Here is a 42861-nt window from a genome sequence, read left to right on the forward strand (position 1 = left end):
TGCGGGAGCAGCAGGAGGGTGTGGGCTCGTTCCAGGCGGGCGTCGATGGCCTCCCACCGCGCGACCGAGGTCGCCAGCGCGTCCGGGTCGGCGTGCAGTCTGCCGGCGGCGCGGGCGAGGCAGGCGGCGGCCCAGTGGTTCTCGCCGGCGGTCAGGCTCGCGGCCGCCAGCCGGGCCGGGGCGTCGGGGAGCCCGGCCACCACGGCCAGTTCGGCGCCCGCCGCCTGCGCGTACGCCTCGTAGCGTCCCATCGGGAACGTGCCGAACGCCCGCTCGACCAGCTCGGCGGCCTCGCTCAGGTCGCCGGAGTGCACGGCGGCCCTGGCGTCCACGAACGCGCCGAAGGAGGACAGCCGCGCGTGCCCGGCCCGCGCGTGGTCCACCACCACGCCGGCCCGGTGCCGCCAGAGCCGGAAGTGGGGCCGGTCGTCGAGCAGGCCGTAGGCGAGCGCGACGGCCGACACCGAAGGCAGCAGCCACCCCGCCGCGGGGCGGCCGGCCCGTTCCCAGCCCTCCCACATCCGTCCGCCGTAGCGCAGGGCCGCGCCGAGGTCGCCGGTGAGGACGAGGGCCGGGATCAGCCGGCTGGCGGAGATGTACGGATGGTCGCCGACCAGGTCGTCGTTCACCATGAGCCGCCCGGCGGCGAGCGCCGCGGGCAGGTCGCCGGCGACGATCGCGTCGGTGCAGGCCACGTGGAGGGTGTCGACGATCTCGATGGCCGAACGGGGGTCGTCGCGATCCATGCCGGCCAGCAGCGCCAGCCGTTCCGTGGTGTGGCGCTGCGCCTCCCCGTGTCGGCCGGCCCGTACGGCGACGGTCGTCACCGCGTCGAGGCCCGCGCTGATGAGCACGGCGTCGCCGGTCGCCCGCGCGGCGGCCAGCGCCGTGGCGGCCAGAGCGGGGTCCGGATCGAACGCGCCCGGCCGCTCGCTCCAGGCCGCCGCCGTGGCGAGGGCCGCCGCCACGACCGGGTCAGCGGGGTCGCCGGCCTCGGCGGCCTCTGCGAGATGCCGGCGGAGCCGCTCGGCGGGAATGCTCTCCGGGAACGAGGCCAGGAACCGGCCGGCCGTCTCCACCGCCCGAGCCAGGGCGACCGCGCGGGCGTTCTCGTCGCCCGCCTCATGGGACCGCGCTGCGGATGCGAGCAGCAGGTCGAACGCGTGCTGCCCCGAGATGGTGTCCAGAGAGCAGTCGGCCGCGCTGCGCAGGTCACTGGCCGCTTCGCCGGGATCGGGTGCCCGTTCGGCCGCCTGCCGGTAGTGCTCCTGCGCCTCGGCCAGAAACCGGCGGGCGAAGGTGAGATGGCCGAGAGAACGGGCCAGCCGGTGCGCGGCGCCGCCTGCCCCAGCCGCGCCGCCTGCCCCAGCCGTGGTGCCGGGCCCGGTCGTGTCGCCTGCTCCGGCCGTGCGGTCCGCTCCGGTCGTGCGGTCTGGACTGGGCGGGGCGGTGGCCAGTGCTGCGCGCAGGTCGTCGGCGACCGCGTCGAACTCCTGCCGCCAGCTCTCGGCCACCTCCCGTCGCCCGCCCTCGACCTGCGCCGCCGCCTCGGCCCGGCCGCGTCTGGCGGCGATCAGCCGGTCCTCCACGGCAGCCGCGGCGCCGGTGGCCCACAGCAGGTGGAGCTCCCGGACCGCGCCGTCCTCGCCGGCGGAGCGTAACAACTCGCCGGCGAAGGCCCTGACGGTCTGCAGGAGCTGCCACCGGCTCGCCGTCCCGCGGCCGCGGACGACGAGGCTCTTGTCGACGAGCCGCCCCAGCACGTCGGTGATCGCACCGGGCCCGCCGCCGGCACTGAGAGCCGTCGCCGCGGCCAGGTCGAAGCCACCGCGGAACATCGACAGCCGCCGGAACAGCGCCTGCTCCTCCTCGTCGAGCAGTTCGTAGCTCCATTGGAGTACCGCGCGCAGCGACCGGTGCCGCTGGTCGGAGCCCCGGCCCCCGGTGAGCACCCGCAGGCTGTCGTCGAGCGCCACCAGCAGCCCGCCCGCCCCCAGAGAGGCGCTGCGGGCCGCGGCGAGCTCGATGGCGAGAGGCATGCCGTCGAGCCGGGCGCAGATCTCCGTCAGCAGCGCCGGGTCGGCGCCGAAGCCGGGGTCGGCCGCGGTGGCGCGGTGGCGGAAGAGCGTCTCCGCGTCGGAGGACAGCGGCAGCGGGCCGATCGGCACCGTACGCTCTCCGGGCACGCTGAGCCGCTCGCGGCTCGTCACCAGGACCCGGGTGCCCGGGCAGGCGGCCAGCAACCGCTCTGCGAAACCGGCCGCCGCGTCCAGCACGTGCTCGCAGTTGTCGAGCACGAGCAGCGCCCGGCCGCGGCGCAGCCGCTCCACGACGACATCCTCCAGCGGCTGCCTGGCGCGCTCGCTGACCCCGAGCGCCCTGGCCACGGCCTGCGTGACGAACCCGTCCCGTGCCGGAACCAGATCCACGAACGCCCCGCCCGCCGGATGGGACGAGCAGATCTCCGCCGCAAGCCTGCTCTTACCGACGCCGCCCGGGCCCAGCAGGGTGACCAGGCGGGACGCCCCGAACGCCGTCAGGACCGCCGCGCGCTCCGGCTCGCGTCCGACGAACGAGGTCAACGCCACGGGAACCCCCGCCAGTGACGCGTCCGGGGGATCGCCGTCCGGGTCGTCCTGCGCCGGCTGCCCGGCCAGTGCGGCCAGCGCCTGCCGATCGGCCACGCCGTACTTACGCAGCAGCGAGGCGACGTGGCTCTCGACCGTGCGGACGGAGATGTGCAGCCGGTGCGCGATCTGCGCGTTCGACAGCCGCGCCGCCACCGCCGCCAGCACCTCGGCCTCGCGCTCGGACACTTTTACGATCACCCGGACATCATCACCTACGTGTCCGCGAGACGGATCTCTCAGTGGTGGATCAGTAGTGATCACCGATGCCCGGCCCCGCCGCCCGTAGCAAGCTGATCACATACCGGAAAGCACGGACACGAGGGGAACGACATGAACAAGGTCATCTCGCAGGACGGCACCGCGATCGCCTACGACCGGATCGGGCAGGGCCCGGCCGTGATCCTCATCGGCGCCGGTCCCAACGACCGGTCCGCGACCGCGCCCCTGGCCGAGCTGCTGGCCCAGGACCTGACGGTCTACAACTACGACCGGCGCGGTCGTGGCGACAGCGGTGACACCGCCCCCTACGCGGCGGACCGCGAGTTCGAGGACATCGAGGCGATCATCGCCGAGGCGGGCGGGTCGGCGCACCTGTACGGCACCTCCGGCGGCGGCGTGATCGCCCTGGAAGCCGCCGCCCGCGGGCTCGCCGTCGACCGGCTGGCGGTGTGGGAGGTGCCCTACATCCTGCCCGGCACCCGTACGCCGGTGCCGGCCGACTATCGCGAGCAGCTCGTGGCGCTGCTGGCCGAGGGCCGCCGGGGCGACATGTGCGAGCTGTTCCTGACCGCCGCGGTCGGAATGCCGGCCGAGTTCGTGGCCCCGATGCGGGACTTCCCCGGCTGGGCGGCGATGGAGGCCGTGGCCCACACGCTCGTCTACGACGCCACCATCACCGGTGACTTCTCCCTGCCCGCCGACCGGCTGGCCGGCGTCACGGTGCCCACTCTCGTCATCGACGGCGGGACGATCCCGTGGATCAGCAGCACGGCGCAGGCCGTGGCCGGGCTGCTGCCGGACGTCCGGCGGGCCAGTCTCACCGGCCAGCCCCACAACGTGGCCCCTGAGGCCATCGCCCCCGTGCTGGCCGAGTTCTTCACCTCGCCGGCCACGGCATGAGCACGACCGTCTAGCGAGTCGGCACCGCGGACGCGCGCCTGTTCAGGCGCGCGTCCGCTGTCGTGCCGGCGCGGTGTCCGGGACACCGCAGCGGCCGTGGGTGGCCTGTCCGGCGTGCAGCTGGTCATCTCCGACTGCCACGCCGGCCTGGTGGTTGCCCACCGGCAGGACACTTTTCAGTGGGCTGCCTCGTACTGCTCCACGACGGTGGCGGCGATGCGGCCACGCTCGCTCACCGGCAGGCCCTGGGCCTTGGCCCAGCGCCTGATCTCCGTGGACTTCTCACGGGTGACGGTCCGGGGCGTGGCGGCGCCTGCGCGGCGGCCGCGCAGGCTCCGGTCGGCGCGGACCGCGCGAGCCTTGGTGATGAAGGGCGCCAGAGCCTTCTCCAGCTGGTCCCTGTTCGTGCCCGACAGGTCGATCTCGTAGCTCGTGCCGTCGAGGGCGAACCTCGTGGTCCCCCCGGCTTCACTGCCGTCGATGTCATCGACAAAGGACTCAACAATACGCTTCGCCATAAGGGTGCTCCAATTAAACTACGGTTGCAGGTACTGTAGCCGCCTTCAGCAGATGCCGCACCTCTATCTCATGCCGCACCCACACAAAGGACTTCGCGGCGCAGCCCACGGCTGACCAGGCGCATCCTACCGCTACGGGCGTTAACCGCCATCTTGAATTCTCATTTAAATAGGCGGTACCGCATCAGGGTGCCGGTTCGATCGCCGGCCGACCTGACTCGCGCCGGGCCTCTTCAACAATGGTTTTCGCCCGGCCATGAGCTCACTTTGAGCTGGGAGCGGATGAGGAGGGAAGTGTGGCCGTCGGTGCAGGGGCGGGCCGCGGATGCCGGGCCTATGTTGCCGGGAAAGGACTCGTCGGCAAAGGAGTCGTACCGTGCGCATCACTGCGGCCCTGACCGAGACCCGAGGCGCGCCCTTCGTCCTGACCCCGCTCGAACTGGACGATCCCCGTCCGGGCGAGGTCCTCGTACGGATGGTGAGCTCCGGCGTCTGCCACACCGATCTGATCATTCGCGACCAGTGGTATCCGGTGCCGCTGCCCGCGGTGCTCGGCCACGAGGGGGCGGGGGTGGTGGAGGCCGTCGGCGACGGGGTCGGCTATGTGCGGCCCGGCGATCACGTCGTGCTGACGTGCGCAACGTCGTCAAGGTGGACGAGGACGCGCGCCTGGAGCTGCTCGGCCCGCTCGGCTGCGGCGTCCAGACCGGCGCGGGCGCGGTGCTGAACTCGCTCGACCCCCCGGCGGGCAGCAGCATCGCGATCTTCGGCACGGGCTCGGTCGGCATGAGCGCGGTGATGGCGGCCGTCATCGCGGGCTGCTCCACGATCGTCGCCATCGACCTGAACGCGCGGCGCCTGGAGCTGGCCAGGGAGCTGGGCGCCACCCACGTGATCGACGCCGCCGCGGACGACCCGCTGGAGCGGCTGGGCGACCTCACCGGCGGCCTCGGCCTCGGCTACACCATCGACACCACCGCGGTCCCCGGCGTGCTGCGGCAGGCCGTCGACGCGCTGGCCAACGGCGGCACCTGCGGCCTGGTCGGCGCCGCCGCCCTCGGCACCGAGGTCTCGCTCGACATGTCCTCGCTGCTGTTCGGCCGGAGCGTACGCGGGATCGTCGAGGGTGACAGCGTGCCGCGGCGCTTCATCCCCCTGCTGGTCGAGCTGCACCGGCGGGGCCGCTTCCCGTTCGACCGGCTGATCAGGACGTACGCGTTCGAGGACATCAACCAGGCGGTGGAGGACTCCGAGAAGGGCAACACGCTCAAGCCCGTGCTCACCTTCGGGTGAAGACGCGGCAGGGCGTCAGCCGAAGCCGTTGGGGCAGAGGAACGCCTTGATGCCGGCCGGCGCGCTCGCGAGCAGCGCCGGCCGCTCGTCCGCCGAGCAGAAGTTGCTGCCGATCTCGGCGGCGACGAACCGGGTCGCGTTCCGCTTCGCGATCAGGTCGATGCCGCCGACGCTCGGGGAGTCGAGCTCGGCCGCGACCCAGTTGCCGGCGCAGCGCTTGCGCGTTACCACGACGTCGTCCGGCAGGGAGCCGCCGTTCGACGCGGCGGCCTGATCGAGGATCGAGCGCTCGGAGGCGCAGGGCATGACGGTGGCCGCGCGCGTCTTGCGCGGCGTGGGCTTCGCAGTGCGCTTCTCAGCGGGTTTCTCGGTGGGCGTCTCCTCCGGGGTTTCCGTAGGGGTCTCCTCGGGAGTCCTTTCGGGGGTCTCCTCGTCCGACGTCTCCTCGGACGGTGTGTGGCTTTCCGAGTAGGTGGAGGAGGAGACGTCGTCCGGGCTCTCGATCGCCTCGGGCGTCCGGGCCGAGCTCAGCGCGAACACCACGCCGATGGTCGCGACCGTCGCCACGACGGCCGCCGCCGACCACAGCGGCAGCGCCAGGCGCCGGCCGTGCGGCGGTCGTGAAAGGGGCAGTGGCCCTGCGCCGTGCGGGGGGCGCGAAAGGGGCTCCGTGCCGTGCGGGGGGCGCGACAGGGGCAGCGTGCCGTGCGGCGGGTGCGTCAGGGGTAGCGTGCCGCCCGCGCGCAGCGCGGTGATCTGGGCGAGCAGCTGGTGTGCGGCCGGTCGGGCCGCTCGCTCCTTGGCGAGCGCGTCGCGTACGAGGTCGCGGATTCTTGACGGCACCCCGGACAGGTCGGGGTCGACGCTCATGACGCGGTAGGCGAGGACGTCGGGGGCCCCGATGCCGAACGGCGGGCGGCCCGTCGCGGCGTACGCCATCAGCGCGCCCCAGGCGAAGACGTCGGCGGCGGCGTCCGCCGGGTCGCCCCGGTACTGCTCGGGGCTGATCCAGCCGGGCGTCCCGATCAGCGCGCCGGTGCCCGTGAGGCCGCTCTCGTCGAGGGCCCTGGCGATGCCGAAGTCCAGGACCTTCGCCCCGGAGGCGGCGAGGATCACGTTCCCCGGCTTGAGGTCGCGGTGCACGATGCCGGCCCGGTGGATGTCGGTGAGCGCCTCGGCGATGTCCACGCCGAACGACAGCAGCTCGTCCGGCCGCAGCGGCCCGCGATCCCGCACGTGGTCGCTCAGCGTCGGCCCGGGGACGAACTCGGTGGCCAGCCAGGGCGGCACCGCGGTGGTGTCGGAGGCGAGCACGGAGACAGTGCACCGCCCCCGCACCCGCGACAGGAGATCGACCTCGCGGATGAAGCGGGCGAGGAACTGCGGGTCGGCGGCCAGCCCCGGATGGATGACCTTGACCGCGACCCGGGCGCCGTCGGCCGCGGTCCCCGCATAGACCACGCCCATGCCGCCGGCGCCCATCCGGCCCGTGATCTGGTACGGGCCGATGCGTCCACCCGGTTCCGGCGGGCCGAAGCCGCCGGGGTCACTCATCGGGCGCTCCGGGCCGCCGGATCACCGGCCCCGCCGCCGCGTGCCCGCCTCACCGCTGGGCGGGGAGGGCCTGACCGGGCTCCTGGCCGAAGGTGATCACGATGTACCGGCCGTTGGCGTAACTGACCACGGGCCGCCGGAGCTGCTCGCCCACCCGGCGGGCGACGGCCTGGAAGAGCTCCACCATCTCCGGCGTGTCAGCGCTCACCCTGAACCGCCCGCTGGTGGTGAGGTGCTCGGTCACGAGGGCGCTGAAGGCCACTTCGCTCCTGGCTCTCTCGTCCGAGGTGAGCGGAGTCCGCCGGGGCGCGGGCTGCGTGCCGAGAGGGTGGGCCATCGCTGATCTCCTCGTGATCGTGGGCTTCCCAGGATGCCATCCCGGCTGTCCCGCTATCGACCGGTTGGCGTACTCAGACGAGCGCGAGGTCCCTGGTGACCGGGGCGTCCCAGTCGATCAGGTAGCGCTGCTCGGGGCCGACCGTCTTCTCCGGGTTCATGATGGTCTTCAGCATGATCGGCATCATGATCGGCATCAGGACCCGGGCCACCGACCCCGGGGCCTTGGCGTGGTTGATCCGCGCGGCGCGGGCGGCGACCTTCTCCACGCGGCTGCGACGCAGGCGTTCGAAGGCGGCGTACGCCGACGGGATGTCCGGCAGGTCGCGCAGGCAGCGGGCCAGCTGCACCGCGCTCTCGACGGCCAGCGACGCGCCCTGGCCCGAGCTGTTGGACGGCGCGTGCGCGGAGTCGCCGACCAGCACCATGCGTCCCCGGTGCCAGTGCCTGACGGGCGGCATGATGTGCAGCGAACCCACCACCTGCAGCTCGTCGGCTTCGCTGGTCAGGATCAGCTCGCGGCCGGGATCGTCCTCGCCGTAGGCGGCGAGCAGCGTCCGCATCCAGTCGGACGAGGGCACCGCGCGGGCCTCCGTGAGGCTCATCGGGCGCTCCTGCGGCAGGTTGACGCCCCACCGGGTGCCGCCGCCCGGCTCCGGCCAGTAGAGGTAGTAGGCGCGCTTGCCGAAGGCGAACGTCATCGTGCCCGGCTCGTGGCCCACCTCGTGCCGCGCGACCGCCTCGAAGCCGAGCAGCCCCGTGTAGCGCGGGCCGGCGGCGTCCGGGTCGATGAGGCGGCGGACGGTCGAGTGGATGCCGTCGGCCCCGATGAGGACGTCGGCCGTGGCGGTGCTGCCGTCGGCGAAGGACGCGGTGACGCCCTTGCCGTCCTCCCGCACGCCGACCAGCCGCTTGCCGTACTCGATCGTGACGCCGCCAGCGACGGCCCGGTCGTGCAGGGCGCGGTTGAGGTCGTTGCGGTGCACCTGCTGCTGCGGGGGCAGGCCGGTCAGCCCCGGCAGGTCCAGGTGCTTGCGGCCGACGGTCATGGCCGTGCGCTTGACCGGTGTGGCGATGGCGGTCACGGCCTCGTCCGCGCCGATGGTGCGCAGGGCCGCGAGGCCGTTCGGGGCGAGCGCGAGCGTGCCGCCGACGCCGCTGGTGAGGCTCGGGTACGCCTCGTGGACGGTGGCCTCGATGCCCGCTTTGCGTAGTGCCAGTGCGGCCACGGGCCCGGCGATGCCGCCGCCGATGACGATCGCTGTCTTGACCTCGGTCATGGTCCTTCTCCCTGGGTGATCGGTTCGCGTGCAGCCGGAACCGCCCCGGGAGAGGAGCCAGGCTATCCTCGTGGTTGCCGCCTCGGGCCTGACGCCTTTCCCAGGTGTGGTTCGGGGAATGGGTCCCGGCGTGGTGTTGGCGCACCGCGCCGGGACCGTGGATCTACTCGTCGGTGCTGGTCTTGTCCGCGAGCTCCTGAAGCTCAGCCGGCAGCTCGCCGGTCTCGTGGAAGGTCCGCCAGACGTCCAGCCCCGGATACGCGCCGGAGTCGAGCTCGGCGAGCAGGGACCGGATCCAGGCGGCCTCCGCCTCCTGGACGGCCAGGTCATATTCCGCCTCGACCAGGAACAACCGCGGCACCTGCCGCAGATAGCCCTCCAGCGTGTCGCGGGCGGTCTCGATGGCCTCCTCCAGCGCGTGCAGCCGCTGCCGGAGGAGGCTCGTGGCCTCGTCCGGATGCAGGACGCTGAGCACCGACAGGCCGGCGCGGAACCGCGGCTGCTCCCTGACGGGGGTCGAGACCAGCTCGCGGGCCCAGTCGACCAGCTCCGCGCGGCCGTCGTCGGTGATGCGATAGACGGTCCGCTCGGGCCGGCGGCCTTCGCGGACGCTTTCCACGGCCGCGATCAGGCCGTGCTTGTCCATGTTGCGGACGACTGTGTAGAGGGACCCCCACTTGATGTCCATGTCCTGTTCCTTGCCCCAGCCCCGCAACGCCGTGGCGATCTCGTACGGGTGCATCGGCCGCTGGGCCAGGGCGGACAGGACGGCGAGTGCCAGCAGATTGCCGACCTTGCGGGCTTTCGGCATCGTCACTCACCTCAGGTATATTCGTCTACGGTTACTCGTAGACGAATATACGCTTGCGAGCGACGACCGGGCAAGGGTCAGAAATACTTGGACGTGAGGTCTGTCGTGGGCCAGGACGACACGGAGACCTTGTTCATGTCGTCGTCGATCGTGTCGTAGTCGAGCGACCCGGTCTCCTCCCGCCGGTTGAACGTCACCGCGTAGCTGAACCCGTTCTGCAGCCGCGCGAGATAGGTGAACGTGCCCGGCATCGAGCCGTTGTGCCAGGTGTTGACGTGGCCGGTGACCTGGCGCACCCACCAGCCGCCGCCGTACCAGGAGCCGTACTCGTTGACGCCGATCTCCGGCTTGGCGATCAGCTTGGCGATCGAGGCCGAGCTGAGCACGGTGCCCGGCTTGTCGAAGGCGAGCGTCCAGCGGACCAGGTCCACGGCGGAGGCCAGCCAGCCGCCGTTCGCGTCCTGGTTGGGCATGTTGAACCCGCCGTACGGATAGGGGACGACGGTGCCTGAGGTGTCCATGACCGTCTTGTTCGTGTACTGCGACTCGTAGGAGATCTCGCCGGTCACGGCCTCGCTCTTGAGGCTCTTGCCGATCCGCATCCGGGTGATGCCCAGCGGCGCGAGCAGCTTGGTCTTGACGTACGACTCGTATGACGTGCCGGAGACCCGCTCGATGATCCGGCCGAGCAGCAGGTAGCCGTAGTTGCTGTAGACCATCTTCGTGCCCGGGTCGAAGTCGAGCTTGCGGGCGGTCGCGTACTTGATGATGTCGGCGTGCCCGATCGGCAGCGGGATGCCGAGCGCGGCCGAGATGGTGTGGTCCAGCCAGAGCGGGTCCTTGGAGGCTGTCGAGTCCCAGCCGCCCAGGTGCTGCATCAGCCTGAGCACGGTGACCTGCTCCATGCGGGGGTCGGCCGGGGTGAGCCCGAGCAGCTGGGTGACCTTGGCCGACAGGCTCAGCTTGCCGTCCTGGACCAGGCGCATGATCGCGGCCGAGGTGATGTTCTTGCTCAGGCTGGCGATCCGGAACAGCGACGTCGGCGACACCGTCGGCAGCGCCCTGGAGTAGTCGTTGTAGCGGTAGGCGCGCGCCAGCACGATCTTGCCGCTCTTCATGATGGCGAGCTGCGCGGCGGTGATCTTGCGATCCTTCACGAAGGTCTTCACCACGTTGTCGAACCCGGCCAGCGTCGCGGGCGCCGTGCCCGCGGTCTGCACCACCGGCAACGGCGCGGCCGCGTGCGCCGGGCGGGTGGCCGGCAGGACTGCGGCGGGCACCGCGATCGCGCCGGCCCTGAGCAGGCTCCGGCGAGAGAGCATTGTCATGTTTCAGACCCCTAAGTCACATCCGTAGCAATGGCCACACATCTTACGGATGTCCGAAACTCGGGGTCAGCGAAGCCGGGGAACGGCATCGAGCAGGGCCCGCGTGTACGGGTCCCTGGGGTCGGTCAGCACGTCGTCCACCGGCCCGGACTCGACGATGCGGCCCCGGTTCATGACCGCCACGTGGTCGCTGACGTAGCGGACGACGGCCAGGTTGTGCGAGATGAACAGCATGGTCAGGCCCAGCTCGCGCTGCAGGTCGCGGATCAGGTTGAGGACCATGCCCTGCACGGACACGTCCAGGGACGAGGTGATCTCGTCCGCGATCATGACGGCGGGGCGGGCCGCCAGCGCCCGCGCGATGGCCACCCGCTGCCGCTGGCCGCCGGACAGGTGGCGCGGCAGGCGGGTGGCGTGCTCGGCCTCCAGGCCGACGAGGTCGAGCAGCCGCGCCACGTCACCGCCGCCGCGTCCGGGGACGGCCTCGGCGACGGCGGCGCCGACGGTCATCCGGGGGTCCAGCGACGAGTACGGGTCCTGGAAGACGAGCTGCACGCCGCTCGTGGGCGTGATCCGCCCGGCGGCCAGCGGTACCAGGCCCACCGCCGCCCTGGCCAGGGTCGACTTGCCGCATCCCGACTCGCCGACCAGGCCCACGGCCGTCCCCGCGGGCACCGTCAGGTCCACGCCGCCGACCGCGTCCACCGCCCGGCGTCCGCGGCCGAGCCGCACGCGTACGCCGTCGAACTCCAACGCCGTCACGGCGCCTCCTCCCGTACCGGATGCCAGCAGGCCACGCCCCCGTCGAGGGCGGGCATGGCGGTCAGGCAGCGTTCGCCGGCCCGCGGGCACCGTGGCGCGAACGGGCAGCCGGTGACCGGCTCGGCGGGCGACGGCATGCGGCCGGGGATCGTGGCCAGCGGCAGCGCCCGATCGGCCGACATGTCGGGCACCGAGGCCAGCAGTGCCCGCGTGTAGGGATGCGCGGGGCCCGCGACGAGCTGCTCGGCGGTCAGGTCCTCGACGATCACGCCGGCGTACATGACGAGGACCCGCGAGCAGAGCTGCGCGACCACCGCGAGGTCGTGCGAGATGAGCAGGATCGCCGCCCCGGTGGCGGTGCTGACCTCGCGCAGCAGGTCGAGGATCTGCTTCTGGACGGTGACGTCGAGCGCCGTGGTGGGCTCGTCGGCGATGATCAGCCGCGGGCTGCCCATCAGGCCCATGGCGATCATCGCGCGCTGCCGCATGCCGCCGGACAGCTCGTGCGGATACTGCCCGATCACCCTGGCCGCCGCCGCGATGTGCACGTCCGTGAGCCTGGCGACGGCCCGCTCCCTCGCGGCCCGGCGGGCCAGCCGCCCGTGTACGGTCGCCACCTCGGCGAGCTGGATCCCGACGCGCAGGGCCGGGTTCAGCGACGTCATCGGATCCTGGAAGACCATGGCCGTCTCACCCGCCCTGATGGAGCCCGTGACGACGCCGGGCGGCTCGACCAGCCCCGAGACCGCGAGCGCGGTCAGCGACTTGCCCGAGCCCGACTCGCCCACCAGGCCGACGCGCTCGCCGGGCCCGACCGTGAAGGACACGCCCTTGACCGGGACGGCGCCGGCGAAGGAGACGCGCAGGTCCGTCACCGTGAGGGCGTCCCCGGCCACCGGGCGGGCCGACCTGCCCGCCGCCCGCGCGGCCGGGGTCCGCCCGCCGAAGACCTGGGCCGCGTACTCGCCCAGCACGTTGAACGCGAGCCCGGCCAGCACCACCGCGATGCCGGGGGCGAGCGCGGCGGCCGGGTTCACGTAGACCCTGTTCAGCCCTTCGTTGAGCAGCAGCCCCCAGTCGTAGTCCGGCGCCTGCACGCCGAGCCCGAGGAAGGACAGCGCGGCGAAGGCCAGCAGCGCGCCGCCCGCGCCCAGCGTGGCCTGCACGATGAGCGGCTCGCCGATGTTGGGCAGGATGTGCCGGAACAGCATGCGCGCCCGCCCCACCCCGAGCACCCGCGCCGCGGCCACGAAGTCGCGCCCGGCGACCGAGGCGGCCAGCGTCTGGGTGAGCCGGGCGAACGCGGGCACCCCCGCCAGCCCGATCGCGACCGCCGCCGACCGGCCGCCGCTGCCCAGGACCACCGCCAGCACCAGCGCGATCAGCAGGCCGGGGAAGGCGACCACGAGCCCGATGAAGCCGGTCAGCAGGCGTCCCGCGCGGCGGCCGAGCACGGCGGGCAGGCCGCCGAGCAGGAGCCCGCCCGCCACGGTGATCGCGGTGGCCAGCAGCGCCAGCCCGATCGACGGCCGGGCCGCCACCATGACCCTGGCCAGCACGTCCCTGCCGAGCCCGTCGGTGCCCATGGGATGCGCGGCCGACGCGCCCTGCGCGAGCGCCATCGTGTCCGTCCTGACCGCGGCGTCGCCCCAGAGGAGCGCGCCGAGCCCGGCCGCGAACAGCAGGAACGCCAGCGACACCACGGACGCGACCCCCAGCGGGTTCCTCAGCCCCCGCATCAGTCCTCCTTGATCGTCGAACGCGGGTCGAGCCGGCCGAGCGCCACGTCGACGGCCAGGTTCACCAGCAGGACGGCGCCGCCGTAGACGAGCACGACCCCTTGGACCACCGGATAGTCCTTGGCCTTGATCGCCTCCACGAGCGCGCTGCCGAGCCCCGGCCAGACGAACACGTTCTCCACCAGCACGCTGCCCGCGACCAGGCCGGAGATCAGCAGGCCGCCGATGGTGAGCGCGCCGGTGAGCAGGTTCGGCAGGGCGTGGCGCAGGTAGAGCAGGCGGGCGGGCAGGCGCTTGGCGCGGGCCGTGCGGATGTAGTCCGACGACAGCACCGACAGGGCCTCGACGCGGACGATCCTGGCCAGCGCCGCCGCCGGGCCGACAGCCAGGGCCAGCGCGGGCAGCACGTAGTAGGACGGGGTCAGCGAGCCGGAGACGTTCGCGACCGGCAGCAGCTCCCAGGTCACCGCGAACACCACGATCATGGCCACGGCCAGCAGGAACTCCGGCACCACCGCCAGCAGCCCGCTGACGCCGGTGAACAGCAGCTCCGCTGCGCGCCTGCGCCCGCCGCGGGTCCACGCGGCCGCCGCCAGGCCCGCCGGGACGGCGATGAGCATCACGACCGTGAAGGCGACCAGGGCGAGCAGCGCGGTGTACGGGAGGCGGTCGGCGATCGTCCTGGACACCGGCAGCCCCGTGGCCATGGAGGCGCCGAGGTCCCCGCTGAACAGGCCGGTGGCGTACCGGGCGTACTGCTGCCAGATGGGCAGGTCGAGCCCGAGCTCGTGGGTCCGCGCGGCGACCAGCTCGGCGGAGGCCGTGATGCCCAGCGCGGCCCTGATCGGGTCGCCGGGGATGACGTGGATCATGCCGAACGTGGCGGTGATCAGCAGGAGCAGGGAGAGCAGAAAGCGCAGGAGGCGGCGCGCGAGGTAGGCGCCCCAGGGATGTCGCCGGCGCCGCGTCGCGGGGTGCCTGGGGTGGGTCAGGGGCACGGCCATGGCGGGAATCTTGTCATTTGCGAGCTGAGTCGGGAATCGTACGCATCGCCCAGTCTCACGGGGTGCTTCTGTCGGAACGGACAGGAAGTAGTCCGGATATACCGCTGGATTTGCGGTCTTCGTCGGATCCCACGATGACCAGGCCCGCACCTCGTACCACGCTGGCACTCATCGCAGCACCACTCATCGCAGCATGGAGGATGGGAGACGATATGCGCGCTCGCCTGCTCGGGGTGCTCGGCGCGGTGGCCCTGGCGACCGCGGCGTGCGGCGGCTCCGGCGGGGCCCCGCCGCCGGCCGCGGGTAAATACGCCAGGGGCGCCACCTTCACGATGGCCATCATGGAGCCCGGCGACCTGAACCCGCTCCTGACCGCCCTGTCCGAGCCCCGCAACGTCGACTTCTTCCTCTACGACACGCTCGTCTCCTTCAAGGACGACGGCACGGTCATCCCCGGCCTGGCGACCTCGTGGAAGACCACCCCGACCTCCGCCGAGTTCACCCTCGCCAAGGGCGTGACCTGCGCGGACGGCACGCCGCTGACGGCCGGGGACGTGGCCGCCGGCGTCAGCCACATCGCGGACCCGGCCAGCAAGTCCCAGCTCCTCGGCCTGTACGTGCCGGCCGACCTCAAGGCCCGCGCGGACGACAAGGCCGGCACGGTGACGATGACGGTGAAGACCCCCGACCCCTTCCTGCTGCGGCGGCTGGCGTCGGTGTTCGTGGTCTGCGGCAAGGGCCTGTCCGACCCGGCTGGGCTCAAGGCCGGCAAGCACGGCACCGGCCTGTTCCAGATCACCGAGTCCGTGGCCGGCGACCACTACACGCTGACCAAGCGCCCCGAATACGCCTGGGGCCCCGGCGGCGCGACCGGCAAGGACGAGGGACTGCCCGACAAGGTCGTGCTCAAGGTCGTCAAGAACGAGACCACGGCCGCGAACCTGCTGCTGTCCGGCCAGCTCAACGCCGCGTACGTGATCGGCCCCGACCGCGCCCGCGCCGAGGCGAAGAAGCTGTTCAAGAGCGAGATCCGGCTCATGTTCGGCGAGTTCACCTACAACCAGGCGCAGGGCCGCCCGGCCCAGGACGAGCGGGTGCGCCGGGCGCTCACGATGGGCCTCGACCTCGCCGAGCTGCAACGCGTGGCCACCGCGGGGACCGGCGCCACGCCTGAGGGGCTGAGCATGCAGCCCAAGGTCTGCCCGGGAGTGACGACGACCGCCCTTCCGGCGTTCGATCCGGCGGGCGCGGGGGCCCTGCTGGACGAGGCGGGCTGGGCCAAGGGAGCCGACGGCGTCCGGGCGAAGGACGGCAAGAGGCTGAAGCTCACGTTCCTCTATCTCGCCGAGCACGGGGACCCGGGCAAGTCGGTGGCCGAGCTGATGAAGCAGAAGTGGGCCGGGCTCGGGGTCGAGACCGAGCTCAGGCAGCTCACCTCGCCCCAGCTCGCCGGGGTGAACGACGGCTCGATGGACTGGGACGCCGGGTGGATCCAGGTCAACGTGCCGCTGCCGAGCATGATGGTGCCGTTCCTGTCGGGCGACGGGCCGCCGAAGGGCGCCAACTGGTCCTCCATCGCCAACGCCGACTACGACCGGCTGGTGGGCGAGGCCGGGGCGGCCACGGGCGACGCGAGCTGCGCGAAGTGGAACGCCGCGGAGGAGGCGCTCTACAGGAAGGCGGACATCGTCCCGTTCGCGGACATCACCCAGCCGCTGTTCGGGAACGGCGCGGAGTTCGGCCGGTTGGGCGGCTCGTTCGCGCCCAGCACGATTCGCATGATCGCCAGGTGACGCTAGGCGTACAGGCGGATCTGCAGGCTCACCGCGAGGCGGGCGTCCGGGTCGTCGAGGTCCAGGCCGGAGATCGCGGTCAGCCTGCGCAACCGGTAGCGGAAGGTGTTCTGGTGGACGCGTACCGACTTGGCCGCCGCGTGGACGTTGCCCAGGGCGTCGAGATAGGCCCGGAGCGTGCCCACCAGGTCCGTCCCGTGCTCGGCGTCGTAGGCGACCAGCTTCTCGTACGGGCCGGCCGGCGGCTGCTCCTCGGCCGCCACCAGATCCCCGAGCTGCAGTAACAGCGACTCGAAGTACACGTCCCCGTAGGCGGCCGCCACGCCGGAGATCCCTCGCGCGCGCAGGACGCGCAGGGCCCGTGCGGCGTCCGCCCGGGAGCGGCCCACGTCCGCCAGCGTGCTCACCAGGCGCCCGACGCCGATCGCCGCCGGGAAGCGCCGGCCGGTCCTGGCCAGGAAGCTCTCCGCCACGCGCACCGCCCGCCGCTCGGCGTCCGCGGCCTGGACGTGCAGCGGCAGCACCGCGTACGCCACGCCGCCCACCAGCGCCGCCGCGGCGTGCGGGTGGATGGCGCCCACGTGCAGGGCGAGCGCGTCGCAGAACCGCTGCCGCTCGCCCTCCCGCCCCGCCACGTCCTCCATGGCCGTCTCGTCGAGCCCGGCGGCCAGCACGCACACGCGCTCGGTCGTGATGCCCAGCCGGGCCGCGGCGTCGGCGGCGTCCCTGCCGCCCTCCAGCACGGTGGACAGCAGGTCGGCACGCAGCCGGCGCTGGGCGTCCGCGCCCGCGCGCTGGCGCAGCAGGTGCAGCGCGACGATCTTGGCGGCGTCGGCGAACGCCCTGCGCCGGTGCTCGGGCAGCGGGCCGGGCACCGTGGCCCACATCGAGCCCAGGATCTCGTCCCCGGCGCGGACGGCGATGGCGGTCCTGGGCAGCATGCCGCCGCCCAGGTCGAAGAAGATGGGGTCGCGGCTCTGGTACAGCTCGCGGTAGATGCCGCGTTCCTCCTGCAGCCGCTGGTACTTCTCCGGCACCTTCCGCCCCAGGACGGTCTCCACGCGCGCCTGGTCCGCCTCGTCCTGCCGCCCGGAGAACGCCAGCACCCGCGACGACCTGTCCTCGATCGTGATGGGCGCGTCCAGCAGCTCGCACACGGCGTTGGCCAGCGTGAACAGGTCGTCGGGCGGCTCGGCCGGCTCCCCGGGCCCGCCGACGTCGCCCTCGGCGAGCAGGGCCCGTAACAGGGCCGCCACCTGCGCCCACGACGCCGCCCTGGTCAGGCCGAGCAGCACCACCCCGGTCTCCGTCACGGTCGTCCGCACGCGGTCGTCCACCGCGACGGGCGACTTCACGACCAGACCGGCGGCGCCCAGCTTGCCGAGCGCCCGCAGCAGCTCGCAGATGCGGTCACCGCCGTCCACGCCCACGCCGAGCAGGATCGTGCCCGGCGGGGTGGTCAGCTCGTCGAGCGGGTCGTAGATCTGCACCGTGACCACGTCGGCGTCCATGTCGCCGGGGGCGGCGACGATGTCGAGGAACGTCGAGCCGAGGTCGTCCAGGATCCGGCCGAGGGTGGTCAACCTAAGTCTCATCTCCCAGGACATACCAGCCATCGCGGGTGACGTCGACGATCATGTGTCCCGTCTCGCCGCTCGTGAGCAGTGCCTCCCGTACGGCCGCGCGCCAGCGGGCGGCGGTGGCGGGGGAGAGGGCGCGCAGGGTCTCGATGTCCCGGGGCATCGCGATCGCGAGCCGGCCCCGGGATCCACCACCCTCCGTCGTGCGGTGCGGCTCGTCGCCGTCGCGGCCGAGCAGCACGATCGCGCCGCTCAGGTCCGCCTCGGGCCGGTCACGCGGGGGCGCGCTCAGGTCCCAGACGACGTAGAGCCGGTCGGTGTCCTCGCCCGCGTTGATCGCGTCGCGCATCGTCCCGTAGAAGTCGGGCAGGTACGCGGCCGGCCGGGCGCCGAGCTTGTGGATGTTCAGATAGGCGTTCCTGCTGACCAGCGGATCGAACGTCCACGACACCGCGGACACGCCCCTGGCCAGCGCCCAGGCCCGCTGGTGCTCCTTGAGCGCCAGGCCGAGCCCGCCCCTGGCGCCGGGCAGCACGCCGGTGATGTGGGAGTGCAGGTGCCCGTCGCCGGCGAAGAAGCCGATGGAGACGCCGACGAGCTCGCCGCCCCTGCGCGCGCCCGCGACATAGCCGCCGACGTGCGCGATCGACCGGATGAGGCCGGGGTCGAGCAGCTCCTTGTGCCAGATCTTCGTGATCAGGTCGGCGGCCTGGTGGTGCTCGTCGAGGCCGGTGAGCTCGGCGATGGTGATCGTCACGAGGTCTTGGGGGTGGAGCGCACGCCGAAGTACAGGTGCGGCGATCCGTCCCGCAGCGAGTAGAACGCGCCGGGCGTCCAGAGGCGGTCGCCGGGCCGGCGGGCCAGGAACCTGTGCTCGCCCGTGGGCACCAGGTCGAAGCTCATGGGCGGCTGCAGGTCGGCGAGGTCGCTGGTGTTCTCGTAGATCAGCTCGGCGGTCCGTACGGTGATGCGGGCTCCTGTGCGTTCGTACACGCCCTCGTGCGCGGCGAGATCGTGCTCCGACGGCGGGTCGGGCGGCTGCGGCGGGCTCGGCGGACGCAGCCCGGCGAGCCGGGGGAACAGGTCGGCGGCGACGGCGTGGAAGAAGCCGTCGGTGTCGCCGCCGTTCGCCAGGAGCGCGATCACGGTGCCCGTGGAGGGGACCACCCACAGCATCGCGGCCTGGCCGATCGTGTTGCCGCCGTGCAGCAGGACAGGGGTGCCGTCCCAGGTGTCGAGGATCCAGCCGAGGCCCCAGTGCGTGCCGTAGACGCGCGCGGGCACCTCGACCCGTGGCTTGGCCATCGCCCGCACGCTCTCCTCCGACAGCGGGCCGCCGCCCGCGGCGAAGGTGCGGCCGAAGCGGACCAGGTCGGCGGCCGTCGCGCAGATCTGGCCCGCAGGGCTGTTGGAGCGCATGATGCCCCAGGTCGGAGTGGGGTCGTTCGCGTCGCCGAGGTGGCCGGTCGCGGCGCGGAAGCGCAGGACGTCCTCGGGCAGCGTCCAGGTGCCGGTCAGGCCGAGCGGGGTGACGAGCTGGTCGCGCAGGGCGGTGTCCCAGACCTTGCCGGTGATGACCTCGACGACGCGGCCGGCGACGGAGAAGCCGCCGTTGCTGTAGGAGTGCGTGGCGCCCGCCGGGTGGGCGAGCGGCCTGGCGGCGATGGCGGTGACGTACTTCTCCAGGCAGTCGTCACCGCGTCCCGTGTCGTGGAAGAAGTCGCCGTCGAGACCGCTGGTGTGGGTGAGCAGGTGCTCGATCGTCACGCTCGGATCGATCTCCGGCAGCACCTCCGAGACGGGCGTGCCCAGCGTGAGCCTGCCCTGCTCGATCAGCAGCATGATCATCGCGGTCGTCCAGACCTTGGTCACCGAGCCGATCTGGAACAGCGAGCCCGGCGTGGCCTCGACGCCCGTGTCCCGGTTGAGCAGCCCGCCGGCCTGCCGGTGGATCTCACCGTCATGCCAGTACGCCGTGGAAGCCCCGGGCACCTGGAACTCCTCGATCAACTCCGCCAGGCGAATCGTCATGCCTGGCACGCTAGGCGTCCTCCGGGCTACCGCTCTTCGTCGCATCCGACCAACGCGGGCCGCCTTGTTCGGTGCTTCACAACAAGATTTCCCGACTTATGGGGTGTTGGGTGGTTGCATGGTTGATCTCATCCTTCGTGGTGGAACGGTGTACGACGGTCTTGGGTCTGCGGCTTTCGTGGGTGACGTCGCCATATCGGAGGGGCGGATCGTGCCCGGGGACGACATCGTGGGGGCGCGGCGAGTGATCGACGTGACGGGGCTGGCCGTGGCGCCCGGGTTCGTGGACGCGCACGCGCATTCCGACCTGGTGCCGCTGATGGCCGAGGCGCAGCCGTTCAAGCTGCTGCAGGGGGTCACCACCGAGGTCAACGGCAACTGCGGCTTCTCCTACGCGCCCGACGCCTCGGCGCTGGAGGAGCTGACGGGCGCGGAGGTGCCGGACTGGACGTTCGCCGACTACCTGGCGGCGGTCGAGGCCGCCGGGCCCGTGAACCACGTGGCGACGCTCGTCGGGCACTCGACGCTGCGCGGGGCCGTGGCCGGGTTCGCCGAGCGGCTGCGGGAGGGAGACCTGGCGCGGATGTGCGACCTGGCCGTGGCGGCCTTCGAGGCCGGGGCCTGCGGCCTGTCGAGCGGGCTGATCTACCCGCCGGGCAGCTACGCGGGCATCGACGAGCTGGTGGCGCTGGCCAGGGTGGCGCACGGGTACGGGGTGCCGTACACGACTCACATGCGCGACGAGGGCGCCGGGCTCGCGGCGGCGCTCGACGAGGCGGTGGAGATCGCGCGGCGGGCACGGGTGCGGCTGCAGGTGTCGCACTGCAAGGTGGCCGGCCGCCCGAACCACGGGCAGGCCGGGATGCTGCTCGCCAAGCTGCACGCGGCCAGGGCCGGCGGGGTGGACGTGCGCGGGGACCAGTACCCGTACCTGGCGGGCTCGACCGTGCTCGCCGCGCTGCTGCCACCGTCGGCGCTGGCCGGCGGCGGGGTGCGGGACGCGCTCGCGACGCCGGAGGAGCGGGCCCGGCTGCGCGCCACGGCCGAGGCGGGCGGGACCGGCGCGGGGCTCTGGCAGGACGCCACTCCGGAGGGGGTGCTGGTCACCGCGCACGCCGAGCCGTCCTACGCGGGCCGCACGCTGGCCGCCATCGCCGCCGGCCGCGACTGCTGGGAGGTGGCGTGCGACCTGATCGCCGCCGACCCCGCCGCGACGATGGTGGTCTCCCTGATGGCCGAGGAGGACGTGGCCGAGATCATGGCCGACCCGCTCATCGGCATCGGCTCCGACAACGGCCTGCCCACCGGCCTGGAGCACCCGCGCACGTGGGGCTGCTTCCCGCGCTTCCTCGGCACGTACGTGCGGGAGCGGCGGGTTGTGCCCTGGGAGGAGGCGGTACGCAAGATGACCTCCGCGACCGCGGACCAGTTCGCCCTGCGCGGACGCGGCTGGCTCGGGCCGGGCGCGTGGGCCGACATCTGCGTCTTCGACCCGGACACCGTCGGCCACACCGGCACGTACGCCGACCCGGCCGTCCGCCCGTCCGGCATCGTCCACGTCCTGCTGGACGGGCACGTGGTGGTGGAGTCCGGCGAGTTCAGCGGCGAGCGCAGAGGCCGCGTACTCCGCTGAGACCGGCCTGCGGCCTTCATGACTGACCGCGTGCCGGCCAGGAGCACCGGGCCCGGCCGGCCGGCCGGTCAGGAGAAGGCGTCCAGGCCGGTGAGCTCGCTGGACAGGCGCCACAGGCGGGCCGCCGCGCCGGGGTCGGTCGCCCAGGGCTTGACGCCGCCGATCAGCATGTCGTCCGTGGTGGCCGGCTCGGCGATGTCGCAATCCTGGCAGTACGCGCCGCCGTACTCGTCGAGCAGGGGAGACGTCGCGGCCCACACGGCGGTGGCCGCTCCCTGCTCCGGGGTCTTGAACCCGGCCGCCTGCGTGCCGTCCCGGCCGATCCAGCCCTGGGCGATCTGCTCCTCCCTGGGGATGCGCCGCTGCAACGGGGTGAGGATGCTGCCCGGGTGCACCGCGAACGCCCGCAGGCCGGCGGCCGCGCCGAGCGCGTCGAGGTGCACGGCGAACAGGGCGTTGGCGGTCTTGGACTGCCCGTACGCCGCCCAGTGGTCGTAGCCGTCGCGGAAGTGGAGGTCGTCCCAGCGGATGTCCGACAGGAAGTGCCCCGCCGAGGCCACCGACACGACCCGGGCCCCGGCGGCGAACGCCGGACGCAGGCGGTTGACCAGGGCGTGGTGCCCGAGGTGGTTGATGGCGAAATGCGCCTCCCAGCCCGGCCCGACGAGCGTGTGCGGGAACGCCATGACGCCCGCACCGTTGATCACGATGTCGAGCGTCCTGCCGGTCTCCAGGAACCGCTCGCCGAACTTCCGTACGCTGTCCAGGCTCGCCAGGTCGAGCTCGCGTACCTCCGTCCCCGGGACGTCGCGCAGCGCCTCCTTCGCCACGGCGGGCCGCCGCGCGGGCACGATGACGTGCGCGCCGGCCCGCGCGAGCGCGCTCGACGCCGCCAGCCCGAGCCCGGAGTAGCCGCCGGTGACCAGGACGTTCCTGCCGGACAGATCGATGCCGGCCAGGACCTCGTCCGCGGTGCTGCGCGCGTCGAAGCCCGAGCCGATCCTGTGTTGCGTGATCGTCATGCCCGCCACGGTAAAAGCTAGAGTGCAATCTAGGTCAAGCTGTACGCTGGACGGCATGAGCACCCAGGCGAAGGGTCTGTCCATCGGCGAGGTCTCGGCCGCGACGGGGCTCGGCGTGCACGCGCTGCGCTTCTTCGAGCGCGAGGAGCTCTTCCTCCGGCCGATCCCGCGCTCGGCCGGCGGGCAGCGCGTCTACGAGCAGGCCGACATCGAATGGCTCCTGCTGTGCAACCGGCTCAGGGAGTCGGGGATGCCCATCGCCACGCTGAGGCGTTTCGCCGGGCTCGTCAGATCCGGGCCCGGTAACGAGCCCGAGCGGCTCAAGCTGCTGGAGGAGCACGAGCAGGCCGTCCGGGACAAGATCGCCGAGCTGCACGCCAGCCTGGAGGTCATCCACGGCAAGGTCGTCACCTACCGCGAGCACGTCGAAGAAGGGACCGCCGCCGGCCTCTGGTCACCGGTCCCGTCCGGACCGGCCGCCGGGACGTAGGGGAGAGGCCGGAGGACGCCGGGCTTGGGGAGAGGCCGGAAGAGGAGAAATGGATGCGGTCCGCGACCTCGGCGGTCACCTGGTGAGCGTGGAGATCGACGCGGACCGGGCCGGGCTGGCCAGGGGGGTTCGCCGTGCACGTGCACGAGATCGGCGACGGGGTCCTCACCGCCGTCCGCCTGCCCGGACGCTGAACGCTCAGGCGGTGGCCTCCCAGCGGACCTCGCCGTCCTTCATCTGGTCGGTGGGGTGCAGCCCGGCCGCGGCGGCGACGGCGGCCGAGGCCCCGTGGTCGGGGTGGATGTGCGCCACGACCTGCTTGACGTCCTGGGTGAAGAGCCAGCCGACCAGAGCCTTGGCGGACTCGGTCGCCAGCCCGCGGCCCTGCCACGGCGTCCCGACCACCCAGGCGAGCTCCGCGACCCCCTCGTCGATGGTGGCCTGCACATACCCGATCAGCTGATCTTCCGCGCGCAGCCGGATCACCCAGTTACGCCAGCCGGCCGGGCCCGCGACCAGGCGCTCGTAGCGGGCGCGCAGCTCCTGCGCGGTGAGCGGGGCGCCGCCGATGAACACGTGCAGGTCGGGGTCGGAGAGCGCGATGGCCATCTCGCCGGCGTGCTCGGGACGCAAGGGAAGCAGGACGAGCAGAGGGGTCTCGATAATGTCCACGCGACCCACGCTATTCGCCCGCCCCGGGAGCGGAAAACCCGGTCATCCTCCCGGCGCTCCACCGCGAGAGATGTGGCGCGGCGGTCAGGTGTTGGCCACCCGCCGGTGACAGCTAATCCACTAGGCCGATCCGGGCACAACACGGAAAGTGGGAGGATCCTTCCTCTCATTGGAGCTCTCCAATGGCCACTCCACCTCTCCAGATGCCAGTCCCCGGCGAGCGGACATCCGAGACGATCTGCCGTTACAGGGACGAGAACGGCCCGGTTTCACCCATCGAATTCCCAGGCAAGGTGAAGGCCTGGATGGTGACCTCGTACGAGATGGTGAACGCGATCCTGTCCAACGACGACGTCCTCTACAGCAAGAGTCCCGCGTACTTCACCGCTCTGCACGACGGCACGGTCCCCGCCGACTGGCCGCTCAGGCAGCTCATCGAGGGCGATCACCTGCTGGTCAAGGACCGCGAGGAGCATCGCAGGCTGCGCAGCCTGATCAACCGCGCCTTCACTCCCGGACGCGTGGCGGGCCTGGCCCCGCGCATCCAGGAGATGACCGACGAGCTGCTCGACCGGCTCGCGGGCGAGACCGGCGTGGTGGACCTCGTCAAAGCCTTCACCGAGCCGCTGCCGGTCGCGGTGATCTGCGAGCTGTTCGGCGTCCCCGAGGGCATCGAACGCAACCAGATCCGCGAGTGGAGCAACGTGCTGCTGTCCCACACCGCCAGCCCCGAGGAGGCCGCGGCGACGGGGGCCGCGATCCTCGGCTACCTGGCCGAGTTCGTCGAGCGCAAGCGGGGCGCCCCGGGCGACGACCTGACCACGGGACTGATCAAGGCGCAGGAAGACGACGGCGACCGCCTGTCCGACGAGGAGATGCTGTGGATCCTGTGGCTGGTGCTCATCGCCGGTCACGAGACCACCGTGCATCTGATCGCGAACGCCGTCATCGCCCTGTGCACCGACCGCGAGCAGCTCGCCATGGCGCAGGAGCGCGACGCCTGGGACCAGGTGGTGGAGGAGGCGCTGCGCAGCCGCAACTCGGTGGTGGGCGTGCTGTTCCGCTATCCGAACGAGGACGTTCGGCTGGGGGAGACGACGATCCCGGCCGGAGAGCCGATCATGGTCGGGATCGCCGGCGCGGGGACGGACCCGGCCACGTTCGGCGCGGACGCCGGCCGGTTCGACATCTCGCGCGGTGCCCGGGAGCCGCACCTGGGCTTCGGCCGGGGCCCGCACTTCTGCCTGGGCGCGCCGCTGGCCAGGCTCGAATGCCGGATCGCGCTGGCCTCGCTGTTCGGCAGGTATCCCGACCTGGACCTGGCGATCAAGGAGGACGAGGTCGGCTACACCTCGTCGTTCATCACCGAGGGGCCGTCCGCGCTGCCGGTGGTGCTCGGCCCGCGCAGAGGCTGAGCGGGCCGTCCCGACGCCCAGCATCGCCACGTCGGTCATGAGTCTGGTCGCACTCGCGGGCGAGTGCGACCAGGTCGTGGATGGGCGGGTCGGTACGTGGCGCCGCGTCGAAGAGCCCGTCCCTGCTGGCCCGAGGACGTCTACCTCGCCCCAAGCACTTCTTCGCCATGGGCGTCACGAGGGTGGGAGCGGATCTACGTGCACCGCGACGTCGCCGACGCCTTCATCGACGCCCTGGCGGCGGCCGCCTCGGGCTACACCACCGGCGACGTCCTCGGGCCGCCTTCGAGACTCTGCGTTACGACGACGACAGGTCGGCGCTGTGGGAGCTCGACGAGCGCCTCCGGCGGGCGCACCTACCGCGGGCGACGTGACCGGGACGCGTCAGCCCGCCGCCTGCGCCCCCAGCGCGATCGGCCAGATCGCCAGAAGGTAGGACTCCCCGGGGCGGTTGCCCAGCCGCTCCCTCGGCCGGGCGCGGCCATGGACCCGCAGCCGGTAGCGACCCGCGCCCTGGAACGTCAGGTTGGGCCGGCGCTCGTCGTCCGTGGACACGCCCGCGAAGTGCATGACGCCGGTGGTCGTGACGAACTCGATCTCCTCCACCTCTTCCCAGCCCGACGCCGACGAAAGCGGGGCGGCGAGCTCCCACCGGACGTGCACGCCGACCACGCCCCGGCGCTTGAGAGTCCTGATGGCCACGGAGTCGGGGGCGGCGGCGACCAGGCCGCCGGGCAGCGACGGTGCGGCGGCGGTGTCTTGGTAGGGGTTGACGATGCGTAAGCGGTGCTCGTCGGTCACGGCCGGGGCGCGCACCGGCACCGGCGGCGTCATAGGCCGCTCCCGCCCGGCCAGGCGGCCAGGCTCCTGCTGCGGGCTCCCGTGCTCAAGGGCCCACTGACGTATCAGGTCGGCCTTGCCGGGCAGCCCCAGCTCCTCCGCGACCCCGATCCCGAGCCGGGCGCACGCCTCCGGCCCCACGTCGATGGGCCACACGGTGACCAGGTAGAACTCGAACGGCACGCGCGGCACCGCGCAGGGGTCGATGTCCCTGCCGCGGACCTGCACGCGCATGCCGTAGCGGCCGGGACCCTGCGGCGTGAGGCCGGGCAGCTCGGGGCGGTCGCACAGGAGGCCGATCAGCATCGTCTCGCCGGTGAAGCTGATGAGCTCCACCTCCTCCACCTCGTCCCACCCTTCGGTGTCGCGAGGCGGTGCGGAGGTGGCGAGCCGGACGGTGACGTCGACGACTCCGCTGTGAATGCCCGTCCGGATCACGGCGGCGCCGGGGACCGCGGCGGTCAGGCCGTTGGGCACGTCCTGCGGATGCGCGTGCAGGCCGTCCTGGTCCACCACGAGCAGCTGATGGTGGCTCACGTGCACGTCGGACCGGGCGGTGACGCTCATGCCGGACTCCTCTTCCCGCGGGAGGCAACGGGTCGAGCTTGGCAGGCGGGTCCGACAGAAAGACGGCTCAGCGGTCGCGGATGCAGGCGAGCGCTCAGCCGAGACTCCGGGTCACGCCGCAGCCGCGTCCACTGCCCCGTCCGCAGCCCGGCCCGCAGCCCGGCCCGCAGCCCGGCCCGCAGCCCTCGTCCACCTCCGGTCGCACGGCCCACCGGCCGGTCAGCGCGTCGAGCCGGGCGAGTGCCAGATGCCTGTCCGCCATGTCGCGGTCACTTCCGGTCTCCGGAGGTGCAGGTGGGCAATGCGCCCGGCTCGGGCCTGCGGAAGTGTACGAGGGCAGTGCGCCCGGCTCGGGTCTCCGGAGGTGCAGCAGGGCAATGCGCCCGGCTCGCGTTCTCCAGCGCGTCAGCTTCCGACGAGCCCTCTGAGCAGGTCCGTCACACCGAGCGCGTCCAGGAGGGAGCGGGACGACGACGCCGGAGCCGGGGCCTGGACCGAGGCTTGAGCCTGGGCCTGGGCCGGAGCCTGGACGGCGGCGGCGGCGGGAGCCTGGCAGGCCGCCGGGCCGTTGACGAGCGTGTCGAGCAGCCCGGTGACGCCGAGCGCGCCCAGCAGCGACGTGGTCGCCGTGGTCGGCGTCGCAGCGAAGCCGGGCGTGGCGCAGGCCGCCTCCGGGATGCCGAAGATCTCGTTGAGCAGCTCGGTGAGGCCGTCGGCGTTGATCAGGGGAGCAAACGGAGCCTCGGAGGCCGGCTTCGGGGTGCCGTCGACGCACGCCATCGCGCCGCTGATGAACTCGTTGACCAGGCCCTCCTCGTAGGTGGCGCGGGACGGCGCGTAGGTGGCGCGGGACGGCAGCGGGGTCGGCGCGGGGCCCACGAGGACGGGGGAGCCGGATCGCGGCATGTCGTCGCCGAAGAACTCCGCCCAGGCCCTCACGTCGTCGGCGGTCACGGTCCCGGTCACCGTGGTCACCGGCGGAGTGGCCGGTGCGGCAGCCGTCCCGGGGGCCGGCGTGGGAGCCGTCCGGGTGCCCGGCGAGGTCCCCGTGCCCGGCCAGGTCCCTGTGCCTGTCCAGGTTCCCGTGCCCGGCCAGGTCGCCGTGTTCGGCCAGTACCTCGCCCCCGACCAGGACCCCTCGCCCGACCAGGACCCCGTGTTCGGCCAGGTCCCCGTGTTCGGCGAGGTCCCCGTGTTCGGCGAGGTCGCCGTGCCCGGCCAGGTCACGGTTCCCGGCCAGGTGCCGGTGGACGGCCAGGTCACGGTCCCGGTCACCGTCCCGGGCGCCGACCCGGGCGCGGACCCGGGCGCGGACCGCGGTGACACGTTGAATCTGATGATGACGTCGTCGGTGCACACCGTGGGGGTGGCGACCGCTTTCGCGCGGGGCAGCTCCGCTTCCCCGGACGCGGGCCCGGCGGCTGTCATCAGAACGGCGGAGGCCGCGGTGAATGCGGCAATGGCGTGCTTGTACATGGTGCTCCCTGCGGTTGCTTATCAGGCCATCCGCAGCGATCAGTACCCTTAGTGTTGGTTCAATTACTTCATAGTTCGATCTAGCCCTCTTTACCGGGCAGAAGGGCATCCGTTGCCTAAGAAGCGTCCTGGCCCTATTGTCACGCTTCGTGAAACTTCTCACGTTAGCTGCGCTCACATGCGCCCTCGTCGCGCCTTTAGCCGGTACGGCCTCCGCCGAGACGGCGACGTACCCCATCAAAAGCTCCAAACTGACCGCCAATCCGCTCTATAAGGCCGGCCCGCTGCCGACAACGGTCTGCGAGGAACCACCGGTCAAGCGCAATGACCGCAAGCTGGCCCGCGCCTATCTCGACGCCGTCATCAGCTGCCTGGAAACCACCTGGGGCCAGCACCTGGTCAACGCCGGTCTGCCGTACAAGCCGGTGAAGGTGCGGCACGTGAACCGCATTCCGAAGAACCACTGCGGCTTCGAGCCGACGAAAGACGATTCGCAGGCGTGGTACTGCGAGCGCAATGGCACGCTGTTCTTCCAGCTCGGCGATGGCTGGCTCGACGATCCCAGTGACCTCTGGCTGTTCGAGACGGCCGCCTCCATGTATGCCTTCCACGTTCAGCAGCTCGCCGGAATCTATCCCGCGTACGACGCCCTGAAATCCGGCAAAAAGGCGGAAGGGTACGAGCAGGAACGACGCCTCAGCCTCCAGGCGGAATGCTTCGCCGGTGCGTATGTCAAGAGCGTCTGGCCGATGGAGAACAGAAAATCGTCGGACTGGAACTATTTCCTGAGGATCCTCCAGGGAGACCAGGCGGGCGACAAGCCGACCTACGGCAAGTCGGCCACGATCCGCGCCTGGATCAAGCGCGGGTTCGCCACCGGTGACCCCGGGTCGTGCAACACCTGGGCCGCACCGTCCTCCCAGGTGCGCTGACCTCTTGACACCCGCGGTGGCCAGGGCGCCCCGCCTGCCCACCGCGGCACTCTCCGCAGGGCTGATATAAAAGCACTGTTACATCTGTGGAGAGGAGTCGGCCTTGTATCCCCCGATCGAGCCCTACGAGCACGGCATGCTCGATACCGGCGACGGCAATCTCGTCTACTGGGAGGTCTGCGGCAACCCTGAGGGAAAGCCCGCGCTCGTCGTCCACGGCGGGCCCGGATCGGGCTGCTCGACCGGCATGCGCAAGACGTTCGACCCGGAGCGCTACCGGATCGTCCTGTTCGACCAGCGCAACTGCGGCCGGAGCCGCCCGCACGCCAGTGACCCCGCCACCGACCTGAGCAACAACACCACCCAGCACCTGATCGACGACATGGAGCGGCTGCGGGAGCATCTGGGCATCGACAAATGGCTGCTGTACGGCGGGTCGTGGGGCTCGACGCTGATGCTCGCCTACGCCGAGGCCCACCCCGAACGGGTGTCGGAAATGGTGATCGTCGCGGTCACGATGACGCGCCGCTCCGAGATCGACTGGCTCTACCGGGGCGTCGGCCGGTTCTTCCCCGACGCGCTGGAGCGGTTCAGGCAGGGCGTTCCCGAGGCGGACCGCGACGGCGACGTGCTGGCGGCGTACGCGCGGCTCATGGCCGACCCCGACCCGGAGGTGCGCGCGAAGGCGGCGCATGACTGGACGGCCTGGGAGGACGCGGTGATCTCCCTGGAGGTCAACGGCAAGCCGAACGCCTACAGCGACCGGCCCAGCGACGCCCTGCTGGCATTCGTCCGGATCTGCGCGCACTACTTCTCGAACGCCGCCTGGCTGGAGGAAGGCGTCCTGCTGCGGGAGGCCGGCCGCCTGGCCGGGATCCCCGGCGTCCTCATCCACGGCCGGCACGATCTGGGCAGCCCGCTCGTGACGGCGTGGGAGCTGGCCAGGGCCTGGCCGGACGCCAAGCTGGTCGTGGTGGAGGACTCCGGGCACACCGGCAGCGAGACGCTCAAGAAGGAGCTCTTCGCCGCGCTCGACGCCTTCGCCGCCCGGTGAGAGGTGTGATCCCGCGGCTCGCGATCATCTGGGGACTTGGACGGTGCCCGGGGTGACCATCGCCTTGCCGCCGGTCGATGCCGAACGGTGAGCCGCGGGTTCGCACGGCTGCGTGCGGACAGGGTGCGGCGGGACGCCACCAGCGGCGCCGCCACGCCCTGCCCACTCGCTGACCTGCCGTTACGGTAGCCCCGGCGGGCATTCGGGCTCCACCTATTTATCGTTTGCGGCCGGTGCGCGGACGCGAGGGCCGCTCCGGGGGCAGCACCTCGACCGAGGTCTTGCGGATGTGGTCGTAGACCAGGGACGTGCGGACGTCGGCGATGTTGCGGTGGCGGGCCACGTGGTCGAGAACGAAGTCGCGCAGGTGCCCGGCGTCGCGCACGCCCACCTGGATGATGAAGTCGTCGCCGCCCGACACGACGAACACGGCCAGCGTCTCGGGCAGGCCGGCGACGTAGTCGCGAAAGCCCTCGACGGCCTCGCGGATCTTGGGATGCAGGCGTACGTGGATCAGCGCCTGCACCGGGCGGCCGACCGCGTCGAGGCTGACCTCGGCGTGGAACCCCTCGATGACGCCGTCGGCCCTGAGCGAGCGCACCCTTTCCAGGCAGGTCGAGGGCGCGATGCCGATGCGCTCGGCGAGCTCGCGGTTGGTCTGGCGGCCGTCACGCTGGAGCTCGACGAGGATCGCCGTATCAAGTTCGTCCACAGGCACATCCTGGCACGAGTTTCCGAACTTCCTGCGGAAATCTCTGCTTTGATTTGTCGGATCGTCGGCACGGATGTGATTCTCCTGGGAGAACTTCGGAGAGAGGACCGGGTGATGATCGTGCTGGACGAGCTCGAACGCCGCAGTGACCTGCCCACGAAGAAGCTCGCGGTCAAGTGGGCGATCGTGATCGACCGCGACCTGCCCCGGGGGCTGCAGGCCAACGCCGCCGCCTGCCTGGCGGCCTCCGTCGGGGCCACGGTGCCGGCGATCGTCGGCTCGGGCGGCGTCGACGCGGCCGGGCTCGCGCACTCCGGGCTGCCGTGGACGGGCTGCGCGGTGCTGGGCGCCCCGGCGGCGATCCTGCGGCGGATCAGGACCGACGCGGCGGCGGAGCCCGGACTGGTGGTCGCCGACATGGCCAACATCGCGCAGCGCGCCGACGTCTATGACGAGTATCTGGCGGAGCTGGCGCGTACGGATGAGCCGTCCTACTACGCGGTCAGCCTGTTCGGCCCGCGCGCGCTCGTCGAGCGTCTCACCGGGCGGCTCCCGCTGCTGCGCTGACCTGTCTCAAAACAGTCGCAAATAATGTCTCAGAATTAGGCGGGCGGCAGATGGCGGTAGAGGGTCGCACGGGACACTCCGAGCAGGCGGGCGATCTCGGCGGCGGTGTGCTCGCCGGAGGCGTGCAGCCGCCTGGCCGTCTCCACCGCCTCCTGGGTCATCGCCCCGGGTCTGCCCCGGCGGCGCGGTGACGCGGCCGGCCGGGCGGGACGCTCGTCCAGGAGCCGCTCCACTCCCGACAGCACGGCCGGGCGCAGCATGTCGGCCGGCAGGTCGGCGAACATCACGACGGGGTCGCTGAGCATGGCGAACGCCTGCACCGCCCGGATCCTGCCGACGTGGTCGGGGGCCGGCCCCGCGATGTGGTGCTCGGCCAGGAACGCGGCGTCTTTGAAACGCTCGTAGACCGGCCCTTCCGCGGCCAGCGCCAGGTCCTGCAGCTGCATCCTGAGCAGATGGCGGTGGGTCAGCCACACGTCGAGCAGGCCCTCGACGACCATCCACCGGCGCGTGCGCTGATCGGCGTCCTGTGCCCGGCCGGCCGCGTCGATCACGGCCTCCATGTCGGCCAGCATCGGCTCGGCCAGCGCCGCCACGATGTCCTTCTTGCTGGGGAAGTGGTAGAGCACCGCGGTCTTGGTCAGGTCGAGCCGCTCGGCGATCTCCCTGATCGAGGTGGCGTGATAGCCGCGGGTGGCGAACAGGTCGAGCGCCACCTTCAGGATCCGCGAGCGGGTGTCGTCCGTCACGCCGCCGATTCTAGCCGGTTGCCTGACCGAGGGTCGGGAGCCTATAGTCCTGACTGACCGATGGTCAGGAGGGGTGAGATGAACGAGCGTATTCTGATTTCCGGTGCCGGCATCGCGGGGCAGACGTTGGCGTACTGGCTGGCCAGGCACGGGCTGCGGCCCACGGTCGTGGAGCGCGCGCCCGGGCTGCGTACCGGCGGGAACGGCGTGGACGTGCGGGACCACGCGACCGAGGTGGCCGAGCGCATGGGGATCATGGCGCGGATCCGGGCCGCGGCGGCGGACGTGGGTGGCATCACGTTCGTGGACGGCGCGGGCAAGGGCGTGGCGCGGATCGACATGGGCCGCCTGGGCAGCGGTGGCGAGGTGGAGATCATGCGCGGCGATCTGGTCGCGCTGCTGCACGAGGCGGCCGGATCCGGTGTCGAGCACGTCTTCGGCGACTCGATCCGGGCGCTCACGCAGGACGCCGACGGCGTGAGCGTGTCGTTCGAGAGCGGGGGGACCAGGCGGTTCGACCTGGTCGTCGCGGCGGACGGCCCGCACTCCGCGGTCCGGCGGCTGGCCTTCGGCCCTCCCGAGCGGTTCGTGCGGCACATGGGCCACTACTTCGCCTTCGCGAACGCCGACTCGGCGCTGGGGCAGGACCGGCGCGTGACGATGTACAACGTGCCGGGGAAGATGGCCGGGCTCTACCGGTCGGGCAACCACGCCCAGGCCAAGTCGTACTTCATCTTCCGGTCGGGGCCGCTGGCGTACGACCACCGTGACGTGGAGGCGCAGCGGCTGCTGCTGCGGGCGGCGTTCGAGCGGGAGACGTCGTGGCGGGTCCGCGAGCTGCTCGACGGCGCGCTCGGCGACCCGGACTTCTATTTCGACGCGTTGAGCCAGGTGCGGATGCCGTCGTGGTCGTCGGGCCGCGTGGCGCTGGTGGGCGACGCCGCCCACTGCGCGACCCCGGCGTCGGGAGCGGGGGCCGAGCTGTCGATCGTGGGCGCGTACCGGCTCGCGGGCGAGCTGGCGACCGCCGCCGACCACCTGACCGCCTTCCGCCGGTACGAGGAGGGCCATCGGGCGCTGGTCGAGCGCAAGCAGCAGATCGGGCCGAACGTCCGGCTCATGGTGCCGAAGAACCGGCTGGGCATGTGGGCGCGCAACGCGTTCGCCAGGCTGCCGGTGATGGGGGCGATGGCGAGCGTCGAACGCCTCATGCGACCGGCGGACGCCGCACCCCTGCCCGGGTACGGCGCCGCCGTCGCAACGTGAGGCCCGGCCTCAGAGCATCGTGGGCCCGATCTCAGAGCATCGTGGGCCCGATCTCAGAGCGTCGTGGGCCCGATCTCAGAGCGTCGCGGGGGCCGGCCTCAGAGGGGAGGCACCAGGACGAAGTAGCGGTCGAGGGTGTCGCGGTCGCCACGCACCTCCAGGGTGTCGGCCGGGATCCGCCGCCACAGGAACAGCATCAGGTCCGACGCCGTGCCGGCCAGCTCGACGTCCCGCCCGCCGTCCTGGGCGGCAGTGGTCAGGCGTACGTCCTCGCCGTCGAACCGGGCCAGCCAGTCGCCCGCGCCGTCGGTCCGCCGGAAGCGGAAGCGCTCCCCGGCCCCGGGCGGCGCCTGCAGCCAGCTCCGCCGGGCGGGCGCCATGACCTCGAACATCTGCGAGATCGCGTCCGCGGCGAGCTCGGCGTCGATCGGCTGCGGGACCCCGAGCGCGTTCTCGGCGTCCCAGCGGTGCACGGCCGCCTCGATCGTCTGCATCCGCAGCCAGAACCCGACGGTCTGCTCCGCCGACCACGTCCAGGCGGGCCGGTCCGGCTCGCTGGTCCTGAACACGGCCGCCAGCCCGCCGGCTCCCTCGGCCAGCCAGCCGGGCAGGTTGGCCGGGATCGGCAGGTGGTTGGGCGCGTTCGCCGGATCGGGCCAGCCCGTGAGGTCGGACGGCAGCCTCATGAAGGTGAGGTCGGCCTGGTCCGGGACCCCCGTGAGCCGGTCTTCGATGATGCTGGTCACGGCCCGGTGCACGCCGCCGATGTGGATCGCCAGATCGGCGACCGTCCAGCCGGGGCAGGACGGCACGACGGGCGCGCTGTCCGCCTTGGCCGCCTGCTCGACGGCGGCCTGGAATGCTCGGATTTCGCGATGGAAATGTGCGGCAGGGTCCATGGGATCACTGTGCCTCATGCGCGTGATCGGTCTCCACCGGGTTGCCGGCGGGTCGCGGTGCTCGCTCTCGTACCAGGAAATTGGCGCCGAGCACAGTGATCAGCGCGGCGGCCAGCGCGGCGGCCACCAGCAGCGCGCTCACCCACAGCGGCGACCTGAGCCCGAGGCCGGCCCCGATCGCGACCCCGCCGAGCCAGGGACCTGCCGCGCCGCCCACGTTGAGCGCCGCCGTGGCGAGCCCGCCGGCCAGCGTCGGCGCGCCGGTCGCGGCGTAGAGGACCTGGGAGATCAGCGTGGACCCGACGGCGAACGACAACGTCCCCTGCACGAAGACCAGCGCGACGGCGAGGACCGGGCTGCCCGCCGTCATCGCGAACACGGCCCAGCCGGCGGCCAGCGCCACCCCGCCGGCCACCAGCAGCGGCATCGGCCGCAGGTCGGCGTACCGGCCGCTGACGGTCACTCCGGCGAACGAGCCCAGGCCGAACAACGCCAGCATGGCGGGCATCCAGGTCGCTGCGATGCCGGTGTCGCCGGTGAGCAGCGGCACCAGGTAGGTGAAGGAGGCGAAGGTGGCGCCGTTCACCAGCGCGCCGAGCAGCAGGAACACCAGCAGCCGGGGCCGCCGCAGCGCCCGCAGCTCACCCCGCACCCGCCCCTCGGCCCCACCGGCGCGCACCGAGCGCCGAGCGTCCTGCCCGGGGACGTCCGACGGCACGGACTTCCAGACCGCGACGACGGCGGGGACCAGCGCGACGGCCACCGCCCAGAACGCCGAGCGCCACCCCCACGCCGCACCCAGCAGCGCCCCGCCGGGCACCCCCGCGACGCAGGCGATCGTGACACCGCCGAGCAGCACCGACGTGGCGCGGCCCTTGGCGTCGGGCGCCACCATGCCCACGGCGGTGGCCAGCGCCACCGCCAGGAAACCGGCGTTGGCCAGCGCCCCGACGACCCGGGTGAGCAACAGCACCTCGTAACTGGTGGTGAGCGCGCCGACGACGTGTACGAGCAGGAAGACGACCAGGAAGGCGAGCAGCGCGCGCCGTCTGGACCAGCGCAGGCTCAGCACCGCCATCAGCGGCGCCCCGATCACCATCCCGACGGCGAAGGCCGAGGTCAGCAGCCCGGCGGCGGGAATGGAGACCTGGAGGTCCCGCGCGATGCCCGGGATCAGCCCGGACAGCATGAACTCGGACGTCCCCTGGGCGAAGACCGCCAGTCCGAGCAGGTAAACAGCGAATGGCATGAAGAAACTCCGCGACCACATCGTGAGCCGGCGGCCGGCGTCGACAGCACGGACCAGCCCCGTGGATCGATCTCGTGGATCGGTAAGGAGGCGGGCGGCCCGGATCGAGCCGGTCCGGCCACGCCTGAGGACCCGCCGGACGTCACGGATCGGACGCGCGGCACAGGTCTGAACAGAGCCCTCTACACGGTGGTCCGGAGTGGCAGCGGTCGCGCGAAGAACGCGGATCCCGGCCTCAGGGGCAGCGGGAACCGGCAGGGCGACGACGCGGAAGAGCCACCGGACGACCGGTGGCTAGCGTCTTGACGCCTCGGGGCTGGACATGACGGGCAACCTAGCAAGGCCGGGCCCGGCACGTCCAGCCGATATCTCCCCGTTCGACGACCTACCCGAAGAACCGGGCGCTCTGGACGTACTCCATCGCCTTGACGAACTCCGGGTCGCCGAGGCGGCGCTCCATCTCCTCCGGCGTCAGGTCCTCCACGCGGGTCTGGATCCACCACAGGTTGCCGAACGGGTCCCTGACCCGCCCGACCCGGTCGCCGAAGAACAGGTGTGTCACCTCGGTCACCGACGTGCCGCCCGCCTCGACGGCCCGGCGGTGGGTGGCGTCGGCGTCGGGGACGTACAGGCGCAGGAAGGCGGGCGTATCCGGCCATTCGGGCATGGCGTCGAACAGCATCACCACCGCGTCCCCGATCCGTACCTCCGCGTGGCTGATCCGGCCCTCCGCGTCCGTCATCCGGCCCAGCTCCTCGGCGTCGAGCACCTCCTTGAGCCAGTCGATCAGCCCCGCGGTGTCGCGGGAGATGATCCACGGCGTCACGCTGGTGTAGCCCTTGGGGGTCGAGTCGACGGTCATGATGTTCCTCCTGGTGAACGACTACGTGCTGCGTACGCTAATCAGGCAGTAGGTCAGGACCTGTCCTACATGTCGGGCATTCTTGGATTTATGAGTGAATCCCGGCTCCTGGCGTTGCTCTCGCTCCTCCAGACCCCGCGTGAGTGGCCGGGTGGCGAGCTGGCCGACCGGCTCGGGGTCAGCCGCCGTACGATCCGGCGCGACGTCGAGCGCCTGCGCGACCTCGGCTACCCCGTCGAGGCGAGCATGGGCTCGGAGGGCGGATACCGCCTGGTCGCGGGCATGGCCATGCCGCCCTTGCTGCTGGACGACGAGGAGGCGGTGGCCATCACGGTCGGCCTGGCCACCGCCGCCCGGCAGCCGGTGCAGGGCATCGAGGAGGCGTCGGTGCGGGCGCTGGCGAAGCTGGAGCAGGTGCTGCCGTCCCGCCTGCGCTACCGGGTGAGGTCACTGAGCGGGGCCACCGTGCCGATGCCGGCCATTGGAGGGCCGGAGGTCGATCCCGAGCAGCTCACCGTGCTGGCGGTGGCGGTGGAGAACAGGGAGCGGGTGCGGTTCGGCTACCGCTCGAACGACGGGACGGCCGCCACCCGCCTGGTCGATCCGCACCGGCTCGTCGCCGCCGGGCGGCGCTGGTACCTGCTCGGGCACGACCTCGACCGCGACGACTGGCGCATCTTCCGCATCGACCGCATCGGCGACCTGCGGCCGACCGGCGCCAGGGTCACGCCGCGCGAGCCGCCCGGCGAAGGCGCCGCCGCCTACGTCGAGTCGCGGCTCTACTCGCTGGCTCCGACGTACGAGGCCGTCGTCACCCTGCACACCGCCGTGACGGAGGTGATCAGCGCGCTGGGCGAGGTCACCGAGATCGACGAGCGGACCTGCCGGCTGCGCATGCCCGCCGACACGCTCGACTGGCTGGGCTTCCGGCTGTTCACGCTGGGCTGCGAGTTCGAGGTGCACGAGCCGCCGGAGCTCGCCGCGCACCTTCGCGCGCTGGCCGCCCGGCTCACCCGTGCCGCGGGGTGATCCCGGCCAGGAAGTCCAGCACCAGAGGGCTCGCGACCTCGCGGAACTCCTCGAAGTACGCGTGCCGCGCCCCCTCGATCAGCCGCAGCTCGGCCCCGGGGATGCGCTCGGCCAGCACCGGGGCGTTCGCGGCCGGGTTGAACACGTCGTCGGTCCCGTGGACGACCAGCGTGGGAGCGGTGATGGCGGGCAGCGCGTCCCAGCTGTCGTGACCCGCGCTGGCGGCCAGGTGGCGGCGCCGGGCGTGCGCGGGCATGTCCGGGTCGCCCACCGTGTGGTACGGCCCCGGATGCGCGGCCAGCCAGCCGGGCGTGTACATCAGCTCCAGCAGCGCCCGCTCGGCCGCCTGCCGGTCCGGCTGGGCCAGCGACCTGCGCACGTCGTTGCTCCGCTCGATCCCGTGCGCGCCGCCCGGGGAGGTGCAGCCGAGCACCAGCGCCTCGACCCGCTCCGGCCGGTCGGCCGCGAGCCACTGGGCCACCCGCCCGCCCATCGAGGTCCCGTAGACGTACGCCCGCCCGATGCCCAGCTCGTCGAGCACGGCCAGCGCGTCGGCGGCGAAGCCCCGCGTGGTGTACGGCTCGTCCGGCTTGTCGCTGCCGCCGGTGCCCCGGTAGTCGAAGGTGATCGTCTGGAACGTCCCGTCGAAATCCGCGCGAACGGGGTCCCACCAGTGGTGCGAGTTGGCCTGGCCGGGCAGGAGCAGGAGGGGCGGCCCGCTGCCGCGGACCTGGTAGGACAGCTTCACGCCGTCGGGAGCGGTTGCGTATGGCACACCTCCGATGGTGCCGCACGCCGCGCGGTGGACGGGACACGGGGGCCTGGTGGAAGCCGGCGGAAGACTTCTTGGGGGAGGATGTCCGAAGCGCCGGTACGGCTCCGACGTCCCTCGTGAAAGCCCCTCCAGAGAGGACGAACCGATGAAGTACATGATCCTTTCCTACGGCTCGCAGCGGGACTACGACGTCCTGGCCGGCAAGGACACCCCGGACCAGGCCGCCTGGGCTCCCGAGGACGTGGCCGCGATGGTCGAGTTCATGACGTCGTTCAACAAGGAGCTGGAGGAGGCCGGGGAGCTGGTCGAGACCCGCGGCCTGGCCGCGCCCGTGCACACGAGGAGGCTCCACACGAAGGACGGCGCCCCCGCCGTCACGGACGGGCCGTACGCGGAGACCCAGGAGGTGCTGGCCGGCTACTGGATCGTCGAGTGCGAGAGCTTCGACCGCGCGACCGAGATCGCCGCCCGCCTGTCGAAGTGCCCGTACCCGGGCGGCGTCTACGACAACGCCGTGGCCGACATCCGGCCGGTCGTCGAGTCCCAGGCCGACATGGGCTTCTGACCGGCGGGCCGCGATCCCGACATGAGTGCTCCCGAGAGCGAGGACCTGCTGCGCGAGCTGGCGCCGCAGGTCCTCGGCGCGGTCGTCCGGCGTTACGGGCATTTCGCCAGCGCCGAGGACGCCACTCAGGAGGCGCTGCTCGCCGCCGCCCTGCAGTGGCCGAAGGAGGGCGTACCGGACGACCCGCGCGCCTGGCTCATCACCGTGGCCGCCCGCCGGCTGACCGACCTGCTCCGCGCCGAGCAGGCGCGCCGGCGGCGCGAGGACACGGTCGCGGCCTGGCGGCTGGCCGACGACTGGCTGGCCCCGGCCGCCGACCAGCCGGTCCCCGCCTCGGACGACACGCTCGTCCTGCTGTTCATGTGCTGCCACCCGTCGCTGTCGCCGGCCTCGCAGATCGCGCTCACGCTGCGCGCGGTCGGCGGCCTGACCACGGCGGAGATCGCCCGCGCGTTCCTGGTGCCGGAGGGGACGATGACGCGCCGCATCACCCGGGCCAAGCAGCGCGTCAAGGACAGCGGTGTGCCGTTCCGGCTGCCGCGGCCCGCCGACCGCGCCGAACGGCTCGGGGCGGTCCTGCACGTCCTCTACCTGATCTTCAACGAGGGGTACGCCAGCACGTCCGGCCCCGACCTGCAGCGCGCGGAGCTGGCGGCCGAGGCCATCCGGCTGACGCGCATGGTGCACCGGCTCCTGCCCGGTGACGGCGAGGTGGCCGGGCTGCTCGCGCTCATGCTGCTCACCGACGCCCGCAGACCGGCGCGTACGGGCCAGGACGGCGCGCTGATCCCCATGGCCGAGCAGGACCGCACGCTGTGGGACGCCGGCCAGATCGCGGAGGGCGTCGAGCTGATCACCGCGGCGCTGCCCCGGGGGACGCCGGGGCCGTACCAGCTCCAGGCGGCCATCGCGGCGGTGCACGACGAGGCGCCGAGCGCGAAGGAGACCGACTGGCCGCAGATCACGGCGCTGTACGAGGCTCTGATGCGCATCGCGGGCAACCCCATGGTGGCGCTCAACCACGCCGTCGCCGTGGCCATGGCACGCGGCCCCCGCGCGGGGCTCGACCTGCTCGAACATCTCCAGCACGACGAGCACCTCGCCGGCGACCACCGGCTGTACGCGGTCAGGGCGCACCTGCTGGAGACGGCGGGGGAGCTCGGCGCCGCCCGCGAGTCCTACGAGGAGGCGGCCGGACGCGCGATGAGCTATCCACAGCAGCGCTACCTGCGCGCCAGGGCGGCCAGGCTGAGCCGGGCGGAAGGCCCGGACGAGCCGGCCTGAGCCCGGTGCGGCCCCGGCTCAGGAGCGCGTGGCGGACTCCACGTACCACTCGCGGCCCAGCAGCCAGGCGAAGGCGGGGACGGGCAGGCGTACGAGGAGCCGCATGACGGGGGACAGCCGGCCGCGGCCGGTCACCTGGGAGCGGTGGGCGGCCAGCGCCGCCTGCTTCTGCCTGGCGTAGCGGCGCACGTCGATCCGGTGGGTGATGGCCGAGCGCGGGCTGTACGCCCGCGCCAGTGCCCGGTCGTCGTAGCGGAACGGGATGCGCAGCAGGCGGACGAGGCGTACCAGGCGGACGACGTGGTCGCGCGGGATCGTCGCCTCCAGCACCCGGGGCACCCCGGCCAGCTCGGCGGCCCTCTTGCCGACCCGGTGGACCCTGACGTGGTCGCGGTGGCCGTAGCCGCCGTTTGGGTCGTACCCGATGAGGACGTCCACGCGCTCCTCGCGCAGGATCGCGGCGAGCCTGGCCGCCGCCTCCTCGATGGGGGCACGGACGAAGCGCATCCGGTCGGGCGGGTCGGGGTAGAGCTCCTTGCCGTGCCCGCTGTCGGCGTAGCCCAGATGCTCGACCCGCGCCACGCCCAGGATCCGCGCGCTGGCTCGCAGCTCGTCTAACCGGGTCGTGCCCGACTCGGCCACCGGCCCCATCACGCCGTCCGCCGCGACCACGATGATCGCGCGATGCCCTTCGGCGGCGGCACGGGCGAGCGTGCCGCCGGTCAGCAGCACCTCGTCGTCCGGATGGGCGTGGAATGCCAGGACTGTCGCCATGGACCGACACCCTACGAGACGAATGCAGCTTCTGTCATTGACGGAGTGAGTACTCACTCCGTATCGTCGAAGGCATGATGAACGCGACAGGCCGCCGGCGCGCGCCGGCGATGAGCCCGGAACAGCGCCGCGAGATGATCGTCAGAGCGGCCCTTCCCCTGGTGGTCGAGTACGGCACCTCCCTGACCACCGCCCAGGTCGCCCGCGCGGCGGGCATCGGCGAGGGCACGATCTTCCGCGCCTTCGGCGACAAGGACGCGTTACTGGCCGCCTGCATGGCGGAGGCGCTGCGGCCGGACGACACGCTCGCCCACGTGGCGTCGATCTCGCTGGACCAGCCGCTGGCCGAGCGGCTGATCGAGGCGGCCGAGGCGCTGCGCGGCTACCTGGCCAGGATGGGCGCGGTCGCGGGCGCGCTCGCGGCCTCCGGCGGCTTCCGCCGCCGCGGCGAGGCCGCCCTGCGCGGCGCGCCGGCCCGCCCGGACGCCACCCAGGAGTCGGCGGCCGGCGGCCCGCCGGTGGAGGGTCAAGGGGCTCAGGAGAGTCGTGGGGCGGAGGAGGGCCAAGTCCCGCAGGAGGGCGGGGCGCCGCAGGAGGGCCGGGAGCCGCAGGGGGGCGTCGATGCGCAGCGGTTGTCCGGGCGGGAGGCCTCGATGGCCGCCACCCGCGACGTGCTGGTCGGCCTGTTCGAGCCCGAGCAGGACAACCTCAGGCTGGCTCCCGAACGCCTCGCGGAGGCGTTCCAGTTCCTCGTGATGGCGGCGGGACGGGGGCCGTCCCCGCTCTCCTCCGCCGAGCTGGTCGACCTGTTCCTGCACGGCGCGATCAAGGACGGCGAGGAGGGGTGAGAGACCTCTACGAGGATCTGCCCGCGCGCAACCGCACGGCGGTGACCTACGCCCTGCTCGGCTGCGCCTTCCTGGGCATGCTTGACGGCACGGTGGTCGGCACCGCTCTGCCGCGCATCGTCGAGCAGGTGGGCGGGACCGGCTCCTGGTACGTGTGGCTGGTCACCGCCTACCTGCTCACCTCCTCCGTGAGCGTCCCCATCTACGGTCGCTTCTCCGACCTGTACGGTCGCCGCCGCCTCCTCCTCTCCGGCGTGGCGATCTTCCTGATCGGCTCGCTGGCCTGCGGCATGGCGGGCTCGATGGCGCTCATGATCGTCAGCAGGGCCTTCCAGGGCCTGGGCGCGGGCGCGCTGCTCACCCTGGGCATGGCCCTGATCAGGGACCTGCACCCGCCCAGCCGGGCCGAGGGCATGATCAGGATGCAGACGCTGATGGCTTCGATGATGATCGTCGGGCTGGTGGGCGGACCGCTGCTCGGCGGCCTGCTGGCCGATCACGCGGGCTGGCGCTGGGCGTTCCTGATCAACCTGCCACTCGGCGCGGTGGCCGCGGCTGTGATCGCCGTGGCGCTGCCCGAGCGCCGCGACCCGGACGCCGCTCCCGGCCGGCTGGACGCCGCCGGGATCGCCCTGCTGGCCGCCGGCCTGTCGCTGGTCCTGATCGGACTCAGCATCAAGGGCAACACCGGCCGCGGCTGGAGCGATCCGGCGGTGCTCGGCACCCTGATCGCGGGCCTGGCCCTGCTGGTGACGCTCGTGCCCGTCGAGCGGCGGGCCGCCACGCCGGTGCTCCTGCCCCACCTGCTGCGCCGCCGCACCTATGCGGCGCTGCTCGCCGGCGGGTTTTTCTTCCAGCTCGCGGCCCTGCCCGTGGGCGTCTTCCTGCCGCTCTACTTCCAGCACGTACGCGGCCAGTCCGCCACCGCCTCCGGCCTGTTCCTGCTCCCGCTGCTGGCCGGGATGGTGGTGGGCAACAGGGGCACGGCGGTACTCATCCTGCGAATGGGACACACCAAGCCGCCCCTGCTGGCCGGAGCCGGGCTGATCACGGTCGGCACGGTCGCGTTCATCGCGCTCGGCCCGGACACGCCGCTGCTGGTGACCGGCGCGTTCCTGCTGATCATCGGGCTGGGCGCGGGCCCCGCGATGGGCGGCATCACGATCGCCAGCCAGAACAGCGTGCCCCGGGCCGACATGGGCACGGCCACCGCGGGGTCGGCGCTCACCAAGCAGCTCGGCGGATCGGTCGGCCTGGCCTGCGCCCAGTGGCTGCTGGCCGGTCACGGTGGGCGGATCACCGCGGCCGGGGTGGGCTCCACGGTCGCCTGGATCGGCGGCGTCGCGGGCCTGCTCGCGCTCGGGTCCATCCTCCTCATGCGCGACGGTCGCTTATACACATCT

The 42861-nt window shown here is 72.4% G+C and carries 42 protein-coding genes (1 of these 42 only partly in view); 17 read left to right on the top strand and 25 right to left on the bottom strand.

Annotated features, from left to right (window positions below):
* A protein-coding gene (locus ETD85_RS66650; RefSeq protein WP_170246450.1) for an ATP-binding protein crosses the window boundary here: on the bottom strand, window positions 1-2828 show its 5' portion. Its footprint begins 55 nt before the window's first position; 2828 of the gene's 2883 nt are visible here — the first part of the coding sequence; it begins with the start codon at window positions 2826-2828; its stop codon lies off the left edge, out of view.
* A gap of 132 nt (window positions 2829-2960) precedes the next feature.
* On the opposite strand from ETD85_RS66650, the gene ETD85_RS01175 reads away from it, so the two are divergent.
* Window positions 2961-3749: an alpha/beta fold hydrolase gene (locus tag ETD85_RS01175; protein WP_138687678.1), complete on the top strand. Its 789-nt coding sequence runs from the start codon at window positions 2961-2963 to the stop codon at window positions 3747-3749.
* Between the two features lie 176 nt (window positions 3750-3925).
* On the opposite strand, the gene ETD85_RS01180 is transcribed toward ETD85_RS01175, so the two are convergent.
* Window positions 3926-4267 (bottom strand): histone-like nucleoid-structuring protein Lsr2, encoded by a 342-nt coding sequence (locus tag ETD85_RS01180; protein WP_138687679.1) that lies wholly within the window; start codon window positions 4265-4267, stop codon window positions 3926-3928.
* Between the two features lie 376 nt (window positions 4268-4643).
* Here ETD85_RS01180 and ETD85_RS66655 point away from each other — a divergent pair, with 376 nt between their 5' ends.
* Window positions 4644-4994, top strand: a complete 351-nt coding sequence (locus ETD85_RS66655) for an alcohol dehydrogenase catalytic domain-containing protein (protein WP_276617149.1) — start codon at window positions 4644-4646, stop codon at window positions 4992-4994.
* Window positions 4901-5560, top strand: a complete 660-nt coding sequence (locus tag ETD85_RS01185) for a zinc-binding dehydrogenase (protein WP_276617150.1) — start codon at window positions 4901-4903, stop codon at window positions 5558-5560. Before ETD85_RS66655 ends, ETD85_RS01185 begins: the two co-directional genes overlap by 94 nt.
* A 15-nt stretch (window positions 5561-5575) precedes the next feature.
* Here the strand turns inward: ETD85_RS01185 and ETD85_RS64380 are convergent, their stop codons facing one another.
* The 8 genes from ETD85_RS64380 to ETD85_RS01225 all read right to left on the bottom strand — a co-directional run bounded on the left by ETD85_RS64380 (window position 5576) and on the right by ETD85_RS01225 (window position 14374).
* Window positions 5576-7114 carry a serine/threonine-protein kinase gene (locus ETD85_RS64380; protein WP_206058009.1) on the bottom strand — a complete coding sequence of 513 codons (1539 nt, stop codon included), beginning with the start codon at window positions 7112-7114 and terminating at the stop codon, window positions 5576-5578.
* Window positions 7115-7163: 49 nt separating this feature from the next.
* The gene (locus ETD85_RS01195; RefSeq protein ID WP_138687680.1) at window positions 7164-7451 is read right to left on the bottom strand and encodes a hypothetical protein; all 288 of its coding nucleotides are present in this window, start codon (window positions 7449-7451) and stop codon (window positions 7164-7166) included.
* Between the two features lie 73 nt (window positions 7452-7524).
* The gene (locus ETD85_RS01200; protein WP_138687681.1) at window positions 7525-8730 is read right to left on the bottom strand and encodes an FAD-dependent oxidoreductase; all 1206 of its coding nucleotides are present in this window, start codon (window positions 8728-8730) and stop codon (window positions 7525-7527) included.
* A 163-nt stretch (window positions 8731-8893) separates the two neighbouring features.
* Window positions 8894-9541 carry a PadR family transcriptional regulator gene (locus ETD85_RS01205; protein ID WP_138687682.1) on the bottom strand — a complete coding sequence of 216 codons (648 nt, stop codon included), beginning with the start codon at window positions 9539-9541 and terminating at the stop codon, window positions 8894-8896.
* Window positions 9542-9618: 77 nt separating this feature from the next.
* The gene (locus ETD85_RS01210) at window positions 9619-10869 is read right to left on the bottom strand and encodes a serine hydrolase domain-containing protein (RefSeq protein ID WP_138687683.1); all 1251 of its coding nucleotides are present in this window, start codon (window positions 10867-10869) and stop codon (window positions 9619-9621) included.
* Between the two features lie 66 nt (window positions 10870-10935).
* On the bottom strand, window positions 10936-11631 hold the full coding sequence (locus tag ETD85_RS01215; RefSeq protein WP_138687684.1) for an ATP-binding cassette domain-containing protein: 696 nt from the start codon (window positions 11629-11631) through the stop codon (window positions 10936-10938).
* Window positions 11628-13370 (bottom strand): dipeptide/oligopeptide/nickel ABC transporter permease/ATP-binding protein, encoded by a 1743-nt coding sequence (locus tag ETD85_RS01220; RefSeq protein WP_138687685.1) that lies wholly within the window; start codon window positions 13368-13370, stop codon window positions 11628-11630. Before ETD85_RS01220 ends, ETD85_RS01215 begins: the two co-directional genes overlap by 4 nt.
* Window positions 13370-14374 carry an ABC transporter permease gene (locus tag ETD85_RS01225; protein ID WP_138687686.1) on the bottom strand — a complete coding sequence of 335 codons (1005 nt, stop codon included), beginning with the start codon at window positions 14372-14374 and terminating at the stop codon, window positions 13370-13372. The genes ETD85_RS01220 and ETD85_RS01225 overlap by 1 nt, the downstream gene beginning before the upstream one ends.
* 212 nt (window positions 14375-14586) lie before the next feature.
* On the opposite strand from ETD85_RS01225, the gene ETD85_RS01230 reads away from it, so the two are divergent.
* Window positions 14587-16167, top strand: a complete 1581-nt coding sequence (locus tag ETD85_RS01230; RefSeq protein ID WP_138687687.1) for an ABC transporter substrate-binding protein — start codon at window positions 14587-14589, stop codon at window positions 16165-16167.
* Window positions 16168-16169: 2 nt separating this feature from the next.
* Here ETD85_RS01230 and ETD85_RS01235 read toward each other — a convergent pair whose 3' ends face one another.
* Genes ETD85_RS01235 through ETD85_RS01245 form a run of 3 tightly spaced genes read right to left on the bottom strand, consistent with a single transcriptional unit; the run spans window position 16170 to window position 19778 of the window.
* Window positions 16170-17762 carry a PucR family transcriptional regulator gene (locus ETD85_RS01235; protein ID WP_138687688.1) on the bottom strand — a complete coding sequence of 531 codons (1593 nt, stop codon included), beginning with the start codon at window positions 17760-17762 and terminating at the stop codon, window positions 16170-16172.
* Window positions 17752-18504 (bottom strand): GNAT family N-acetyltransferase, encoded by a 753-nt coding sequence (locus tag ETD85_RS01240; protein ID WP_138687689.1) that lies wholly within the window; start codon window positions 18502-18504, stop codon window positions 17752-17754. Before ETD85_RS01240 ends, ETD85_RS01235 begins: the two co-directional genes overlap by 11 nt.
* Window positions 18501-19778 (bottom strand): serine hydrolase domain-containing protein, encoded by a 1278-nt coding sequence (locus ETD85_RS01245; RefSeq protein WP_138687690.1) that lies wholly within the window; start codon window positions 19776-19778, stop codon window positions 18501-18503. The genes ETD85_RS01240 and ETD85_RS01245 overlap by 4 nt, the downstream gene beginning before the upstream one ends.
* A 211-nt stretch (window positions 19779-19989) precedes the next feature.
* On the opposite strand from ETD85_RS01245, the gene ETD85_RS01250 reads away from it, so the two are divergent.
* A complete protein-coding gene (locus ETD85_RS01250) occupies window positions 19990-21411 on the top strand; it encodes an N-acyl-D-amino-acid deacylase family protein (RefSeq protein WP_240778731.1) in 1422 nt (473 codons plus the stop codon).
* 68 nt (window positions 21412-21479) lie between these two features.
* Here the strand turns inward: ETD85_RS01250 and ETD85_RS01255 are convergent, their stop codons facing one another.
* Window positions 21480-22433 carry an oxidoreductase gene (locus tag ETD85_RS01255; protein ID WP_138687692.1) on the bottom strand — a complete coding sequence of 318 codons (954 nt, stop codon included), beginning with the start codon at window positions 22431-22433 and terminating at the stop codon, window positions 21480-21482.
* A 55-nt stretch (window positions 22434-22488) separates the two neighbouring features.
* Between ETD85_RS01255 and ETD85_RS01260 the strand changes: the two genes are divergently transcribed.
* A complete protein-coding gene (locus tag ETD85_RS01260) occupies window positions 22489-22923 on the top strand; it encodes a MerR family transcriptional regulator (protein WP_138687693.1) in 435 nt (144 codons plus the stop codon).
* Between the two features lie 198 nt (window positions 22924-23121).
* Here ETD85_RS01260 and ETD85_RS01265 read toward each other — a convergent pair whose 3' ends face one another.
* A complete protein-coding gene (locus ETD85_RS01265; RefSeq protein ID WP_240778732.1) occupies window positions 23122-23595 on the bottom strand; it encodes a GNAT family N-acetyltransferase in 474 nt (157 codons plus the stop codon).
* A gap of 305 nt (window positions 23596-23900) precedes the next feature.
* On the opposite strand from ETD85_RS01265, the gene ETD85_RS01270 reads away from it, so the two are divergent.
* Window positions 23901-25010: a cytochrome P450 family protein gene (locus ETD85_RS01270; protein WP_170246451.1), complete on the top strand. Its 1110-nt coding sequence runs from the start codon at window positions 23901-23903 to the stop codon at window positions 25008-25010.
* Between the two features lie 384 nt (window positions 25011-25394).
* On the opposite strand, the gene ETD85_RS01275 is transcribed toward ETD85_RS01270, so the two are convergent.
* The 3 genes from ETD85_RS01275 to ETD85_RS01285 all read right to left on the bottom strand — a co-directional run bounded on the left by ETD85_RS01275 (window position 25395) and on the right by ETD85_RS01285 (window position 27356).
* On the bottom strand, window positions 25395-26417 hold the full coding sequence (locus tag ETD85_RS01275; protein WP_138687695.1) for a hypothetical protein: 1023 nt from the start codon (window positions 26415-26417) through the stop codon (window positions 25395-25397).
* 94 nt (window positions 26418-26511) lie between these two features.
* Complete coding sequence (locus tag ETD85_RS62810) at window positions 26512-26679, bottom strand: hypothetical protein (protein WP_170246452.1); 168 nt, start codon at window positions 26677-26679, stop codon at window positions 26512-26514.
* 143 nt (window positions 26680-26822) lie between these two features.
* Window positions 26823-27356: a hypothetical protein gene (locus tag ETD85_RS01285; protein ID WP_138687696.1), complete on the bottom strand. Its 534-nt coding sequence runs from the start codon at window positions 27354-27356 to the stop codon at window positions 26823-26825.
* Between ETD85_RS01285 and ETD85_RS01290 the strand changes: the two genes are divergently transcribed.
* The 3 genes from ETD85_RS01290 (at window position 27322) to pip (ending at window position 29879) form a co-directional block, all read left to right on the top strand.
* Window positions 27322-27945: a hypothetical protein gene (locus tag ETD85_RS01290; protein WP_138687697.1), complete on the top strand. Its 624-nt coding sequence runs from the start codon at window positions 27322-27324 to the stop codon at window positions 27943-27945. The genes ETD85_RS01285 and ETD85_RS01290 overlap by 35 nt on opposite strands.
* Before the next feature lie 97 nt (window positions 27946-28042).
* Window positions 28043-28825 (top strand): neutral zinc metallopeptidase, encoded by a 783-nt coding sequence (locus ETD85_RS01295; protein ID WP_170246453.1) that lies wholly within the window; start codon window positions 28043-28045, stop codon window positions 28823-28825.
* A 103-nt stretch (window positions 28826-28928) separates the two neighbouring features.
* On the top strand, window positions 28929-29879 hold the full coding sequence (gene pip / locus ETD85_RS01300) for a prolyl aminopeptidase (RefSeq protein WP_138687699.1): 951 nt from the start codon (window positions 28929-28931) through the stop codon (window positions 29877-29879).
* 217 nt (window positions 29880-30096) lie between these two features.
* Here pip and ETD85_RS01305 read toward each other — a convergent pair whose 3' ends face one another.
* On the bottom strand, window positions 30097-30591 hold the full coding sequence (locus ETD85_RS01305) for an Lrp/AsnC family transcriptional regulator (protein WP_170246454.1): 495 nt from the start codon (window positions 30589-30591) through the stop codon (window positions 30097-30099).
* 114 nt (window positions 30592-30705) lie between these two features.
* On the opposite strand from ETD85_RS01305, the gene ETD85_RS01310 reads away from it, so the two are divergent.
* On the top strand, window positions 30706-31158 hold the full coding sequence (locus ETD85_RS01310) for a DUF2000 domain-containing protein (RefSeq protein WP_138687701.1): 453 nt from the start codon (window positions 30706-30708) through the stop codon (window positions 31156-31158).
* Between the two features lie 35 nt (window positions 31159-31193).
* On the opposite strand, the gene ETD85_RS01315 is transcribed toward ETD85_RS01310, so the two are convergent.
* On the bottom strand, window positions 31194-31907 hold the full coding sequence (locus ETD85_RS01315; RefSeq protein ID WP_138687702.1) for a TetR family transcriptional regulator: 714 nt from the start codon (window positions 31905-31907) through the stop codon (window positions 31194-31196).
* Window positions 31908-31985: 78 nt separating this feature from the next.
* Between ETD85_RS01315 and ETD85_RS01320 the strand changes: the two genes are divergently transcribed.
* Entirely contained in the window at window positions 31986-33173 is a 1188-nt protein-coding gene (locus ETD85_RS01320) for an FAD-dependent monooxygenase (protein WP_138687703.1), read from the top strand.
* 98 nt (window positions 33174-33271) lie between these two features.
* Here ETD85_RS01320 and ETD85_RS01325 read toward each other — a convergent pair whose 3' ends face one another.
* The 3 genes from ETD85_RS01325 to ETD85_RS01335 all read right to left on the bottom strand — a co-directional run bounded on the left by ETD85_RS01325 (window position 33272) and on the right by ETD85_RS01335 (window position 36183).
* Window positions 33272-34072 carry a maleylpyruvate isomerase family mycothiol-dependent enzyme gene (locus ETD85_RS01325; RefSeq protein ID WP_138687704.1) on the bottom strand — a complete coding sequence of 267 codons (801 nt, stop codon included), beginning with the start codon at window positions 34070-34072 and terminating at the stop codon, window positions 33272-33274.
* Window positions 34073-34076: 4 nt separating this feature from the next.
* Entirely contained in the window at window positions 34077-35321 is a 1245-nt protein-coding gene (locus tag ETD85_RS01330; protein ID WP_138687705.1) for a Cmx/CmrA family chloramphenicol efflux MFS transporter, read from the bottom strand.
* 385 nt (window positions 35322-35706) lie between these two features.
* Entirely contained in the window at window positions 35707-36183 is a 477-nt protein-coding gene (locus ETD85_RS01335) for a VOC family protein (RefSeq protein ID WP_138687706.1), read from the bottom strand.
* Between the two features lie 90 nt (window positions 36184-36273).
* Between ETD85_RS01335 and ETD85_RS01340 the strand changes: the two genes are divergently transcribed.
* A complete protein-coding gene (locus tag ETD85_RS01340) occupies window positions 36274-37212 on the top strand; it encodes a helix-turn-helix transcriptional regulator (RefSeq protein ID WP_138687707.1) in 939 nt (312 codons plus the stop codon).
* Here the strand turns inward: ETD85_RS01340 and ETD85_RS01345 are convergent.
* Window positions 37193-37987 (bottom strand): alpha/beta fold hydrolase, encoded by a 795-nt coding sequence (locus tag ETD85_RS01345; protein ID WP_138687708.1) that lies wholly within the window; start codon window positions 37985-37987, stop codon window positions 37193-37195. The genes ETD85_RS01340 and ETD85_RS01345 overlap by 20 nt on opposite strands.
* 145 nt (window positions 37988-38132) lie before the next feature.
* Between ETD85_RS01345 and ETD85_RS01350 the strand changes: the two genes are divergently transcribed.
* Window positions 38133-38552 carry a YciI family protein gene (locus ETD85_RS01350; RefSeq protein ID WP_138687709.1) on the top strand — a complete coding sequence of 140 codons (420 nt, stop codon included), beginning with the start codon at window positions 38133-38135 and terminating at the stop codon, window positions 38550-38552.
* A 21-nt stretch (window positions 38553-38573) separates the two neighbouring features.
* Window positions 38574-39836, top strand: a complete 1263-nt coding sequence (locus tag ETD85_RS01355) for an RNA polymerase sigma factor (RefSeq protein WP_138687710.1) — start codon at window positions 38574-38576, stop codon at window positions 39834-39836.
* Between the two features lie 18 nt (window positions 39837-39854).
* Here the strand turns inward: ETD85_RS01355 and ETD85_RS01360 are convergent, their stop codons facing one another.
* The gene (locus tag ETD85_RS01360; RefSeq protein WP_138687711.1) at window positions 39855-40610 is read right to left on the bottom strand and encodes a PIG-L deacetylase family protein; all 756 of its coding nucleotides are present in this window, start codon (window positions 40608-40610) and stop codon (window positions 39855-39857) included.
* 74 nt (window positions 40611-40684) lie between these two features.
* On the opposite strand from ETD85_RS01360, the gene ETD85_RS65425 reads away from it, so the two are divergent.
* On the top strand, window positions 40685-41458 hold the full coding sequence (locus tag ETD85_RS65425) for a TetR/AcrR family transcriptional regulator (protein ID WP_240778734.1): 774 nt from the start codon (window positions 40685-40687) through the stop codon (window positions 41456-41458).
* On the top strand, window positions 41455-42861 hold a 1407-nt coding region (locus ETD85_RS01370; RefSeq protein ID WP_206058013.1), incomplete at its 3' end, for an MFS transporter. The genes ETD85_RS65425 and ETD85_RS01370, both read left to right, overlap by 4 nt.

Origin of the sequence: Nonomuraea zeae (assembly GCF_005889725.1) — a bacterium.
Classification (GTDB): Bacteria; Actinomycetota; Actinomycetes; order Streptosporangiales; family Streptosporangiaceae; genus Nonomuraea; species Nonomuraea zeae.

What these genes read in the sequence shown, in the direction of transcription:
- ETD85_RS01210 (WP_138687683.1), bottom strand. Translation starts at nt 10,869, where the DNA reads ATGACAATGCTCTCTCGCCGGAGCCTGCTCAGGGCCGGCGCGATCGCG.
- ETD85_RS01175 (WP_138687678.1), top strand. Translation starts at nt 2,961, where the DNA reads ATGAACAAGGTCATCTCGCAGGACGGCACCGCGATCGCCTACGACCGG.
- ETD85_RS01255 (WP_138687692.1), bottom strand. Translation starts at nt 22,433, where the DNA reads ATGACGATCACGCAACACAGGATCGGCTCGGGCTTCGACGCGCGCAGC.
- ETD85_RS01245 (WP_138687690.1), bottom strand. Translation starts at nt 19,778, where the DNA reads ATGACGATTCGCCTGGCGGAGTTGATCGAGGAGTTCCAGGTGCCCGGG.
- ETD85_RS01230 (WP_138687687.1), top strand. Translation starts at nt 14,587, where the DNA reads ATGCGCGCTCGCCTGCTCGGGGTGCTCGGCGCGGTGGCCCTGGCGACC.
- ETD85_RS01325 (WP_138687704.1), bottom strand. Translation starts at nt 34,072, where the DNA reads ATGGACCCTGCCGCACATTTCCATCGCGAAATCCGAGCATTCCAGGCC.
- ETD85_RS01260 (WP_138687693.1), top strand. Translation starts at nt 22,489, where the DNA reads ATGAGCACCCAGGCGAAGGGTCTGTCCATCGGCGAGGTCTCGGCCGCG.
- ETD85_RS01270 (WP_170246451.1), top strand. Translation starts at nt 23,901, where the DNA reads ATGGTGACCTCGTACGAGATGGTGAACGCGATCCTGTCCAACGACGAC.
- ETD85_RS01275 (WP_138687695.1), bottom strand. Translation starts at nt 26,417, where the DNA reads ATGAGCGTCACCGCCCGGTCCGACGTGCACGTGAGCCACCATCAGCTG.
- ETD85_RS01310 (WP_138687701.1), top strand. Translation starts at nt 30,706, where the DNA reads ATGATCGTGCTGGACGAGCTCGAACGCCGCAGTGACCTGCCCACGAAG.
- ETD85_RS01225 (WP_138687686.1), bottom strand. Translation starts at nt 14,374, where the DNA reads ATGGCCGTGCCCCTGACCCACCCCAGGCACCCCGCGACGCGGCGCCGG.
- ETD85_RS01200 (WP_138687681.1), bottom strand. Translation starts at nt 8,730, where the DNA reads ATGACCGAGGTCAAGACAGCGATCGTCATCGGCGGCGGCATCGCCGGG.
- ETD85_RS01220 (WP_138687685.1), bottom strand. Translation starts at nt 13,370, where the DNA reads ATGCGGGGGCTGAGGAACCCGCTGGGGGTCGCGTCCGTGGTGTCGCTG.
- ETD85_RS01340 (WP_138687707.1), top strand. Translation starts at nt 36,274, where the DNA reads ATGAGTGAATCCCGGCTCCTGGCGTTGCTCTCGCTCCTCCAGACCCCG.
- ETD85_RS01320 (WP_138687703.1), top strand. Translation starts at nt 31,986, where the DNA reads ATGAACGAGCGTATTCTGATTTCCGGTGCCGGCATCGCGGGGCAGACG.
- ETD85_RS01290 (WP_138687697.1), top strand. Translation starts at nt 27,322, where the DNA reads ATGTCGTCGCCGAAGAACTCCGCCCAGGCCCTCACGTCGTCGGCGGTC.
- ETD85_RS01360 (WP_138687711.1), bottom strand. Translation starts at nt 40,610, where the DNA reads ATGGCGACAGTCCTGGCATTCCACGCCCATCCGGACGACGAGGTGCTG.
- ETD85_RS62810 (WP_170246452.1), bottom strand. Translation starts at nt 26,679, where the DNA reads ATGGCGGACAGGCATCTGGCACTCGCCCGGCTCGACGCGCTGACCGGC.
- ETD85_RS65425 (WP_240778734.1), top strand. Translation starts at nt 40,685, where the DNA reads ATGATGAACGCGACAGGCCGCCGGCGCGCGCCGGCGATGAGCCCGGAA.
- ETD85_RS01335 (WP_138687706.1), bottom strand. Translation starts at nt 36,183, where the DNA reads ATGACCGTCGACTCGACCCCCAAGGGCTACACCAGCGTGACGCCGTGG.
- ETD85_RS01330 (WP_138687705.1), bottom strand. Translation starts at nt 35,321, where the DNA reads ATGCCATTCGCTGTTTACCTGCTCGGACTGGCGGTCTTCGCCCAGGGG.
- ETD85_RS64380 (WP_206058009.1), bottom strand. Translation starts at nt 7,114, where the DNA reads ATGAGTGACCCCGGCGGCTTCGGCCCGCCGGAACCGGGTGGACGCATC.
- ETD85_RS01355 (WP_138687710.1), top strand. Translation starts at nt 38,574, where the DNA reads ATGAGTGCTCCCGAGAGCGAGGACCTGCTGCGCGAGCTGGCGCCGCAG.
- ETD85_RS01205 (WP_138687682.1), bottom strand. Translation starts at nt 9,541, where the DNA reads ATGCCGAAAGCCCGCAAGGTCGGCAATCTGCTGGCACTCGCCGTCCTG.
- ETD85_RS01235 (WP_138687688.1), bottom strand. Translation starts at nt 17,762, where the DNA reads ATGAGACTTAGGTTGACCACCCTCGGCCGGATCCTGGACGACCTCGGC.
- ETD85_RS01350 (WP_138687709.1), top strand. Translation starts at nt 38,133, where the DNA reads ATGAAGTACATGATCCTTTCCTACGGCTCGCAGCGGGACTACGACGTC.
- ETD85_RS01195 (WP_138687680.1), bottom strand. Translation starts at nt 7,451, where the DNA reads ATGGCCCACCCTCTCGGCACGCAGCCCGCGCCCCGGCGGACTCCGCTC.
- ETD85_RS01180 (WP_138687679.1), bottom strand. Translation starts at nt 4,267, where the DNA reads ATGGCGAAGCGTATTGTTGAGTCCTTTGTCGATGACATCGACGGCAGT.